The sequence below is a fragment of the Nitrosomonas sp. HPC101 genome, from assembly GCF_009833125.1.
In the GTDB taxonomy this organism is placed as follows: domain Bacteria; phylum Pseudomonadota; class Gammaproteobacteria; order Burkholderiales; family Nitrosomonadaceae; genus Nitrosomonas.
In genome coordinates this window covers 1-46,355 of record NZ_QRCC01000018.1, presented here as the reverse complement: position 1 = coordinate 46,355, position 46,355 = coordinate 1, and the positions used below count along the sequence as shown (strand labels likewise).

General features: G+C 50.5%; 43 protein-coding genes and 1 pseudogene. 19 read left to right on the top strand and 25 right to left on the bottom strand.

From position 1 onward, the window contains the following. Positions 1-309: 309 nt before the first annotated feature. The 8 genes from pgsA to ABO04_RS11475 all read right to left on the bottom strand — a co-directional run bounded on the left by pgsA (position 310) and on the right by ABO04_RS11475 (position 7,261). Positions 310-882 carry a CDP-diacylglycerol--glycerol-3-phosphate 3-phosphatidyltransferase gene (gene pgsA, locus ABO04_RS11510; protein WP_160810825.1) on the bottom strand — a complete coding sequence of 191 codons (573 nt, stop codon included), beginning with the start codon at positions 880-882 and terminating at the stop codon, positions 310-312. 109 nt (positions 883-991) lie between these two features. After that, the gene (gene glpK, locus ABO04_RS11505; RefSeq protein WP_160810819.1) at positions 992-2,524 is read right to left on the bottom strand and encodes a glycerol kinase GlpK; all 1,533 of its coding nucleotides are present in this window, start codon (positions 2,522-2,524) and stop codon (positions 992-994) included. Between the two features lie 94 nt (positions 2,525-2,618). Beyond that, on the bottom strand, positions 2,619-3,032 hold the full coding sequence (gene rnk / locus ABO04_RS11500) for a nucleoside diphosphate kinase regulator (protein WP_160810818.1): 414 nt from the start codon (positions 3,030-3,032) through the stop codon (positions 2,619-2,621). 287 nt (positions 3,033-3,319) lie between these two features. Continuing rightward, on the bottom strand, positions 3,320-4,042 hold the full coding sequence (phoB, locus tag ABO04_RS11495; protein ID WP_160810817.1) for a phosphate regulon transcriptional regulator PhoB: 723 nt from the start codon (positions 4,040-4,042) through the stop codon (positions 3,320-3,322). A 332-nt stretch (positions 4,043-4,374) separates the two neighbouring features. Beyond that, complete coding sequence (locus tag ABO04_RS11490) at positions 4,375-4,761, bottom strand: SirB2 family protein (RefSeq protein ID WP_160810816.1); 387 nt, start codon at positions 4,759-4,761, stop codon at positions 4,375-4,377. Between the two features lie 65 nt (positions 4,762-4,826). After that, on the bottom strand, positions 4,827-5,171 hold the full coding sequence (locus ABO04_RS11485) for an STAS/SEC14 domain-containing protein (RefSeq protein WP_160810815.1): 345 nt from the start codon (positions 5,169-5,171) through the stop codon (positions 4,827-4,829). 96 nt (positions 5,172-5,267) lie between these two features. Further along, a complete protein-coding gene (locus ABO04_RS11480; protein ID WP_160810814.1) occupies positions 5,268-6,134 on the bottom strand; it encodes a DMT family transporter in 867 nt (288 codons plus the stop codon). A 20-nt stretch (positions 6,135-6,154) separates the two neighbouring features. Continuing rightward, complete coding sequence (locus ABO04_RS11475) at positions 6,155-7,261, bottom strand: aromatic ring-hydroxylating dioxygenase subunit alpha (protein WP_160810813.1); 1,107 nt, start codon at positions 7,259-7,261, stop codon at positions 6,155-6,157. Between the two features lie 63 nt (positions 7,262-7,324). On the opposite strand from ABO04_RS11475, the gene ABO04_RS11470 reads away from it, so the two are divergent. The 3 genes from ABO04_RS11470 to ABO04_RS11460 all read left to right on the top strand — a co-directional run bounded on the left by ABO04_RS11470 (position 7,325) and on the right by ABO04_RS11460 (position 11,297). Then, positions 7,325-7,540, top strand: a complete 216-nt coding sequence (locus ABO04_RS11470) for a hypothetical protein (protein WP_160810812.1) — start codon at positions 7,325-7,327, stop codon at positions 7,538-7,540. A 100-nt stretch (positions 7,541-7,640) separates the two neighbouring features. Further along, positions 7,641-9,014 (top strand): adhesin, encoded by a 1,374-nt coding sequence (locus tag ABO04_RS11465; RefSeq protein WP_160810811.1) that lies wholly within the window; start codon positions 7,641-7,643, stop codon positions 9,012-9,014. Between the two features lie 81 nt (positions 9,015-9,095). Beyond that, entirely contained in the window at positions 9,096-11,297 is a 2,202-nt protein-coding gene (locus ABO04_RS11460) for a primosomal protein N' (RefSeq protein ID WP_160810810.1), read from the top strand. 71 nt (positions 11,298-11,368) lie between these two features. Here the strand turns inward: ABO04_RS11460 and ABO04_RS11455 are convergent, their stop codons facing one another. The 3 genes from ABO04_RS11455 to ABO04_RS11445 all read right to left on the bottom strand — a co-directional run bounded on the left by ABO04_RS11455 (position 11,369) and on the right by ABO04_RS11445 (position 14,981). Beyond that, positions 11,369-11,815, bottom strand: a complete 447-nt coding sequence (locus ABO04_RS11455) for a universal stress protein (RefSeq protein ID WP_160810809.1) — start codon at positions 11,813-11,815, stop codon at positions 11,369-11,371. Between the two features lie 97 nt (positions 11,816-11,912). Then, positions 11,913-13,562 (bottom strand): hypothetical protein, encoded by a 1,650-nt coding sequence (locus ABO04_RS11450; RefSeq protein WP_345853581.1) that lies wholly within the window; start codon positions 13,560-13,562, stop codon positions 11,913-11,915. A gap of 279 nt (positions 13,563-13,841) precedes the next feature. Further along, on the bottom strand, positions 13,842-14,981 hold the full coding sequence (locus ABO04_RS11445; protein WP_160810808.1) for a Do family serine endopeptidase: 1,140 nt from the start codon (positions 14,979-14,981) through the stop codon (positions 13,842-13,844). A gap of 36 nt (positions 14,982-15,017) precedes the next feature. Between ABO04_RS11445 and ABO04_RS11440 the strand changes: the two genes are divergently transcribed. After that, positions 15,018-15,764, top strand: a complete 747-nt coding sequence (locus tag ABO04_RS11440; RefSeq protein WP_160810807.1) for a Nif3-like dinuclear metal center hexameric protein — start codon at positions 15,018-15,020, stop codon at positions 15,762-15,764. Between the two features lie 67 nt (positions 15,765-15,831). Here the strand turns inward: ABO04_RS11440 and ABO04_RS12175 are convergent, their stop codons facing one another. Continuing rightward, the gene (locus tag ABO04_RS12175; protein WP_164504353.1) at positions 15,832-16,134 is read right to left on the bottom strand and encodes a hypothetical protein; all 303 of its coding nucleotides are present in this window, start codon (positions 16,132-16,134) and stop codon (positions 15,832-15,834) included. Between the two features lie 31 nt (positions 16,135-16,165). On the opposite strand from ABO04_RS12175, the gene ABO04_RS11435 reads away from it, so the two are divergent. After that, the gene (locus tag ABO04_RS11435) at positions 16,166-17,227 is read left to right on the top strand and encodes a murein transglycosylase A (protein ID WP_240141539.1); all 1,062 of its coding nucleotides are present in this window, start codon (positions 16,166-16,168) and stop codon (positions 17,225-17,227) included. A gap of 36 nt (positions 17,228-17,263) precedes the next feature. On the opposite strand, the gene ABO04_RS11430 is transcribed toward ABO04_RS11435, so the two are convergent. Both ABO04_RS11430 and ABO04_RS11425 read right to left on the bottom strand, forming a co-directional pair. Then, positions 17,264-17,986 carry a DsbC family protein gene (locus ABO04_RS11430; RefSeq protein ID WP_160810806.1) on the bottom strand — a complete coding sequence of 241 codons (723 nt, stop codon included), beginning with the start codon at positions 17,984-17,986 and terminating at the stop codon, positions 17,264-17,266. A gap of 40 nt (positions 17,987-18,026) precedes the next feature. Then, the gene (locus ABO04_RS11425; protein WP_160810805.1) at positions 18,027-19,193 is read right to left on the bottom strand and encodes a UbiH/UbiF family hydroxylase; all 1,167 of its coding nucleotides are present in this window, start codon (positions 19,191-19,193) and stop codon (positions 18,027-18,029) included. Positions 19,194-19,462: 269 nt separating this feature from the next. Here ABO04_RS11425 and ABO04_RS11960 point away from each other — a divergent pair, with 269 nt between their 5' ends. Further along, entirely contained in the window at positions 19,463-19,684 is a 222-nt protein-coding gene (locus tag ABO04_RS11960; RefSeq protein ID WP_205012795.1) for a hypothetical protein, read from the top strand. 214 nt (positions 19,685-19,898) lie between these two features. Here ABO04_RS11960 and ABO04_RS12170 read toward each other — a convergent pair. Continuing rightward, positions 19,899-20,347, bottom strand: a pseudogene (locus tag ABO04_RS12170) (IS3 family transposase); the annotation flags it as partial. Positions 20,348-20,606: 259 nt separating this feature from the next. On the opposite strand from ABO04_RS12170, the gene ABO04_RS11410 reads away from it, so the two are divergent. From ABO04_RS11410 to ABO04_RS11955, 8 genes are all read left to right on the top strand, one after another. Next, complete coding sequence (locus tag ABO04_RS11410) at positions 20,607-21,788, top strand: efflux RND transporter periplasmic adaptor subunit (protein WP_160810803.1); 1,182 nt, start codon at positions 20,607-20,609, stop codon at positions 21,786-21,788. A 10-nt stretch (positions 21,789-21,798) separates the two neighbouring features. Further along, a complete protein-coding gene (locus ABO04_RS11405; protein ID WP_160810802.1) occupies positions 21,799-24,927 on the top strand; it encodes a multidrug efflux RND transporter permease subunit in 3,129 nt (1,042 codons plus the stop codon). A 1,136-nt stretch (positions 24,928-26,063) separates the two neighbouring features. Further along, positions 26,064-27,842 carry an AarF/UbiB family protein gene (locus tag ABO04_RS11400; RefSeq protein ID WP_160810801.1) on the top strand — a complete coding sequence of 593 codons (1,779 nt, stop codon included), beginning with the start codon at positions 26,064-26,066 and terminating at the stop codon, positions 27,840-27,842. Between the two features lie 408 nt (positions 27,843-28,250). After that, entirely contained in the window at positions 28,251-28,559 is a 309-nt protein-coding gene (locus ABO04_RS11395; RefSeq protein WP_160810800.1) for a hypothetical protein, read from the top strand. Beyond that, positions 28,556-28,888 (top strand): hypothetical protein, encoded by a 333-nt coding sequence (locus tag ABO04_RS11390; protein WP_160810799.1) that lies wholly within the window; start codon positions 28,556-28,558, stop codon positions 28,886-28,888. Before ABO04_RS11395 ends, ABO04_RS11390 begins: the two co-directional genes overlap by 4 nt. 152 nt (positions 28,889-29,040) lie before the next feature. Continuing rightward, the gene (locus ABO04_RS12165) at positions 29,041-29,337 is read left to right on the top strand and encodes a type I restriction enzyme HsdR N-terminal domain-containing protein (RefSeq protein WP_240141538.1); all 297 of its coding nucleotides are present in this window, start codon (positions 29,041-29,043) and stop codon (positions 29,335-29,337) included. 979 nt (positions 29,338-30,316) lie between these two features. Beyond that, positions 30,317-31,249: an alcohol dehydrogenase catalytic domain-containing protein gene (locus ABO04_RS11380; RefSeq protein WP_205012794.1), complete on the top strand. Its 933-nt coding sequence runs from the start codon at positions 30,317-30,319 to the stop codon at positions 31,247-31,249. 251 nt (positions 31,250-31,500) lie between these two features. Next, positions 31,501-31,770 (top strand): hypothetical protein, encoded by a 270-nt coding sequence (locus ABO04_RS11955; protein ID WP_205012793.1) that lies wholly within the window; start codon positions 31,501-31,503, stop codon positions 31,768-31,770. On the opposite strand, the gene ABO04_RS11370 is transcribed toward ABO04_RS11955, so the two are convergent. Next, positions 31,736-34,024: a cbb3-type cytochrome c oxidase subunit I gene (locus ABO04_RS11370; protein WP_160810798.1), complete on the bottom strand. Its 2,289-nt coding sequence runs from the start codon at positions 34,022-34,024 to the stop codon at positions 31,736-31,738. The genes ABO04_RS11955 and ABO04_RS11370 overlap by 35 nt on opposite strands. Before the next feature lie 121 nt (positions 34,025-34,145). Next, positions 34,146-34,358, bottom strand: a complete 213-nt coding sequence (locus ABO04_RS11365; RefSeq protein WP_160810797.1) for a hypothetical protein — start codon at positions 34,356-34,358, stop codon at positions 34,146-34,148. A gap of 395 nt (positions 34,359-34,753) precedes the next feature. Here ABO04_RS11365 and ABO04_RS11360 point away from each other — a divergent pair, with 395 nt between their 5' ends. The 4 genes from ABO04_RS11360 (at position 34,754) to ABO04_RS11345 (ending at position 40,172) form a co-directional block, all read left to right on the top strand. Beyond that, positions 34,754-35,170, top strand: a complete 417-nt coding sequence (locus ABO04_RS11360) for an LOG family protein (RefSeq protein ID WP_160810821.1) — start codon at positions 34,754-34,756, stop codon at positions 35,168-35,170. Between the two features lie 148 nt (positions 35,171-35,318). After that, positions 35,319-37,847, top strand: coding sequence for a glycogen/starch/alpha-glucan phosphorylase (locus ABO04_RS11355; protein WP_160810795.1), 2,529 nt, complete (start codon positions 35,319-35,321; stop codon positions 37,845-37,847). Positions 37,848-37,890: 43 nt separating this feature from the next. After that, positions 37,891-40,020, top strand: a complete 2,130-nt coding sequence (gene glgX, locus ABO04_RS11350; RefSeq protein ID WP_205012792.1) for a glycogen debranching protein GlgX — start codon at positions 37,891-37,893, stop codon at positions 40,018-40,020. Continuing rightward, positions 40,017-40,172, top strand: a complete 156-nt coding sequence (locus ABO04_RS11345) for a hypothetical protein (RefSeq protein WP_160810793.1) — start codon at positions 40,017-40,019, stop codon at positions 40,170-40,172. Before glgX ends, ABO04_RS11345 begins: the two co-directional genes overlap by 4 nt. On the opposite strand, the gene ABO04_RS11340 is transcribed toward ABO04_RS11345, so the two are convergent. Together ABO04_RS11340 and ABO04_RS11335 are read right to left on the bottom strand one after the other, a co-directional pair. Next, positions 40,173-40,451, bottom strand: a complete 279-nt coding sequence (locus tag ABO04_RS11340; protein WP_160810791.1) for a hypothetical protein — start codon at positions 40,449-40,451, stop codon at positions 40,173-40,175. 22 nt (positions 40,452-40,473) lie between these two features. Then, positions 40,474-40,782: a hypothetical protein gene (locus ABO04_RS11335; RefSeq protein ID WP_160810789.1), complete on the bottom strand. Its 309-nt coding sequence runs from the start codon at positions 40,780-40,782 to the stop codon at positions 40,474-40,476. A gap of 185 nt (positions 40,783-40,967) precedes the next feature. On the opposite strand from ABO04_RS11335, the gene ABO04_RS11330 reads away from it, so the two are divergent. Then, positions 40,968-41,489 carry a hypothetical protein gene (locus tag ABO04_RS11330; RefSeq protein WP_160810787.1) on the top strand — a complete coding sequence of 174 codons (522 nt, stop codon included), beginning with the start codon at positions 40,968-40,970 and terminating at the stop codon, positions 41,487-41,489. Here ABO04_RS11330 and queC read toward each other — a convergent pair. The 6 genes from queC to tolA all read right to left on the bottom strand — a co-directional run. Beyond that, positions 41,477-42,160 carry a 7-cyano-7-deazaguanine synthase QueC gene (gene queC / locus ABO04_RS11325; RefSeq protein ID WP_160810785.1) on the bottom strand — a complete coding sequence of 228 codons (684 nt, stop codon included), beginning with the start codon at positions 42,158-42,160 and terminating at the stop codon, positions 41,477-41,479. The genes ABO04_RS11330 and queC overlap by 13 nt on opposite strands. A gap of 21 nt (positions 42,161-42,181) precedes the next feature. After that, positions 42,182-42,817 carry a 7-carboxy-7-deazaguanine synthase QueE gene (gene queE / locus ABO04_RS11320; protein ID WP_160810784.1) on the bottom strand — a complete coding sequence of 212 codons (636 nt, stop codon included), beginning with the start codon at positions 42,815-42,817 and terminating at the stop codon, positions 42,182-42,184. 101 nt (positions 42,818-42,918) lie between these two features. Further along, on the bottom strand, positions 42,919-43,740 hold the full coding sequence (ybgF, locus tag ABO04_RS11315) for a tol-pal system protein YbgF (RefSeq protein ID WP_160810782.1): 822 nt from the start codon (positions 43,738-43,740) through the stop codon (positions 42,919-42,921). Next, positions 43,740-44,264 (bottom strand): peptidoglycan-associated lipoprotein Pal, encoded by a 525-nt coding sequence (gene pal / locus ABO04_RS11310; protein WP_160810780.1) that lies wholly within the window; start codon positions 44,262-44,264, stop codon positions 43,740-43,742. The genes ybgF and pal overlap by 1 nt, the downstream gene beginning before the upstream one ends. Before the next feature lie 53 nt (positions 44,265-44,317). Beyond that, on the bottom strand, positions 44,318-45,589 hold the full coding sequence (gene tolB / locus ABO04_RS11305; RefSeq protein WP_160810779.1) for a Tol-Pal system beta propeller repeat protein TolB: 1,272 nt from the start codon (positions 45,587-45,589) through the stop codon (positions 44,318-44,320). Positions 45,590-45,627: 38 nt separating this feature from the next. Continuing rightward, positions 45,628-46,355: cell envelope integrity protein TolA (gene tolA / locus ABO04_RS11300; RefSeq protein WP_160810777.1), on the bottom strand; the 728-nt coding region annotated here is incomplete at its 5' end.

Genomic DNA, 46,355 nt, shown 5'->3' with positions numbered 1-46,355 from the left:
ATGATAAAATGGGTATAAATTCGAGGCATTCCGTATAATTGATTTTGTTGATCGCAATAAACATTTGAGTTATCAATTTATTTACACTTATTCATAAAAAAACTCAAAATATCGTTATGCAGCAGCAGTTTTTTTATACAAGACTGGTATTTTATTGAAGGCGAATAAATAAACTTGCCTCAGCCGGAAGCTTATTGATGTTGAGCACGGTAATCAGATTCTCTTTGGTTCTATTTTTCCAACATATAATCGGCAAGCTCCTGTTATACATGCCGACATACACCTTATTATTGATTACCAGAGACCTTTTTAGTGATGATGAGTTGCGTGTGGAATAGCTGCTCTCAGATAGTAAATCATAGACCATAATGTCAGAATCGCTGCAATGTAAATCAGCCAAGTGCCGACCATCTGTGGATCAAACGTATCATCGATTCTATCGTGGTAGAGCAGCAGGGGAATTGCTACCATTTGCGCAGCCGTTTTGATCTTCCCCAGAAAAGAGACCGCAACACTCCTAGATTTACCAATTTGCGCCATCCACTCCCGCAATGCAGAAATTGTAATTTCACGACCGATGATGATCAGGGCAATCGATGGGTCAAGCCGATCCAAATGTACCAAAACGATCAGTGCAGCAGTGACCATCAACTTGTCAGCCACCGGATCAAGAAAAGCACCAAATGCAGAAGTCTGATTGAGTGCCCGGGCCAGATAACCATCCAGCCAGTCAGTCAAGGCAGCCCCCCCAAATACGATGGTGGCAACCAGATTCTGCGTGGCCAGAGACATCCAGTCTGTCGGCAGATAAAAAATACCGACAAACAGGGGAATAGCCATGATACGCAGCCATGTCAGAAAATTGGGAAGATTCATCAGCATAACCAAACGCACTCCAATCTGTTTTCATCCTGTCAGGTTGATAATCCGCGATTGCCAGATTCACCACGGATTTTCTCTGCCTTATTCCGTGTGTTCCACACACTCGCTTCTACTGGCGGGAATCTGATGCAGCAGGTTCGACAGCGTTTCTGGAAGGATGTAACAGCGACTGAATCGCCGCTTTCCAGCCGATATACAGTCGCTTTCTTTCAGCTTCCGTCATCGCAGGAGTGTAGATTATATCCCGCCGCCAGTAATGTTCAGTTGCTTCCAGACTGGCGAACAATCCCACTGCCAATCCGGCCAGAATTGCGGCGCCCAGTGCCGTTGCTTCCGTTACTTTCGGTACCTCCACCGGCCTATTCAACATATCGGCTAGAAACTGACACATGAATCCGTTTGTCACCAGCCCTCCATCCACACGGATGACTTCGGCCTGATAGCCACCATCCTCCTCTATTGCTGCCATCAGATCCAAGGTCTGATAGCCCTGCGCTTCCAGTGCTGCACGAACAATATGCGCTCGGGTCGTATCACGTGACAATCCGCTGATCATGCCGCGCACATCCGATCGCCAGTAAGGTGCACCCAGGCCGGTAAAAGCAGGTACGAAATATACTTCATTACTGTCCAGTACACTGCGCGCCAGTGTCTCACTGGCGGCTGCATCCTGAAAGAATCCCAGTCCATCCCGCAACCACTGAATCGCTGCCCCGGCGACAAAAATCGATCCTTCAACAGCATAAATCATCTCACCATTCAGGCGATACGCCGGTGTGGTCAGCAAACGATGTTGTGAAAGCCTGAAATCCGGACCGATGTTCATAAGTGCAAAACAACCGGTACCGTAGGTGGATTTGACCATACCCGGTCGGAAGCATCTTTGCCCAATTAGGGCTGCGTGCTGGTCTCCCGCCATACCGCCGACGAGAATTTCTCGGCCGAACAAAGCCGAGTCAGTCATCCCGAATCCAGCAGCATTATCGTGAACTTCCGGCAAAATCGCTGCCGGAATACCAAACAATGCCAGCAGATCTGTATCCCATTGCTGTTCGACGATATTGAATAACAGGGTCCGTGCTGCATTTGTTACATCGGTGGCATGCACACGCCCGCCGGTCAGATGCCAAAGCAGATAGCAATCGATCGTGCCAAATGCCAATTCACCTCGCACTGCGCGGGCACGCGCGCCTGCAACGTTATCCAGTATCCAGGCAATTTTGGTTGCGGAAAAATAGGGATCGAACAGCAAGCCGGTTCGAGCTGTTACCATCGACTCAAACCCTTGCGCCCTCAATCGCTCGCAAACGATATCAGTACGGCGATCCTGCCACACAATGGCAGGATAAACAGGTTTCCCGGTACTACGATCCCATAGAATAGTTGTTTCGCGCTGATTGGTGATGCCAATGGCAGCAACCGCTTCCGCCCTATTGGCAGTGTGTTCCAGGATCGCATGACAGACTTCAAGCGTATCCTGCCAGATAGTTTCGGGATTCTGCTCGACCCAACCCTTGCGTGGATAATACAGCTTCAGCTCTTTCTGCTGCACTGCAAGGATTTCCAGTTCCATCGAAAATAAAATGGCACGAGTGCTGGTTGTTCCCTGATCGATTGCCAGAATCGTCGGCTGATTATTCATGGCTAATTTTGCCCGAGAAAACTGAAAACGCCATTTACGGGCAACAGGTAGTGCCTGCTTCAGGTGACATGAATTTCCTTAGAAAAGAGTTCGTTTACCGGTAATACTCACCGGAACGCTCCGGCTGATAAGTCACTTCCACGATGCGCACACGCAATACACCACCACCCGGTTTAGGCCACTCGATTTCATCTCCCTGCGAAAGCCCCAGCAACGCGCTTCCCACTGGGGCAAGAATTGAAATCTTTTCCCCGCTGGTATCGACATCTCTCGGATAAACCAGCGTCAGGCAAAACTCTTCGTCAGATGATTCAACTCTGAATCTGACAGTTGAGTTCATTGTGACAACACTGGGCGGAATTTCCTTTGGATCCACCACTTCAGCACGTGCAAGTTCAGCTTCCAGATCATCCCTGCCCGGAAACACTTTCTGGGAAAGAGAATCCAATAACACATCCAATCTCTCCGCATCAAGCGAAGAAATCATTATTTTTGGTTTAATACTCATTTCTAAAATCCTCTAATTTAGTCGTTCATGTGAATCGCCACGGAAAAACAGTCTCACCGCCTGGCGAGAAACAAATCTTCTGGAACAGCACTCAATGGGAACAACTGACTGACAGGAGCAGTTGACTACAACTACACCTCTTATGAAGAAACAACAGTATCAAATATTACACCTGGGGGAGATGAAAATGTCCTGCAATCGCTAATAACACGACTCATCTGTCTATATATGGTGCTTATCGTAGCAAGTATAGCTTACCAATACTCCATTAGCCAGCGACCCTGACTTCAGAAAGTATCTTCACCTCGTGTGGAAAAGCGATATCCAGACCCTCTTACTGTCTGAATCAAATTGGCTTTCCCAGCAACTTCCAGCACTTTGCGCAACCGGCGTATGTGGACGTCAACCGTTCGATCTTCGACAAAAACATGATCACCCCATACCCGATCCAGTAACTGAGCACGAGTATGCACACGTTCAGCATGCGCCATCAGAAAATGCAGCAATCGAAATTCAGTGGGACTGACCAGTAGCTCTTTTTCCCGGAATCCATCTTCCTGACCGATAACTGTCACCCGATGTGTTACCGGATTCAGCCTCACCCCCTCAGCGTCAAGAATTTCATCGGAAGCCTCAGGCAGACTTCTGCGTAGTACCGCTTTTATTCGGGCAATCAACTCTCGCGGCGAAAACGGTTTAGTAATGTAATCATCCGCCCCTGTTTCCAGTCCCGATACTTTGTCACTTTCCTCTACACGAGCAGTTAACATGATGACGGGAATCAATCTGGTACGCAGATCTCGTTGCAATGATCGCGCAAATTCAATACCACTCTTACCCGGAAGCATCCAGTCCAGCAATATCAAATCGGGCAATATTTCATTAATCTTGACCACTGCTTGCTCAGCACTATTTACACATACAGCACTATAGCCTGCGTTATGCAGATTATAGGCAATCAACTCCTGAATCGCTGATTCATCTTCCACTACCAGAACTGTTGCAGACATCTTTTATCTCGCCGGGAAAAGGGATATAACTAACACCCGGAACATACAGGGCAATAATGACAGAATGATGACAGCCTAGTCCGTGGCAAAACCACCATAGCAATAATCGCCATATCCATGCACACGCTCATGATGGACTAGCACCCCTCATCGCAGTGAGAACCCCCACAAGCTTGCCGCTAAGGATTCAGACATGTCCAGAAGCCAAGCGTATACCACCCAGACGTGATGATCTGACAACGCTATCAGCGTCGACGCCGTTTTCGGTCTATACATCATTCATGACAATCCGCCGACAAAACCCAGCAAAAATGGGAATTGTCGACGCAGTATTAAAACAGCACAAGCGGGTTTTTTGTCAACGCAACCAAGACAATATAAGCAAACACAATCTGCGCAAGGATCCAGGCAGTCATCTTTGCTCGACGTGTTTTGGCCCGTCTGAAAGCCGTGTAACCCAGCACGATATAAATTAGCAAACTGATAATCTTGGCTGCCAGCCAATGCTCAACAAGCGGATTCCTGTGCGTAAGTACAGCCAGCGCAATAGCACTCAGCAACAAAATCGTGTCGTTAATATGTGGTGTAATTTTCACCCAGCGCTGCAGCAACAACGGTGAAACACGCAGCATCCATATTCCACGTAATAAAAACAGCATATAACTGATTACAACGCTTGTTACATGCACATATTTCAGTATCAGATAATCAATCATCATATTTATATCAAACCAGCCATACCAGCCGATCCGGTTATCTGAATATAAATGTCATGCCCATCCGATCAAGCTTTGATCCAAGTATACGCCTCATCGTAATCGGAAAAAACGACCACATCCGCATCAATAAACAGATTGGAAACCCATGCACTCCACACCTGCCACTGGCTGTCTGCCACCACTGCCACACGATTGATCTTACTGCCATGCTCACGCATAAATCTGATTTCCTCCCAAGCGACGCCTACTGTATAGGACACCATATCCCGCCAGTCCAGCAGCAAATTAGCCTCTCCATTGAAGTGAAATTTGTAGAGCACCTGATCTTCAAATTGTCTGAAATCATCCAGGGTGAATTCTCCGATAATTGCAACGATAATAAGATTGCCGGTCTCTTCGATATTAATCATGAGTCATAAACTCCGAGTGATAAATGTTAGATCATAGTAGACAAATGGCAATCCTGACGCAATCAGGCCTTCCAACCTGACTGAAATTATGTAACATCAATCATCAAGGGTAACAATATTTGTCCGTCGCGCCGATATCCCCCGGATACTCAGCAACCCTCCCACAATAATCAATCCCATGCCTATCCAGGCCGAAACAGGAAGTCGGTCATCCCACAAGAATAGATCCATCAATCCCGCAAACAATACCGTGCTATAAGAAAGTGCTCCAACAATAATGATATTGCTCCCCCGGTGTGCACGAGAAATTGCCAGTTGCGCCAGCGTCGCTGTTACACCAATACCCAGAGCCAATGTCAGGCTTTGCAGATTGACTGGGCTGAATGCCGTAAATATCAACCATGTCCCGGTAGCGATCGTACATACCAGTGTAAAATAAAAGACGATACGCCAGTCTGATTCACCCTGTTCACTTAGCTGCCTGACATTCAAATGCGCGATACCGCCAAACAGCCCTGAACCAGCGCCAATCAGCGCCATATACCATTGACCTTCAGCCAGGGTAGGACGAAGCAACATGATCACACCTGCAAAACCCACTACGACCGCCACGACCAGCAACCAGCTAAATTCCTCTTTCAAGAAAATTACTGCCAGAAATGCAAGAAACAGAGGCCAGGTATTATTCAAAGAAATAGCGGTTGCCAATGGCAACTTTAAAATACAATAAAAAAACAGCAATACGCCGCCTAGTCCGGCCACCCCCCGCCAGAAGTGCATTTTCCAATGTTTCGTTGCAATGGGCTTACCATAAAAACGCATAACCGCAAAAGTTGAAATCAACCCCACCAATGAACGATAAAACACAAGTTCAGTATTGGAAAAGTATGCCGCGGCTAGCTTTACCAGCTCCCCCATACAGGCGAACATGAAGCCCGCCACTAGCATCCATAACGAGGACATCCCGGCTTAAGAATCTCGAATCAGGGTAAATACTGTTCGATTTCACGCCGGAGAAAACGATGAAAATGCTCCATTCCCGCCTCCATCGGCATCTGGTACGGGCCTGTTTCGTTTACTCCCTGCTGATACAGCGCACGTCGACCGGTCGTGATCCGCCTACAGATTTCATCATCTTCCCCGGCCGTCTCCTGATAGGCAGCCTGCTCTCTTTCCACAAATTCCCGTTCGAACAGGACAATTTCTTCGGGATAGTAAAACTCAACCACGTTCATGCATTGCTCTATTCCGGTTGGCAGAATAGTGCTGACAACGAGGGTATTCGGATACCATTCAATCATGACATTAGGATAGTAGAGCAGCCAGATTGCACCATGTCGAGGCACTTGTTGATTATTATGCTGCAACACCTGTGCATGCCATTTCTGATATATCTCCGAACCTGCCCGGTTGAAATCCAGATTCACTCCGACAGTCTGAACGCTGTACCAGTCACCAAACTCCCACTCAAGCTGACTGGTATCCACAAAATGCCCCAGGCCTGGATGAAAAAGATCGACGTGATAGTCTTCCAGATAAACCTCAATAAAAGTCTTCCAGTTACACTGATAATGTCCGACATGCACACGATCCAACATATACCCTGCAAAATCCAGCTCACCACGAACCCTCAGTCCGACAAGATCCTGATTTACATCCCGCTTACCAGCAAAAATTAACCCATTCCAATGCTGCAAAGTAGTTTTACCCAAATTAAGGCACGGATTTTTACTAAAATGTGGCGCGCCCAATAATTTGCCATCCATTGCATAAGTCCAGCGATGAATCGGGCAAACTATATTGCGGGAATTACCACGTCCATCCAGAATAACTGCCTGACGGTGACGACAGATATTCGATAACAGCTCAATACCTTCCTTATTACGAACCAGAACCTTGGCATTATTTTGCGCAGTCAGCACATAATAGTCACCTGTTTTCGGCACCATCAACTCATGCCCAGCATAGCCCGGCCCCCGATCAAACAACAACTGTTTTTCCAGCTCGAATATCCGTGGATCCAGATACCAGTCAACAGACAACTGCGGATGTGCAACCGCAATATCAGAAGTGTGTACAAAGCCAGACATACGTTTTCAGTATCACCCCACAGTTAAAGAACAAACATTCAAGCCAACCACAAGAAAATCAAGTTGGCCGCAACAGAACCGGGTACCTTAGCAGCGAATATGATCTTTTTCCACAAAATCAAGAAAAATCATTCAAACTGGACAAAACACCCTGTTACAGGCATCACAGCACTCAAAATAACACCACAAACCAGCTGGCCAGAGATTTTAAACCACGTTGCTTTATTCATAGACTATAATCAAAAACAATATAAGATTTACAATCGCCAGGGTTATTAAAGCCATTCCGCATGGTGCCTCTTGTTCTTGTTATAAACATAACTAACAACAACGTGCTTGCCATGCAACAAATGATCTAACTCGTAAAACCTCAAATACAATGAAAACGGATAACAAACAAACAACGATTCAGTTACTCTTCGCGAGCATGTTTTTATTAGGTCTGGCCGCCTGTGACAACGAGCAGGCAGCAACAACAAACAAAAAAACAGTCGTACTTTCCCAAGGGCCTACCACAGGAATACTGGCTGATTCAGCAGTAGAAGGCGTATCTTATTCCGCCTCGTCAGGTGCAGCGGGTATTACCGATACAACCGGCCTCTATAAATACACGCATGGTGACAATATTGAATTCAGCATTGGCAAACTGAATCTTGGCAAGATTGCCGGAAAAGGGCTCACCACTCCAATTGATCTGGCGGCTGGTGACCAGAACAAATTGCTGAATTTACTGATCCTGTTTCAGTCACTTGACACTGACAACAATCCCGGGAATGGCATTTCCATACCTCAGGCAGCAGCTGCAGCACTGGATCCTTCACTTGATCTGACCGTAGATCCGGGTGTTTTTACTACATCCCCGGCACTGACTACCGCACGGGAAGCAGCCGACATTCCCGGCAGTATAAAAACAGCCGATGAAGCCAATACTCATTTTTTATCGCAAGCAGTCAACCTGTTGAGCAATTATCTCTGGATAAACGAAGACGATGACAGTATAAGATTTTTCCGCTTTTCAAATGATGGCAGCGGGGAATATTTAAACGGAGTAGTCACACCGGATGACTCATGTGATGCAAACCGTGCCTGCGGCAGCAGACTAGTCTTTACTGCCGGAATAGAGTATGGCACTACCAAGGCAGTTGATTACGACGAACGTGGTTTTAAGCTCGCGAGCATGCCCGAAGTGGATACTAACATTCAGTCAGGACTATCCCATACACGACCCAACTGGCGCATTTATACTAACGGAGACGAGCTGATTATCTCTGATATTGTTATCGTGCAGCGTGAAAGAGAACAGCCTGGTTTGTTTGACGAACTGTTTCACATTACAAAACCGCTCGAACTCAGTTCTGATGATGAAGTTGCCGAGACTACTGTTCAGGAAACCCGTTACCGGAAAATGGATAACACACAAGGCATCGTCGGTGCCTGGGCAGCAAACAAAGACGTAATCAAATCGCCTGTTTTTCTGTTCTTCCCTAACAACCGCTACATGCTGATTGATCCAGCTGGCGGTACAGCTCAGTCTGAATGTGCGAAGCCAGGTGTTGAACTTGCCACCTATTCCTTTGATGCAAGCAGCAGCACACTCAAGTTATCAAGCTTTACCTACAATACAACTGGTTGTTCCGGTCTGTCAGGATACGTTGGCAAACCGATTACCTTCAAAATAGATACAGATACACAAAATGCAACCCTTTCCGGTGAAGGATTGGCAGCCATTACATTGCACCGTATTTCTCACTGATCGCGAGTAGATGAAAAATTCCGGAAAAATAACACCTGATCACCCTATTCTTCCGGAAACTTGATTCCGGATATTTCCGGTATGGCGGTCATTCATGTTGCGCTTGACGTCCCGGTTGATCGACTGTTTGATTACCTTGCCCCGGACGTAAGTCCGGCCGACATCGGCCGGTACGTACGTGTTCCCTTCGGCAACCGGAAACTTGCTGGCATCATCCTGTCTATTAGTGATTCCTCGCTTGTTCCAAGCGAAAAACTAAAAACTGCCGGCCTGATTGATCGAGAAATTCCCCCTCTACCCCCGCCGTTACTCGAATTATTTAAATTCTGCAGTCGTTACTATCATTACCCGATCGGACAGGTCGTCATGAGCGCCTTACCTGCTTTACTGCGAAAATCCGGGTATACCCCTGACAGGCTACCGAGACCGATTCAGGAATGGACATTAACCGATGCAGGCAGGGCAATTACGCTTCCCGACATACCCTCCAGATCCAAGTCTAAACGTCAAATATTTTCTCTACTGTTGGAAAACGGAACCATCACAGCTGAAACTTACAAGACGATTTCACCTCATTCCCGCAAGTTGTTGCGCGAATTTAAGGATCAGGGATGGATTGAACAACGCACGGTTTCACTGAAAGAATCTTCATTCAATACGGCATCTGCCCCCGTACCAACTGCAGAACAGGCACATGCCATATCTGAAATACTTGACAGAACAGGTACATTTACTCCCTGGCTTCTCCATGGCATCACCGGCAGTGGCAAAACGGAAGTTTACCTACAGGTGGCAGCCTCCTTATTGGCGCAGCAAAAACAAATTCTGATTCTGATACCGGAAATCAATCTCACTCCTCAGCTGGAAACCACTTTCCGTAAACGGTTTCCCGGCACAATACTCGTCAGCCTGCACAGCGGACTGAATAACAGCGAACGTCTGCAAGGCTGGCTGCAAGCACATAATGGGAAGGCTGGAATTATTCTGGGTACTCGTCTGGCAATCTTTACCCCTATGCTCAAGCCGGGTCTGATTATTGTTGATGAAGAACAGGATCATTCTTTCAAGCAGCAGGACGGATTGCGCTATTCCGCGCGCGATCTGGCCGTTTATCGCGCCAGGCAGGCTAACATACCTGTTATTCTAGGTTCAGCCACGCCTTCTCTGGAAAGTTATCACCAGGCTGGTATCAGCCGTTATCGGCTGCTGCAACTGCACACGCGCGCGATCAGCCAGGCTGTACTACCAGCCATTCATTGTATTGATACGCGGACAACTCCAGTACACGAAGGATTATCGGATCCCATACTTGATGCGCTGAATCGATCGCTTGAACAAAAACAGCAAAGCCTGGTATTCATTAATCGGCGCGGCTATTCTCCGGTACTGCTCTGCAAATCCTGTCGCTGGATCGCCACCTGTAAACGCTGCTCCAGCCGTCTGGTTGTTCATTTACGCGAACGGCAACTACGCTGCCACTATTGTGGCGATCAGCAACCGATAATGCCTGCATGCCCGCAATGTGGGGATCCGGATATCCTCCCATGCGGCCACGGCACACAACGAATCGAATCAGCACTCGCCAGGCAATTTCCAAAAGCACGTATTTTACGTGTTGACCGCGACAGCATTCGCCATAAAGCTGCCTGGCAAACCATGCTTGACACAATCCATCAGGGAAAAGTAGATATTCTGGTTGGCACTCAATTACTTGCGAAGGGACATGATTTTCCCAACCTAGCTCTGGTATGTGTACTCAATGCCGATTCATCTCTCTACAGCACCGATTTTCGTGCTGAAGAACATCTTTTTTCACAATTGATACAAGTAGCAGGACGCGCTGGTCGCGCCCATATTCCCGGTACTGTCCTGATACAAACTGAATTTCCACAGCACCCACTGTACCAGACATTAATACGACAGGATTATGCAGCATACGCGCAAATACAGTTGAAAGAACGGCAATCAGCCGGTTTTCCGCCTTTTGTCTACCTGGCAGTATTACGTGCAGAAGCTCCTCTGCTTGCAGACGCGCTGGAATTTTTACATCAGACGGCGAAAATCGCTACTACCTCTAAGGAATATACTCACACGCAGCTTTTCGATCCCGTCCCCGCCCACATGACTCGACTCAAAGGACTGGAACGCGCTCAACTGTTGGTCCAGGCTTCCTCACGCACGCGTTTGCAAATATTTTTAGGTGACTGGTGCCAACGTATCGCTGCATTACCACCTCGCAAAAAATTACGCTGGCATCTGGATATTGATCCGTTGATGCTTTGAAAAAGCGTAGCCCTCAGTACAGTGATTATTTGTTCACAACGATTTTCCGAAGCATCCCGATCCGTATTTTTTCAACCCTCAGGATCACGAATCAATAATATGGGAATAGCAGCTATCCGGACAACCCCTTCGGCCACACTACCAAGCAGCAATCGGCTGAAACCTGAATGACCATGCGTCCCGATCACAATCAGCTCTGCCTGCCAGCGTTTTGCTTCCTCCATCAAAATAGTGGCAATCCGTTCATTGTTTGATGGTATTAATCTGGTTTCAACCGGAATACCAGATGCTCTGACGGTCTCTGCAGCACTGACAAGCACCTTCTCTCCACAGCTGTGGATTGTTTTCTGTAATTCCTCGTAATTGAAATAATTTTCATCTACCAGATAGATCGCATCTTCATAAACGTGCACAAGCTCAAGACGAGCATTCATCTGCTTTGCCAATTTGATTGCCTCCTGCAAAGCCAGGTTAGACGTTAAGCTACCATCAAGCGGCACAAGAATCTTCTGGTACATCAACTATCTCCTGCAAAAATAAACCGGATTAATATACCCACCCCACACATTCGCTCATCACTCATACTATCCCGCATTCTTCAGACAAGCAGGCAGATCAGGCACTGCGCAGACGGGAATACCTGATCGCCACTATAGCCAGCATGGGCAATACAAACCCCAAAATCGTCACTATAATCAAAAGAGCACCCAATTCACTGTAATCCGCTGGAATCAATATTTCGCCGGTATCCGTGTCTCTGACCTCGCGAGTCACTGTAAAAACCTGATTGATATATTTGGTTGTCAGTTGCGAAGCAGACAAAGCAAGGTTAGTGAATGAGGCCATGACAGCAAAAAAAGTCGCCTTGAGTTTCTCGGGAGCTGAATTGGCAATCCACGCCAGCATCGGAATCATGGCAATCTGGCCCAGCGGCGATTCCAGGGCTGTATCAATCACCGCGATAAAGCGTGCGTCAACGACACCTCCCGTATGTGCCGCAGTCCATACATGCAGACCAAAATACATGGAAATAATCGGCAGCGACAAAATGGTACCGGCAACAGTTAGCGCACCGATGACATACGCCATTGATCGTTCTGCCATAAAACGGCGAAAAATAAACATGCCGGCAAGTGTCAGTACAGAGCCGATCAAGGAGAGTGTTGCCAAGAATTGCTGATCAAACCCCAATTCATCAATCATCCACCACGTCGAACCTGCACCTGGTGTAGGGATGGCCCGAAATACAAATACCAGTAAGGCAGTTCCTACCAGAACATTACGCGCCTCGCTTTCCAGCTCGGCAGTCAACTGCCAGATCAGAAACAGCACGATCACCATTGATAGACCAAAAACAATTTCTTCAGCACCGGAAATCTGCACAAGCCCGACGCCCAGGGAAACAACCGTAAAAACCAGGCCGCCACCCAATATCCACCAATTGACAGGCGGTACGTCAATATGTACTCCCAACAGTGTCTCGATCTGACTACGATCCAATCCCTGTCTCGTGAAATGTTTTATTTCACGCCACCTCAACCAGCCTGCCAACCAGATTCCGCACACCGAAACGAAGGGAATCACCAGAGCAAGCTGGTATATCAGCAAATAGGCCTCCCCTTTGCCCGCTTCAGAAAGATTCGCGACATCCTTCATCAGCACAACGTTCGCAACCGCAACCAGGATACCTCCGCCAATAATAGCAACTCGCCCCAGCGTCTGCATCGTAATGTGCATCCGTTTGCGTTCATCAAGTTCGATTGAACGTCCATCCGAATTAACGCGTGGCACTGCCTCCACGGTCATGGCATCAGCCACTACATCCTGCAGCACATAACCCACTGGCGCAAGCAAGGCAGCCAGGACATACCATTGCGCCAACGGAGCAAGCTCACGCATTGCATCAGTATAGCCAAGCAATCCGATCATGATGAAAAGACTGATTGCAATCAGTCCTGCTCCCAGATAGACCAGCAAGCTCTTCCAGCGCCACATCAGATCCACCAGATGGCCCAGTGGCATTTTCAATGCCCACGGCAGTGTCATCCAGAAGCCAAGCGCTGCCAGAAATTCTGCTGACAGCCCTAGTCTTTCTTTAACGTAGAAAGTACCAACAATTCCTGTGAGGCTCGAAATACCAGCCGCCAGATAAACCATCAGGGGCGGCAGATATGAAAGCCGCATTTCTCTGCCAAGCGCCAGAAAATTAAGATCAACCCATCGGAACAATACGACAGGCAGTCTCGTGACAAACTTGATATTCACCTAGTGGATCTCTGATTAAATCCCACATGGCTGCACACTGTGTTTTGCGAATGAAATGCAAGGCGAGTGAAGCGGTGAATAGCTGCCTTCACAACGAACTCAACACTGCGGTTCATCTGCAAAACCAGTGCCTTAAAGGGTTGCGGAAAAATCATGCGCTCGCTATATCGCGCTCCTCGGCATCGTAGAATAGCTACGATCTTCGTCGCGTTTCTTGCGATCAGCATGATTTTTCCTGCAATGCAGCTCATGGAGGACTTCAGAGGTTCCAAGTATAGATCAACCTGGACGCTTGCCGATCTGCACCTGGATATCCAGCTCTTCTCCATTGCGGATAATGGTTAATACTGCCGCTTTACTCGGAGGCAGAGATGCCACTATATTCAACATTTCGGAAGCACTAAAGACAGACTTGCCATTCACCGCTGCCAGAATATCCCCTGGTTTGATTCCAGCCTCATCAGCCGGACCGTTTTTAAGTACGCCCGCAATCAGAGCTCCATTGGTCTTCTTCAGCTTCAACGATTCTGCCAGCTCCGGTGTTATATCCTGCATACTCACACCAAGCCAACCGCGCGTAACACTGCCTGTTTCGATAATCTGCTGCATGATCTGTTTCGCTGCATCCACCGGAATGGCAAACCCGATCCCGAGTGAGCCGCCGGAACGCGAATAGATCGCAGTATTGATCCCGATCAGATTGCCGGAAGTATCAGTCAGCGCACCCCCAGAATTACCAGGATTGATTGCCGCATCCGTCTGAATAAAATTTTCGAATGTGCTGAGCCCTACCTGGGAACGTCCCAGAGCACCGATAATGCCCATCGTCATGGTTTGTCCCACACCGAATGGATTACCGATTGCCAGCACGATATCCCCCACTCTGGCTTTCTCAGAATCACCGAAAGTAATACTGGGAAGTTTGTCCAGATCAATTTTCAAAACCGCCAGGTCACTCTCAGGATCAGAACCAATCAGGTGTGCTTCAGCTTTTCTTCCATCCATCAAGGCCACCTGGATCTCATTAGCCGCTTCCACCACATGATGGTTCGTGAGAATATAGCCTTCCGGACTAACGATTACACCTGACCCCAGACTGGAGGTACGCTCGGTTCTCGGGCTGAAACGATTGCCGAAAAACTGCTGGAAGACAGGATCATCCATAAACGGATGCGAAGGCACCCTTACTTCCTTGCTGGTAAATATGTTCACCACAGAGGGCATGGCCACTTCTGCCGCTGTATGAAAACCGCCGACAGCCAGTGTTTTTCCATCATCGACTCTGACTGCTTCACGAATGGTTGCCAGCTTGCCACGCGGAGTCCACGGCAGTAACTCTGGACGTAAGGTTGAAACAACAAAAAAAACAGCGAGAAGAATAGTGATCGTTTGTGTGAAAATCAGCCAGAGTTTTTGCATGGAAAATCCTACATTCCAAATGAACAGAAAAGTATTATGCACCAAAATATACTGGAAAATTACCTGAATGATCTACTGAATACTCAGCAATTCCGTGATTACTGCCCCAACGGATTACAGGTGGAAGGGCGGACTTCGATTCAAACGCTGGTCAGTGGCGTAACCGCTTCCCAAGCTTTGATACAGGCTGCGCTGGATCTGCATGCAGATGCCATCATCGTGCATCATGGCTACTTCTGGCGCGGAGAAGATGCCTGTTTGCGCGGCATCAAGCGCCATCGTATCGCCACGCTCATCAAGCACGATATCAATCTTTATGCTTACCACCTACCGCTGGATGCCCATGATCAACTAGGCAATAATACCTTGCTCGGAAAAAAACTGGGAATAGAGCAAGAAGGTTGTTTCGGTGAACAGAATATCGCCGCTTATGGCCATTTCCAAAAACCCATCAGCCTTGACGAACTGAATAACTTACTAAGCTTAGTACTTGGCCGCAAACCACTCATAATCGGCGATCCACTTAAACCTGTCCAGCGCGTTGCCTGGTGTACCGGAGCCGCTCAGGAATATTTCGAGGATGCCATCCAATTGGGTGCAGATGCGTTTATTACCGGTGAAATTTCCGAACAGAATGTCCATACAGCCAGAGAATCCGGGACAGCCTTTATCTCAGCAGGGCACCACGCTACCGAACGATATGGAATTCAAGCCCTTGGTGATCACATTGCGCAGAAATTTGGCATTGCACACCATTTTATGGATATGGAGAATCCGGTATGACCAGAGCATTAATAATGCGACAGAACAAAAGCAAACGGCAGCCCTCAAACAACGAATGAAGCATAATTTACTTTTTTTCGTTCTGATTATCCAGCTGCTCCAGCTGCTTGTTTTTTTTACGAGGGAGCGTCCACCAGACAAGAAAAATGAACAGACTCAATGCCAAAATCGCTTCAAGTGCTAAAATCCACATATTCTTTCCTGAAAAAATGTTTTTACAAAACAGATACTTTAACCGAAATCTGCTCAAAACCCAATTCGTTGTCCTGTTGATCTTGATTCCATTCGGATTAACCGGCTGCAAAACCGAAACAACATCCACCAGATCTTCAACATCTCCAACACCCCCAAAGACAGCTGCTGTTTCCACTGACTCACAACCGGCACAATCTGTCCAGGATATGGAAACCGGAGTAGAAAAGGAATCACTCAAGGCTGCCAGCTGGTCGATGCTGCCAGGTTGGCAGCATGAAAACCTGGTTCCCGCATGGAATACTTTCATACAAAGCTGCAAATCGCTTGAACGGCACCCATCCTGGCAGGAAGTATGCGCACAAGCCGCCACTCTCCGCCCTGCCAATGAACGCGCTATCAGACATTTTCTTGAAAATCACTTCGCACCTTACCAGGTGATCAATCCAGACGGCACCACGACGGGGCTGGCAACCGGCTATTATGAACCGCTGCTCAAAGGCAGCCGGAAACACACCAACCGTTTCCGCTACCCGATTTATTCTGCACCCGATAACCTGCTGACGATCGAACTCAAAGAAACACAATCCAGCGCAGGCCAGCCATCGTTGCGTGGACGCCTGCAGGGACGCAAGATCATTCCTTATTACACCCGTGCTGAGATCGAGAGCAACCGCAATCTTCTGAAAGGGAAAGAACTACTATGGGTGGATGATGAAGTTGAGCTGTTCTTTCTCCAGATACAAGGATCCGGCCGGATCGTTCTGGAGAATGGTGAAACCGTAAAAATCGGCTATGCTGATCACAACGGTTATCCCTACCGCTCTATTGGAAAAATATTAATCGAGCGGGGTGAGCTGCCCGCCTGGCAGGTGTCCATGCAATCCATCAAACAATGGGGCCGACAAAATCCCGATAAATTAAAGCCTCTGCTTCAGCAAAACGCACGTTACATTTTCTTTCGCGAATTACCCACCGATCTTTCCGGACCGATCGGTGCATTGGGCGTCCCTTTAACGGCGGGTAGAAGCCTGGCCATCGACCCGGACAGTGTGCCTCTGGGTGCTCCGGTTTATCTTGCCACCACCTGGCCTAACACAACCCAGCCACTCAACCGGTTAATGATTGCTCAGGATACAGGCAGTGCTATCAAGGGCGGTGTGCGTGCCGACTTTTTCTGGGGACACAGCCCGGAAGCTAAAACCCAGGCTGGCAAGATGAAACAGCAAGCACAGATGTGGGTTCTGCTTCCGAAACAATATCAAGAGTAATACAGAAAGACACTACAAAAAAGCAAGCAAATCAGATTATTTATTATTGCCACTTTCCGCCTGATCTAACCGTTTTTCGATTTCAGATTGCGGGATAAAACCTGGCACCACTGAACCGTCTGCAAAAATCAGGGTTGGCGTGCCGGTTACTCTATTTTGGCGGCCAGATTCCAGCAGCATCTGTAACGGTGTATCACAATTCTTGCTGGCAGGAACGATTGATTTCAGCATGAAGTCATCCCACGCCTTGACCTGGTCTTCAGAGCACCAGATAGCTTCAGCTGTTGCCATAGAACCGTTAAGAACAGGATAAAGCAGAGTATGGATAGTAATATCCGTTATATTGACCAGCTCCTTCTCCAGTCTTTTACAATAAGGACAATTTGGATCGGAATACACAATCAGTGTCCGCTTTCCATTGCCCTTGACTGTTTTCATCGCGTATTCCAACGGCAAGGTATCAATTGAAACCCGCCGTGAATCCCGGAGCTGCTGCATGCGCTCATTGGTCAGGCTTACCCGTTTCCCGGCATCCACGATATGCCCCATGAAAAAATACTCAGCCTTCTCGTCCGTATAAAAAATTTCACCGTCGATCACAGCTTCATACAATCCCAAGTAAGGCGTTCGCGTCAGGCTTTCTATTTTGCTCTCTGGGAAAAGTGCCTGAATAGTCTCTTTCAAAGCAGCCTCATTCGCTTGAACAAGCCCGGTAAATAATATCCCCAACAAACCAAATAAACACAAAAACAACCGCATACCATTTCTCCAGTGTAAATTCCGGTAATACCAGCGCTCCTTAGCTCAGCGCATGACGCATCAATCTGTTTTTCAGAAGCGGGAAGCGATTGGTAATCCCCAGCCCCAGATTTCTGATACGTATAATAGCTGCATCCTCGCTGCCAAACAGTTTTTGCAGCCCATCTGTCACCCATTGCATGGCAAGAATATCCTCCTTGCGATTACGCTCATAACAGCGTAGCAAGGAAAATTCACCACTATCTCCTACCCCCTCAAACTGCAAAAGGAGGTTGGCCAGCTCACGAGCATCACGCAACCCCAGATTCACTCCCTGGCCTGCCAGTGGATGAATGCCATGTGCCGCATCGCCGATCAAAACCAATCTTGGTTGGACAAGTGATTTGGCCTGTATGAAATTCAGCGGAAATCCAAGTTGCGGCGTAATAAGCCGCATCCTCCCCAATGCATGTTCCGCCATCCGGGTGACTCGTTCACATAACATCTCAGGCGATAAAGTGAGCAGCTCGTCAGCAAGCGCCGTATTTGCCGACCAGACCATGGAAACCCGTTTTCCCGGCAACGGCAGTAGCGCAAGAATACCATCACGATGAAACCACTGATATGCAACATGATGATGAAATCGTTCCACCTCAAAATTGGCGACAACCCCGGTTTGATGATAGCTATGGCGATCAACCGCAATACCTGCCTGTTCACGCACGCGGGAATTGGCACCATCTGCTCCGATCAGCAACGCTGTCTGCAAAACCGTGCCGTCCGACAAGGTTAGCTCAACGTGAGATTCATGCCAGGCAAGCGATACATGCCGCACAGGGCAAAATATCTGCACATTTCCTGCCTCCGCCGATGCTCCCCATACAGCATGTTGAAGCTGACGATTCTCGGTGATGCAAGCGAGCTCCGGCACACCACTTTCATATGCGCTGAAATCGATCCGGGCCGCACCATCATCACCATATACCCGCATTTCGTGGACAGGCGTCACACGCATCGTATCCATCCGCTGCCAGGCACCACAGGATTGCAAAAATTCCACACTGCCCGGACTAATTGCATATACCCGTCTATCCCAACTGTCATCGGTCGGCAAAGACGCAAGTGATCGCGACTCAATCAGCGCCAGCTTCAGCCCGCTATCTTTCAAGGCGGCCAACAGACTCACGCCTACCAACCCCCCTCCAATCACTACAATATCGAATTTCATTGCTGAATTATACTAAGGAACCTCTGCCAGAATTATGGTTTTCAACCACCCGCCATACAAATCAAATATATTGCTCCCCGGGCAAATATCTTATGACTATATTATCTAGCACGAAAGTATGAATCGACCGTCGGGTACCTTCATAAGAAAGTACAGACATATGATATGATGGCCGAGATTTGCGCTTAGTTTCCTCACGTGAGCGAGGGCTTGTGCAGACCACAAGAAATAGAACCTGACTATATATAAAAAGATAAATAGGAGCTGTTATGACAAACGAGAAGCCACAATATCCCACAAGCTTTGGCCTTTTTTATCCCGTTGGTTATCTGGTTGTTGGGTTTAAGAATAATAAAGATGCTCTTCAGGTACAAAAAGACTTGGAAACAGGGGGATATGAGCCTGAGGACTGCGCTTTATTCTCGTGCAAAGAAGTGACAGAAGCTGCAGCGGACAACCTCAAAAAAATGAGAGCTTTATTTCACGCTTAGGCTGGGCTGATGAGGCTGTTCAAATGCATTTGGAAACAGCAAAAGAAGGCGGTTCCTTTCTTATAATCTATGCACCCGACAAGCTCACAACTGATCGCGCTATGAATGTTATCCGTCGAGTACCATTTGAGCTCGCGCACCGGTATCATCGGCTTGCTGTTGAAGAGTTGAAATAATACACAAGTCGACACTTTACATGGTAATCCCCCCATTTTCAGCAGTAGAGTCCGTTAAAAAACAACGGGCTAATTTCTGCTTGGGGGGTGATGCCAGCCAGGACCATGTTGGGTCGTTCATTATTGTAAGTCCAGAACCAGGTTGAGTACGATTAAATCGATATATTTCGGATCGTTATCACAACGTAGACTGCTGGTTTGCCCCGCCATTCGATGATCTTCCCTAGCGCCCACGTTATACGTTCAGCGGGTGACGAGAAATCTACCTCAACTCCCAGAGCCTCACGATTAAAGTCATCAACCACATTAAAGAGCCGGATGCCACAGCCATCAGCCGACTGATCGTGTATAAAACCCATCGACTAAACTTGATTGATATCGGCTGCCGTTCCTAAGGGATCACGCCGCGCGCACCAGGCGTTTTTTGGGTTTAATACGCAGATTCAATTCCAGCTCCCCGATAAATCCGATAAACTCTTTTGTGGTTCGGTAGTCCCCGTTGAGCAGAACAACGGTATCATCAGAAACCTGCAACACCTAAAAATCAAACCGTTTTACTTTGACCAATCGCCTCCTCAGTTCATTCCCGCAACGATTCAATATTGCTTACAGTCGGCCTGTGTGGCGAGAGCCTGTTGTGAAAGAAATCAGTCGGCGATCATACTGACCGGTCAATTGCAACGCTGGAACAGGCGGTAAGCCGAGATACTCTGTCGCAATCTTTCTGATAATTTTTCGTGATTGATATGAGCAACTTCACCATACAATGGTCATGCATGTACATCATTCTTGCTGCGCTGTGCGCATTTATCGTTGGATGTAGTGCCGGGTCCGATGCGCCGGCCGAGCCGCCGCCTCCCGATGTTACGGTTGCAAACGTGTTGTCGCGTTCCGTGCAGGCATGGGACGAATTCAATGGTCGTGTCCGTGCGGTCCCGACAGTAGAGTTGCGCCCTCGTGTCAGCGGGTATATCAATCGGGTTGCTTATCAGGAGGGGAGCGAGGTCAAACCTGGTGATCTTCTCTTTGTCATCGATCCCCGCCCCTACCGCAATGCACTTCATAGTGCACAGGCACAGCTCGAACATGCGCGCGCAGCGGTGAATCTTGCCCGAAGCAAGACTGAACACGCACAGGCACTGTTCGCAGCGCAGGCCATGTCGCGCGAAGAATTCAACAGCAGAAAAGCAGTGTTGAACCAAACCACTGCCGATGTTCGCGCAGGGGAAGCTGCTGTCGCCACTGCCAAACTTGATCTCAGCTTCACCGAGGTACGCGCACCGATTGCAGGCCGTGCGGGTCGGGCGCTCTTGACTACAGGCAATCTTGCCCAGGCGGACCAGTCCATCCTGACAACGCTGGTCTCACAGGACCCGATGTACGTGTATTTCGACTGCGATGAACACAGCTTCCTGCGCTACCAGGAATTCGCCCGCAGGAACGATCACCAGCGCAATATTTATCCGGTCCGCATCCGCCTGGCCAATGACCAGGGCTTTCCACACCATGGAACTGTGGATTTCTTCGACAACCAACTCAATCCCGCAACCGGGACAATTCGTGTCCGCGCCGTCGTAGCGAATACGGATCGCATACTGACACCCGGCCTTCACGCCCGGGTACAGCTGCAAGGCAGTGGTGAACAGCATGCATTCCTGATCGATGAAAAAGCCATTCTGACCGATCAGGACCGTAAGTATGTCTATGTATTGGGGGAGGGTAACAAGGCATTCCGCAAGGACATCACACTGGGCCGTCAGATCGATGGTCTCCGCATCGTGCAGTCCGGCCTCGATACAGCAGACAAAGTCATCATCATCGGCGCACAAAAAATCTTTCAGGACGGGACGACCGTCACACCGCAGTACGTCAGTATGGATACACCAACGGCCATTCCTTTCACCATGCCTGCAACAGCAGCAGAATAAAGGAACGGTCATGGATTTTTCCAAATTTTTCATTGATCGTCCGATATTTGCCATCGTTCTTTCAATCATTATCTTCGCGACAGGATTGATCTCTATTCCGCTTCTGCCTGCAGGTGAATATCCGGAAGTGGTGCCGCCCAGCGTGGTGGTACGTGCCATGTATCACGGCGCCAATCCCAAAGAGATCGCGGATTCCATTGCGGTTCCGCTGGAAGAAGCAATCAATGCCGTCGAAGGTATTATGTATATGAAATCCGTTGCAGGCTCCGACGGAAGCCTGCAAGTGACCGTTACCTTTATGCCCGGCATCGATCCTGATATCGCGGCTGTCCGTGTCCAGAATCGCGTCGCCCAGGCCTTGTCCCGTCTACCCGCTGATGTACGTCAGTACGGCGTCACCACACAGAAGCAGTCTCCTACTCCACTCATGTTTGTGAGTCTGTTTTCACCCGACAACCGCTATGATGGTGTTTATCTGCGCAATTACCTGACCTTGAATATCAAGGATCAGCTTTCACGCCTGCCGGGGGTGGGCAATGTCGGATTGTACGGGGAAGGCGACTATGCGATGCGCCTGTGGCTGAATCCGCATGAGCTCGCCATACGTGGGATTACAGCCAGTGATGTAGTCAATGCCGTTCGCGAGCAGAATGTTCAGGTATCCGCAGGCCAGTTGGGTGCCGAGCCATCGCCCAGCAGTTCAGATTTCCTCATTCCGATCAATGTGCGGGGACGGCTTCGCAGCGAACAGGAGTTTGGCAATATCATACTGAAAAGTGATGACGATGGTCAGCTGGTCCGCTTGTCAGACGTAGGACGTGTCGAGCTCGGTTCCAGTGATTACACACTGCACGCCATGATCAACGAAGATAACAGCGCCAGTGCAGGCATTTTTCTCACCCCCAATGCGAATTCGCTGGCAGTGGCCCGCGCTGTTTATGCCAAATTTGAAGAACTTTCAGAAAATTTTCCCGCCGGCGTCACGCATCGAATCGTGTGGGATCCCACTGTATTTGTCCGGGATTCCATTCGGGCAGTGGGCCAAACCCTGATCGAAGCAATCATCCTGGTCGTACTGGTAGTCATTCTCTTTCTGCAGACCTGGCGCGCATCGATCATCCCACTGCTTGCGGTGCCAGTCTCGATTGTCGGGACATTTGCGTGGCTCTATCTGCTCGGATACTCCATCAATACGCTGACGTTATTTGGGCTGGTTCTGGCAGTCGGAATCGTTGTCGATGATGCCATTGTCGTCGTGGAGAATGTTGAGCGTAATATCGAAGAAGGTCTGAGCCCGCTTGCAGCGGCACATCAGGCCATGCAAGAAGTCTCCGGTCCGATCATTGCCATCGCGCTCGTGCTGTGCGCCGTATTCGTGCCGATGGCATTCCTGAGCGGCGTCACCGGAGAATTCTACAAACAGTTTGCTGTTACTATCGCCATCTCAACCGTCATTTCCGCAATCAATTCGCTCACCTTATCACCGGCACTGGCGGCAAAACTGCTCAAACGACACGATGCACCGAAGGATGCATTCACACGACTGCTTGAGCGCATGCTGGGGTGGCTGTTCCGCCCGTTCAACCGGCAGTTTCTCCGCAGCTCCCACGGATATCAGAATGCGGTAGCCCGAGCGCTGAGCCGTCGCGGTATTGTATTCGCCGTTTATATAGGCCTGTTGCTCGCGACGATCGTGCTGTTCCATATCGTGCCAACTGGCTTTATTCCGAATCAGGATAAACTCTACCTCTTCGCAGGCGCCAAATTGCCGGAGGGCGCTTCGCTTGCCCGCACGGATGCAGTTACCCGTCAATTGAACAGAATTGCCAGCACGATCGAAGGCGTGGAAATGACCGAAAGCTATGTCGGCATGAATGCCCTGCAATCCGTCAACACACCTAACCAGACCACGTCCTACATCATCCTTAAACCTTTCGACCAACGCCAGCGTTCTGCGGAATCCATCACCACCGAACTGAATGCCCGGCTGGCAGAAATCAAAGACGGTCAGGCCTATGCCTTACTGCCGCCGCCTATTCAAGGACTGGGCAACGGATCGGGCTATTCGCTCTATCTGGTCGATCGTGGTGGCTTGGGATATGGCGCACTGCAAAGCGCAACGACCCGGTTCCAGAATGCGATTGCGCAAACGCCAGGCATGACCTTTCCTGTCAGCTCGTATCAGGCTAACATCCCGCAGCTCGAGGTCAAGGTAGACCGAGTCAAAGCCATCGCCCAGGGGGTATTTTTGACAGATCTCTTCAGTACCCTGCAAATCTATCTTGGCTCGATCTATATCAACGATTTCAATTTATTTGGCCGGGTCTACCGAGTGATGGCCCAGGCGGATTCAGCCTTTCGCCAGAGGACTGAAGACATCGGTAATCTATACACTCGCAATATCGAAGGAGAGATGGTTCCGCTGGGGTCGATGATGACGATTCAACATACCTTCGGCCCGGATCCGGTCATTCGTTATAACGGTTACCCCGCCGCCGACCTGATCGGAGATGCGGATCCTCGCGTGCTTTCCTCGGGACAGGCCATCACCAAACTGTCAGAAATTGCTGCGGAGGTACTGCCCCGCGGTATTACACTGGAATGGACTGACCTCAGCTATCAGCAGGTGACGCAAGGCAACGCAGCGATTATCGTCTTTCCGTTATCAATCATGCTGGTCTTCCTGGTGCTGGCTGCTCTCTACGAGAGCTGGACGCTGCCTCTGGCGGTCATCCTGATCGTACCAGTATGCATGTGTGCCGCGCTTTTCGGCATCTGGCTCGCGGGTGGCGACAACAACATATTCGTCCAGGTGGGGCTGGTCGTATTGATGGGCCTGGCATGCAAGAATGCTATCCTGATCGTTGAGTTCGCACGGGAGCTGGAAATCCAGGGCAAGAGCACCATCGAAGCTGCACTGGAAGCCTGCCGTCTCCGACTCCGTCCGATCATCATGACCTCGATCGCCTTCATCGCCGGCTCTATTCCCCTCGTACTCAGCGCCGGTGCAGGGAGCGAGGTACGCTACGCAACAGGGATCACTGTCTTTGCCGGCATGCTTGGCGTGACCTTGTTTGGCTTATTCCTCACCCCTGTTTTTTACGTCGCTTTACGTAAATGGGCCCACCTCAGGCCGTAGAAGCTTACAGCTGTGCATTCCAAGGCAGCAATTTATTGATGCGATCACAGGATGATCTGCGATCGTACAAAACATGTATGAGGAAAAAACAGGAGAAAACTGTGATCTGTCCTCTATTTTCCTGCATGCTGAGGTGCGTTGCGCTACGAATCAACACAGTAAACTGGAACATTTGTGTCGCTATATCACGTGACCCACGATCGCCAATGAACGCCTGGCATGCAACCAGCATGGGCAAGTGGTGTTGACGCTAAAAATACCTTATCCGGATGGGACGACCCACATCGTTTTGTCACCATTGGAATTCATGCACGGTTGGCCGCATTAGTTCCCCAGCCTTAGTGCGTATCAGCCGGGCACGTTTGCTAAAACAGGTTCGATATTGAACGCTGCCCGCATTGCGGTGGAACCCTGAGAATCATCGCTGCCCTTCTGGAAAGAGCGGCAATCACTAAAATTCCTAACCATCTCAGCTTGTCTTCTTGAGCGCAGCCACGTTCACCTGCACAAATCTTTGATCCTTTCGGGTCTGTCTGAGAAACCAGGCCCATCTTTTCAGTGTATTTCCTGAATGCACTGACGTCCCCTTGGGTGTTTTTGCGTGAAGGGTAAGAAGGAGGCAAAACCAATACTTTTTGCTGCTGATCACAGATAAATTTTTGCGAATTCCAGATGACTTTCCGGTCAGATTGACAACCAAACCCCTTTCCCGATACATTCGGTTCTTATGAAAAAGAGCGTTTATTTTTCCTATACATGGCAGCGGGTTTGCTGGCGTTCTACAACCCAATGACCGGCGCTGCTGTCCTGACCTTGTTACTGGGCGCCACGCTAATCGGATCCAATGCGTTTCGCCTGGGAGTGTAGTTTCAGAACCATAGGCAACCTGGCGGCGACTGGCTCGCGTTATCGGGCTTGGTTTCCGTGTTGATAGGTTTGTTGATTGCAGCTGGGTGGCCGGATAACAGTGTCTGGATACTGGATCTGCTACTTTCCATCGACCTTATTTCCCAGGGCTGGATGCTGATAATACCGGCTTCGACTCTGCGTAAGCAACAAATCTGACTTATCCAAACGCCGCGATCTGTGGACTCGATGCGGTGCACATCGTTCGACGTTAGAAGGAAGCAAAGCAGATGTTATGGCAGACATTGAAAGCCATGCGCGACGTGGGGCGATTGCATGAGATCGCTTCCGTCCTGATCCGGTATGGATTTGGCGACCTGGTGCGCCGCCTTGGCCTTGCCAACACACTAGAGCATGCTGGCAAGGTCTTGCATTGGAGCGAGGCCCGCGATCTTGCTCATATGACTCCGCCCGAACGCGTGCGACGTGCATTCGAGGATATGGGCCCCACATTCGTCAAGCTGGGTCAGGTACTTGCCACGCGTGTCGATTTGCTTGAGCCCGATTGGATTGCCGAATTCGGCAAGCTGCAGAACAATGCGCCACCCGTGCCCTGGGAAGACGTCCTGCCGCAAATGATCGAGGATCTGGGTGCGCCACCCGACGAAGTTTTTGCGAGTTTTGACACCACACCCATGGCGGCGGCATCCATTGCGCAGGTGTACCGGGCGCGTCTCACCGACGGAGACGAAGTCGTGGTCAAGGTACGTCGCCCCGGCATTCGCCGAGTCATCGATGCTGACCTGCACTGGCTGTCACGGCTTGCAGCGGCCGCCGAAGCTGAAAGTCCGGAATGGCGCGCTCTGCACCCCACGACCATCGTGCGCCAGCTCTCGCTGTCACTGCGCAGAGAGCTCGATTTCACCAACGAAAGCCGCAATGCTGAGCGCATTGCTGACAATTTCAAGAGATATACCGATGCAGACTACGTTCCGACGGCGTCGGCTGTTGACAAGACACCAGGGGGCGCCTGGTCACCGGCCGATGACGCAGCGCGAAATGCTCCCGAGCCACCCATCATTGTCATTCCCCGCATTTATTGGCAATGGACGAGCGAACGCGTATGCGTGCAGCAGCTGATCCAAGGTATTCCGGCCCGCAAACTGGAGGTGGTTGACGAAGCTGGACTGGATCGCCAAATACTTGCGCGGCGCGGCGCGCAAGCGGTGTTGAAAATGATCATAGAGGATGGTCTTTTTCATGCCGACCCTCACCCAGGCAACATTTTTTACTTGCCGGGCAATCGTATTTCATTCATTGATTTCGGCATGGTCGGTCGGCTTGGCGAAGAACGGCGCGATCAGTTGATCCGCCTGCTTCTGGGCCTGGTCAAATACGACGCACAAGCTGTGGTCAATGTCGTGCTCGAATGGACCAGCGATGACACGGTCAACGAACAGGAACTGATATCTGAGATAGAGGCATTCGTTGATCAGTACCACGGTGTGCCCTTGAAGCAACTGCGAATAGGCGAGATCTTGTCAGATCTGATGGTGATACCGCGTCGCTACCACATCATTCTTCCGGCTGATCTGGTGTTATTAATAAAGGCGTTCATCACACTGGAAGGGTTGGGACGCGAGCTGGATCCCGAATTCGACATGGCTACCCAGACGCTGCCCTTGCTCGAACACATGATGCACGAGCGGTACAAACCGGCTGCCGTATTCAGACGAGGCAGGCGTACCGCCAGCGAACTGTTTTCATTGTTGGGTGGATTGCCTCAGGACATTTCCCGGCTGCTTCGGGCAGCGCGTCGCAGCCCTTTGGAGATTCACGTCGATGTCATCCATTTAAAGCGGGTTGGCGACCAACTTGACTCAGCTGCCAATCGACTGGTTGTCGGGATCATCGTTGCCGCACTGATTATTGGATCCTCCATCGTCATGACCGTGCCCGGTGGCCCCACCCTGCTCGGATTGCCGCTCTTTGGGCTCATTGGCTTCGTCGGTGCGAGCATCGGCAGCATCTGGCTGCTGATCTCCATTCTACGCAGCGGGCGAAAATAATTGCATGAGTCCATCACTCCTGTTGTTTTAAACGCGTTTTGCGGCAGGTGCGATGCGGCATCGATTCCGCTCTGCGAACGTGCCTCGTCATCTCCCCCATCATGGAGTTCGAAAACTCAATTCAGTCTTGAGTGGTTGCCGGAAGGAAAGCTTCCAAAATATTCAATTAAAACAAACTCACCCCCAGGATATTCTGATAAGCCAGAAATGAGGCAAGCGGATGTGGTTGAAGTAATTATGGATGGAGATATAATTTTACCCGTGAAAGATACTCGTCTCGCATTCTCTGAACGTTTAACTGAACTTTGTACGGAAAGGGACCTAAAGCCTCACGGAAGACAAACAGTACTATCGCTGCCTGCTTGAAGTTACACAATCCACTGTAAAAAATGGTTTGATGGTGAATCGATGCCAGACACAGATAAGATTATTGAACTGGCGTTATGGAGGAATGTCTGTTCCGAATGGCCAACAACAGGCAGAGAACCAAAAAGAATAAACGAACTCTATCCAACAAAGGCCATTACACACGTTGCAGAAATCATGAAAGTAATGGAAGAAGAACAGCAATATCTTGAAGCAAGACTGGCTGATCAAGTTGCTAAACTAACAGATAAAGTCGATGGCGACGACAAACAACAGAATGTTGCCACAAGAACAAAAAAACAAATCCGAATAAATTTTTATATCCCATCTTACGAGGAACCAATTTCATGAATTTAAAATACTTTTTACCGATATTCGCATTTGTTGCTATGGAAGTCGGCGCTGATAACTCCACTCTGGATGCGGCCGTTGGCGGGGCAATCGGAGGAGCTGCCGGAGCCGCGCTGGGAAATGAGCTTGGTGGTCGTAGCGGCGCAATTATAGGTGGCGCATTAGGAGCGTCAGCAGGTACTGCACTCACTACAAAACCAGATCATTATCAATATAATAATTACCCACGGCATGCATACCCGGTTTATCCGAGTAATGTTTATCCAGGAGGTACTATAAACCCTGGATATCATTGCCCTCCTGGTCAAGCGAAAAAAGGGCGTTGTTGATTGCTTGATGGAGATATTCGTCAACAGGTGCTCAAGCGCAAAGTGAAGTAAGGCACTCAACTTCTCAATCTTCTTCAATATCTTCCGTTAAAAATCTTCTGCGCCACGAACTCATAAAGTCGTGGATAATTTTTATCGGATAAGGAGAAAGCATGGACATGATCGATCAACTCAAAGAACTGGCCTCACGCATAAGAAAAGTAAAAGATTCTCTTCAGATTGAAGAAGCCACAAAGAATGCACTGATCATGCCCTTTATAAAAATTCTGGGATACGATGTCTTCAATCCGGCAGAAGTCACGCCTGAGCTGACTGCAGATGTCGGACTCAAAAGAGGTGAAAAAGTAGATTACGCCATACTGAAAGCTAGTAAACCGATCATACTCATTGAATGCAAGAAAAGTGAAAACGAACTGGATCGGAACCACGCATCTCAGCTTGTCCGGTAGTTTCATGTAACAGAAGCCCGCCTCGCCGTACTAACCAATGGCATTACCTATCAGTTTTACACTGACCTGGAAAATTCAAACAAAATGGACAGCAAGCCCTTTTTTGAATTCAACATACTTGAATTCAGAGATCAGCACGTCGAAAAGCTGAAAAAATTCACGAAATCATCACTACCGAGGACGAACTGGAAGGATTTCGCATTATCCGCGCGATCTTACGGGAAATAGCCAATCCGAACAGGATTTTCCTGAGAGATGCAAAAACCTACTGCGCGATATTATTCGATAACAGCAATCGCCGCCCCATCTGTCGGCTTAGATTTAATAACCCATCCAGATTGGCAATCGGAGTACTCAACGGCAAAGAGGAAAATATATTCCAAATCTCGGACCTGACTGAAATCTACAATTACGCCTCCCAGCTCAAAGAAGCCGTATCCAGTTACATCAAACCCGACCTTACCCTGGTCGGCTCAGAAGACAATCAAGGACAAGCATAATTTCTCCAAACTATTGCCCAAATAACAAGCACCCCGATTAATTGTTACAGACTGGTGACTTGCCCCAATTATCCACAGAATCATCCAAGGCTTCTTGGGATAAGTACGCATTTGCATACAACCTGATGTAAACCCGGATCCTAATCCGAACAGCAGGCAAAAAATCCCGCCGACGAAGGTCGGGATATCAGTAAGGTTTAAAAATGAAGTACATCTATCAGCATAGCCTCTACTTTTGAGCACCCCCTAAAAGGGGAACTACCGGTTGACCAAACACGCAGGCAAAACTGGTTGCAGGTGTATGCCTATGTGCTCATGACCAATCATGTGCATTTGCTGCTCTCTGCTGACCAAAGATAAATTTTTGCGAATTCCGGATGACTTTCCGGCCAGGTTGACAACCAAATTCCTTTCCCGATACATTCGGTTCTTATGAAAAAGGGCGTTTATTTTTCCTATACACCCGGGATCGGGAAACGATGAACGAGCCGCATGCTCCCTTCGAAGGTATCGGCGACAGCGCTTTCGACCGCGAGGGAATCGACACCTTCACCGAGTGGAAGTGGGTGATGATCCGGTCCCACTCCTCCAGGAATGAGCACCGATTCTCTGCTCAGAGGGAAAGGGGGGCGACTCCTATTATGGACGCGCCGCGCGAGGACGAAGTGCTGGTGCGCGTCGTCGGGGTCGGCCTTTGCCACACCGATCTGATCTGCCGCGATCAGGTCTACCCGGTGACATTTCCGGCTGTCTTCGGCCATAAAGGTTCTGGAGTCGTTGAGAAGATCGGCACAAGCGTGACCAGGCTCCAGCCAGGTGATCACGTCGTCCTGAGTTTTTGCTCCTGCGGCCAGTGTATGCCCTGCAAGCGCGGCGACCCGACCCACTGTGCCGAGAACTTCAATCTCAATTTCGGTGGCAAGCGCAGCGACGGCTCGCACACCCTGCACCTGCACGGCCAGCCGATCTTCGGCAACTTCTTCGGCCAGTCGTCCTTTTCCACCTACGCGCTCGACAATGTGCTGACCGACCAGGGCTCCGAGACGCTGCTGGCGCTGAGGGATCATATGTACAAGGCGCCAACCCGGGATGCCCACGTCCTGGCGACCTACGACTTGGGCACTCCGGTTCCTGTCGATTCATGCATGTCTTCGCAAGCCGACGCCTTCGTTGGCTGCTACGCGATCTGGAACGAGGAGCAGGACGACCCGCGCAATTTCGCCTGGCTGAAGGAAACGCTGCCGCTGATGGATCCCTTTGCCGCGGGGCACTATGTCAACGAGGTCGAAGGACGGACGAATCCGCAGCGCTACGTACAGTGTTTCAGCGAAAATAACTGGAAACACCTTGAGCAACTGCGCACTCGCCATGATCCGGAGGGAGTATTCCACAGCTATCTTGGACATAGCTGACAGTGTGGCCGCCATCCCAGCGGCAGGGTAATGCTGCAAATTCTAGCGGGTGAGAATCTGCTGTTTGTCAAGGGAGTTGTCGTGTTCATCTACACGGTGACTTTTCGATTCAGATCGCACTTATTAAGTGACGTTGTTTGGTCACGATTGTAAACGATTTAATTGGGTTTGTTATGCGTATGCCTGATGGATAATCACTATCATAGTGTTGTGGAAACGGTTGGAGCGAATTTATCCAAGAAGATCGGCAATTGAATGGCGTATATACTCAGCAATTCAATCGTAATCATGTTGGGCATGTTTATCAGGGGCGTTATAAATCGCTTCTGGTAGAGAAAGATAGCTACCTTTTTAGTGACAGAAATAAAGGGATTGCGGCTGCATATCACACGGGAGATTACACAATGAAGCAGATCGTGGATGAATTCGATCTGACCCCCAGTGTTTTGCTCCAGGTCGCCGTGCTGATTGGTGCGCCCGTTACGCTCAGGCGCGGCGGCGCACGCCCTGCCATCCTCTGACGGCTGCAATGGTGATCGGAATCGAGCCAAAGATGATGAATACCAGATCGCCGGGCAGGCGCAGCCATTCGATGATCAGTGACAGATCCTTGTGGATGTAGGCCTGCGATCGTGCGTGCCAGTATCCGTTCTGCATGACATCCCACATTTGCAGCGCACCACTGGGGAACAGGCTCATGAGCACCATCATCAGCAGGCCGGCATTTGTGCCCCAATAGGCAATGCGGACGTATTTCTCGATTCCGGGCCAGTCCTCATCGCTGGCTGTCTGCCGCAGTGTGAAGACCGTCACGGCAAGACCCAGCATACCGAATACACCCATCAAGGCTGCGTGCCCGTGGGTGGGAGTGATCTGTGTGCCGACTTCGTAGTAGCTGACAATGGGCAGATTGATCAGGAATCCGAATACACCTGCGCCAAAGAAATTCCAGAAACCGACGGCAATCAGGAAGTAGATCGTCCATTTATGGGGGATGCGCACACGTTTGCCGTCGGCGCCTTCTCCGCCGCGCGCAGTCTGTATGAATCGCCATGCATCCAGCGTCAACAACGTCAGCGGAACGACCTCGAGGACCGAGACCAGGGCGGCTGCCGCCAGGTTGAAGCTGGAGTGCCCCGAAAAATACCAGTGGTGCCCGGTGCCAATCAGGCCGCCCAGGAAGTAAAGAATAGCATCGAGGTAGATGACCCCCAGGGCGGTGTTGCGCCGGGCCAGGCCTAATTGGTATAAAATCAGCGCCACGACGGTTGTGGCAAAGAATTCGAAGAAGCCTTCGACCCAGAGATGGATGATCCAGAAGCGCCAAGTGTCTACGATAGTAAAATTGGTCTCGGCACCATAGAACAGGGCGGGCAGGTAGAACACCGGGATGGCCAGTGCGGCCACCATGAACATGCGTACGATCGGGCGCGCCTCGGTTTTGTCGACCTTGGCCGGTCGGGCGAGCCACCACAGTACCCCGAACCATACCAATAGACCAATGGCAAGCAGGTATTGCCACGCGCGACCCAGTTCGAGGTACTCCCAGCCTTGGTTGCCAATCCAGAACCACCAGTCACCGAGCAACTGCGAGATACCCAGCCAGATACTCAGAAGACTGCCGACGATCACAATTACAAAGGCGGCAAACAGAAAATGTGCCCAGCCGGCCAGTGCTTCGGGCACGTTTCGACGTAAGGTCGAACCCAGGAACAGCGCGGCGGCGACATAGGATGTGGCGATCCACATCAGGGCGCTTTGCAGGTGCCATGTACGCAGCAGGTTGCTTGGGAAGATCTTTTCCAGAGGGATCCCATAGAACCCGTCAGGTTCGATCCGGTAATGGGCCACAGCACCGCCCACCAATGTCTGAAACAGAAACAATGCCGTAACCAGAACACTGAATTTCACCAGCGCCCGTTGGGCAGAAGTAGACTCGCCGGCTGGTGCGAAAGGCTGCGTGCCGGGGCCTGCGCTGATCCATCCGATATCCTCGAAACGACCTGAAAGCAGCAGCATAAACGCGATACCGCCCAGCAGGACGATCAGGCTCATAGCGCTCCAGAATGTCGTGCCGGCGGTTGGGTGGTTGCCGACCAGCGGATCATAGGGGAAGTTGTTGGTATATGAATGACCGTAGCCGGGGCGCTCGGCGACCGAGGCCCATGCCGTCCAGGCCACAAAGGCGGAAAACTGCCGGAGTTCCTCGGGATCCGAGAGGCTTCCGGCCTTCAGACCGGCGCTATTGGCCGGGTTGCTGAAGTACTCCTTCCAGTAGCCCGGCTGTTTTTTCAGAGCCAGTGTCTCAGCCGGGGTCAGGGTCAGAATATCGGTTTCCGGATCATAGCGATTCGTTTTCAAGGTCACGGCAACCTGTGCGGTGATGCTTGCCTGCTGGATCTTGTCCAGCTGATCGAATGGCTGATTGAGCTGCTGCTGGGCCAGTATGTCGGCGCTGTCCATGCCGATCTTGTGCAGCGCATCAGCGGAAAAGTCCGGGCCCAGATAGGCGCCGTGACCCCAGATGGAACCATTGTTCATCAGGCCGTGCTTCAGGAACACGCTCTGGCCTGCACCCACGTCGGCCTTTGTGAACAGTACTTGGCCGTCCGAGCCGGTGACCTTCCCGGGAATTGGCGGCGCGTTGCGATAACCCAGATACGTGATGGCCAGCAGTACCGCGAACCCGAGCACCATGATGATGCCAATCGTGCGCATCCACCAGGGAGAGAGTGGGGGGCTGTCTTTGGAGTGCTCCTCGGGCTTGAAACTCATGCTGTGTGCTCCTGAGTGGAATTTACAGATGCGAGTTAAAAATGCCAGATCGATCTAGAGTGCCACACAGCTGATCGATTGTCGAGACGCAATCGCTCGGCTGTTTCTGCCGGACAGAGGTCTACCAGACACCGTGGTGCTCCGAAGCATGAGGAATGAGCAGCAGGGAGACCAGCACCAGCATGCTCCAGCCACCGTAGATCCAGGACTGGCTGATGCCGGGGTTTGCAGAGGTGGACAGGACTGTGGCGACAATCGAAATGAAGGTAATGGTGCCGATCTGGATGAACAAGAGTATACAAAGTGGCCAAGACTCAACCTCATTCGTTTCCATGGTGTGCTCGCGCCAAATGCGAAGCTTTGCTCTGAGATTGTGCCAGGCAATAAGAAGACAGAAGTAATGTATCCGATACGAATGACGATCGATGTGCCGGACCCCCCCGGCCTCGGTGCGTATCATCAAGCGCCGCCACGTTCACCTGCGCAAATCTTTGATCCTTTAGGGTCTGTCTGAGGAACCAGGTCCATATTTTCGGTGCATTTCCTGAATGGATGACATCCCCCTTGGGCGTTTTTTGCGTGAAGGGTAAGAAGAAGGCAAAACCAACACTTTTTGCTGCTGATCAAAGACAAATTTTTGCGAATTTAGAATGACTTTCCGGCCAGATTGACAACCGAATTCTTTTCTGATAGGTTCGATTTCAAAGACGTTTATTTTTCCTATACACCATCGGCATCCGCGTCCGATTGCCGTTCGAACAGGAGGTCAATCCGTTTGTCAGAGAGGCTTTCGAACATCAGACGCTCTTCACCCGCCTGCATCACTTCGTGTTGTTGTCTGATGCTTTTATTGTCGCGCCAGGTGGTATCGGCACGATGCTCGAGTCCACGATGATCTGGCAGCTGTTGCAGATACGCCACCTGCACGATACGCCGCTGATCTTTACCGATTCGATGCGGCTGGGTCTGGTTGACTGGACGAAACAGATGATGCTGCATCCCGGATTCGAGTTAGCTAATCCCGAAGACATGAAGATTCCGCGCTGCGTGGATAGCGCTGATGAGGCGATTGCTGTCGTGCGCGAGCACCATGCTCATTGGTTGGCTGAGCAAGCGATCCATGAGACATATGACAGCACACCATAAAAAAACATCTTATTGAAGTCTCGTCTTGCTCATCATTTTATCGTGGGGAAACCATGATCGAAGCTAGGAGGCTGTCCAAAAATAGACTGATCTACTGCAGACAGTTTCCTCGGCAGCGATTAAACAACTCTAAAAGGATTCGAGCAATATGAGCAAAATACCTCAAAAACAATCCAAAAGCGCTGCGTCAGTCGTTACATCGGCAGCTGCTGCAAGCTTAACCGATACGGATGTTCGCACTGGCATGCAACCCGCTGCGCTCAGGCAGGCAGTGAAAGACCATCTGCGTTATTCCATTGGGCGCTTGCCTGCAATGGCGAGCGCGCATGACTATTACTTCGCGCTGGCGTTGGCTGTGCGCGATCGTATGTTGCAGCGCTGGCTCAGCACGACGCAAACCTACTTCGATCTCAGTCGTAAGGTCGTTTGTTATCTCTCAGCAGAATTTCTCATGGGGCCGCACCTTGGCAATAATCTGGTGAATCTTGGTCTCGAACAAGCGGCCCGCAAAGCACTGGCGGAATTAGGTGGGGATCTCGATACCATCATGGCTTGCGAAGAAGAACCAGGACTGGGTAATGGCGGTCTGGGGAGACTGGCCGCTTGTTATCTCGATTCGCTGGCGACACTGCAATGTCCGGCCATAGGCTATGGCATTCGCTATGAGTTTGGCATCTTTGATCAGGAGATTCAGGATGGTTGGCAGGCGGAAGTAACGGACAAATGGTTGCGCCATGGTAATCCGTGGGAAATTGTCAAGCCCGAAATCGCCTACTACATCAACTTGGGTGGCCACACCGAACATTATCGTGATGAAACGGGGAATGATCGTGTGCGCTGGGTGCCGCAGCGGGTGGTGAAGGGCACTGCCTACGACACACCCATACAGGGTTATGACGTCAATACCTGTAACACCCTGCGGTTGTGGAGCGCCGAGGCGGTGGAATCTTTCGACTTCCAGGCATTCAATACCGGCGATTACTACCAGGCGGTGGAGGACAAGATGATTTCCGAAACGGTCACCAAGGTACTTTATCCCAACGACGAGCCGGAGATTGGCAAGCAGCTGCGCTTGAGCCAGCAGTATTTTTTCGTCTCATGCTCACTGCAGGATATGCTGCATCTGCTCGATCTTGCCGGTGTGCCGGTAGAGAATTTTGCGCAACGCTTTGCCGTGCAGCTTAATGACACCCATCCTTCCATCGGGGTAGCTGAATTGATGCGTTTGCTCGTGGACGAGCGGGGATTGGATTGGGATGCAGCTTGGGCGATCACGATGCAAACCTTTGGCTATACCAACCACACACTGTTACCCGAGGCACTGGAGACCTGGCCGCTACCGATGTTCGCAGAACTTCTGCCACGCCATCTGGAAATTATCTACGCAATCAACCAGCGTTTCCTTGCTGAAGTACGCGCGCGTTTTCCGAATGATGAAGCGCGTGTTGCGCGTATGTCGTTGATTGGCGAGGAAGGTGACAAGCGTATCCGCATGGCGCATCTCGCCACTGTCGGCAGTCATGCCATTAACGGTGTCGCTGCATTGCATTCCGATCTGCTCAAGGCCAGCGTGCTGAAGGATTTTTATGAGATGTGGCCTGAGCGCTTCATCAATAAAACTAACGGTGTCACGCCGCGCCGCTTCCTGGCGCTGGCCAATCCGGGATTGCGCGGCCTGCTGAATGATACGCTGGGTGAGCAATGGCTGGAAGATCCAGGACAACTGCGCCAATTAGAAGCGGAGGCAGGTAATGCTGCATTCAGGAGCAAGTGGCGCGCGGTCAAAGAAGCCAATAAGCAGCGCCTGGCCGATTATATCCGCACACACGCCAAGGTTGAACTTGACCCAAACTGGCTGTTCGATATTCTGGTCAAGCGTATCCATGAATACAAGCGCCAGCATCTGAGCGTATTGCATATTGTCACGCTTTATCGCCGTCTCAAGGAGAATCCAGAGCTTACAATTCCGCCGCGCGCGTTCATTTTCGGTGGCAAAGCGGCGCCAGGTTATTTCATGGCCAAACGTATCATCAAGCTCATCAATGCCGTGGCCGAAACAGTCAATGCTGATCCGGCGGTGAATACCCGCATGAAAGTCGCTTTTGTGCCCAACTTTAATGTGCAGAACGCTCATCTCATTTATCCGGCTGCCGATTTGTCGGAGCAGATTTCCACTGCCGGCAGGGAGGCTTCCGGCACCGGTAACATGAAGTTTATGCTGAACGGCGCGCTGACTATTGGCACGCTCGATGGCGCCAATGTGGAAATACGCGAAGAAGTGGGGACGGAGAATTTTTTCCTGTTTGGCTTGACCGCCAGAGAAGTGGAACGCATCAAGCGTGAAGGCTACCGTCCAGGTGACTATGTTGCTGGCAATACCGAGTTGCGCACGGTGCTGGAACTCATTAGTAGCGGTTATTTCTCTCGCGGTGATAGCGAGGTGTTTCGTCCCGTTATCGACAATCTGACTCAGTCCGATCCATTTCTGGTACTGGCTGATTACGCTGCCTATATCACGTGCCAGGAGCAAGTTAATACTGCGTGGCAGGATAAGGAAAACTGGACGCGCATGTCAATTCTCAATACCGCACGCAGCGGTAAATTTTCCTCCGATCGCGCTATCGGTGAGTACTGCGACGAAATTTGGAATGTCCATCCGGCAACAGTGAAGTTGTAGGGCGCATGGTATATCATCGCCAACTCAAGCGAGATCTCAAAGCGTGCGCAACCCAGACGAAACTGATTTGATATCGGCAACTGGTCACGAGATTCCGCCGCCTTATGCGATCCAGCCGGGAACCCGGTTTCCGCCTGGCGCCACTGCCGAGGCGGACGGTGTGAACTTCTGTATTTTCAGTCAACATGCGAGCCGGGTCGATCTGTTACTGTATGCCAGTGCAGACAGTCTCGCGCCGTTTCAGATCATCCCGCTTGATTCCGAACAGAACCGCAGTTTTTTCTTCTGGCATGTGTTTGTGGAGAACTTGCCCGTCGGAACCTATTACACCTGGCGCATGGATGGTGTCGGCGATACTGCCGCGACCGGGCGGCGTTTCTATCCTGAAAAAGAACTGCTTGATCCCTGGGCGCAGATAGTGAGCGATATGCTGTGGAATCGCAGGCTCGCCTGCACTGAGCAAGACAGCCGCTCGAATCGCTTACGTGCCATCGTCGCCGAGCCGCTCTCGCGAGCAACATCTGCATCGCACTGGAAGCAGGTCAACCTGGAAGGCGCGGTGATCTATGAGTTGCATGTGGGCGCTTTCACCCGCCATCCGTCAGCGGCAGTGAGACATCCTGGCAGCTTCACCGCACTTAAGGAGAAGATTCCCTATCTGCAAGCACTGGGTGTGACGCATGTCGAGCTATTGCCGGTGATGGCCTTCGACACGCAGGATGTGCCGCCCGGTGTGGCGGAGCGTGGACTGCATAATTATTGGGGTTACAGTACACACAGTTTCTGGGCACCGCATCCGGGCTATTGCATCGATCCAGCGCACTCCGCTCAGGAGTTCCGCGACTTGGTCGATGCATTGCATGCGGCTGATATCCGTGTGCTGCTGGATGTGGTTTTCAACCACACCGCGGAGGGTGACGAAGCCGGACCAGTAATTCATTTTCGCGGGCTCGCCAACGATATTATTTACCACCTCGATGCTAGCGACCGGCGCCGCTACCTCGATTTTACCGGTTGCGGCAATACCGTGAACTGTAATCATCCATTGGTAACGGCATTCATCGTACATTGCCTGGAATACTGGGTGGAGGTACTCGGAGTAGACGGTTTTCGCTTCGATCTTGCCAGCGTCTTCGTGCGTGGTGACAATGGCGTACCACTCGCCAACCCACCTTTTCCCTGGGTCATCGTATCCTCGCACATCCTCGCGCGAGTACCGATGATCGCCGAGGCCTGGGATGCAGCTGGATTGTATCAAGTCGGTGCTTTTCCCGGTATGGCCTGGTCGGAATGGAACGGCCGCTACCGGGATGTGATACGTCGCTTTGTGCGCGGGGATCCCGGGCTCATTGGTGAAGTCGCGACACGTATCACCGGCAGTGCCGATCTCTACGCTGACGATAAGCGCAAGCCGATTAGCAGTATTAACTTCATTACCTGTCACGACGGCTTCACCCTCTACGATCTGGTGAGCTACAACGTCAAGCATAATGAAGCTAATGGGGAAGACAATCGCGATGGCAGTAACGACAATCTGAGCTGGAACTGCGGTGTTGAGGGCGAGACCGACGATGCTGCCGTGAATGCATTACGTCTACGGCAAGCGAAAAATCTTTTGGCCATCATGATGCTATCGCGCGGAGTGCCCATGCTGCTTGCCGGTGACGAAGTGCTGCGCACACAGCGCGGCAACAACAACGCCTATTGCCAGAACAACGCGCTTAGCTGGTTCGACTGGCAGTTCAGCGAGCGCAATGCCGGTATGCTGCGTTATACCCGTGAGCTGATCGCGTTGCGCCGCCGCCATCCCAGCCTTACCAGCGATCGATTCTTTACTGGCGTACCGCTACCCGGGCGGGATATACCCGATATCGCCTGGCATGGGGCGCGCCTCAATGAGCCGCCCTGGCACGATCTGCAGGCACGTCTACTTGCTTATACGATCGCTGCTTTGCGCGATGACGAAGAGGACCTGCACGTGATCCTGAATATGTCGGATCAGTCCGTAGAAGCGCCTTTGCCGCTCATGCGCGGGCGGCGCTGGCATCGGACGCTCGACACCGCTCAATCCTCTCCTGCTGATATTTTTACGCGCGAGCACCAACAGCCGATCGTGGCGGGAATCTACCCCGTTGCACCGCGCAGCGTGATCGTACTCGAGGCGCGCGCATGAGCAGTCGTATTGTTCTGGTTATCAATGCGGGCTCATCGAGTCTAAAATTTTCGGTATTTCGCACGGACGATACGGAAATTTTGCGGCTGGCCGGGCGCGATTTCACGGTTGCCGAAGTCGTCAGTGGTGCCATCAGGCTCGCCGGTACCTGACTACACGAACGCTTTCAACATGGACCACTGCTTGCCGTGGGCCATCGCGTAGTCCATGGCGGCGATCCACGCGGTGCGCGAGGCGCCGTTGTCCAGGGTATAGGCGGTAATACCGGATTGACGAACCGTGTGGCACACGATCCGCCGATTAATGCGGGAAAAACCTGCCAGTCCTTTACCAGCGCCTCCTGTGCGGAGCACGCCCACCGCATCTGTGCTCGGCAGCACACCCAATTTTAGCAAATTGGATAATGCAGCGTCGCTCTTGAGGGTACGCATAGCTTCCAGCGACCTGCCACCATTATTGAGCATAAGCACCAGCGGAGTTATATAGGTCCGCTGCATAGCTGGTCCGCTCCCAGGCTTTTGGCATTTCTTGCTGTAACCACCGCTTAAATCCCAGACCATAGACAAATTCGCCAAATAACACTAATCCTGCATTTGTTGTCAATGTCTCGTCCGTTGCCTCTATCTTGAATGGAAGCACCCTTTGTGCCAAAACCCTCATTGCCGCTCCTCTTTTTATCACCCACACCCCATAGGTGAAAGTTTCGATAGCCTTAATTTTGCCGGATCGCTTGTGCGGCAGGACATTTCCTTGCCTTGACATGAGTGAATCGCGATTCTTGGGATTTACTGAAAGCTTGTCATAACGTGGGCATCCATGTATGGGTTAAGAAAATAAAGTTTTTGAATCTGACTGGAAGGTGTGACGTATTAAAACAATAGGGTCTGAATGTCAAACGCAAGGCCTGGCCCGAGAAGTCGATACTTTGAGAACGAACTTCGCAGATCATGTCGACGGCTGCGTATCACAACCCACAAGAGAATCTACACGCATCCACCCACCACACGGATGCTGGGAAATACACTCACCATGAACGACACCGACCGGAAAAGACTATCCTATACCAGTTGGTACCAGAGCACGTGGAGACCTTCTTTGCGCAAGTTGAGGCTGAGATCGGATCGGGTTCACCCGATTTTGTCAGAGACGAGTTTGATGCCTTCCTTGAATGCGGTGTTTTTGCGCATGGCGCAGACGGCTGCTCACTTGGTCGATCACGTTATTCCCAATGTACCCTGCGGCAACGGGTGCTTTCATTGCCGATTACGCTGATTCAGCGTTTTAGTTTGGTATTCGATGGCGTCTATCACATCCAGGGCGACATACCGGCGTTCCATGGCGTACGCACACCGACTGCTGAACAACTGCAGACACTGCTTGACCAGACCATCCAGCGTATCCTGAAAGCATTGACCCGCAACGGCGCGCTCATTGGGCGAAAATCGTGGTCTGTCCCCTATTTTCCCTGATGCTGGTAGTGTGTCGGATCGGGAATACTTGCTGCTGCAAAACCAGCCCTGCGGATATGGCAAGCATCGCACTGGCCGCAGGCATACCCGGTTTCATCCGCCTGATAACAGGAAACAGTTATGCTGTAGTCTATGCCGAGCGCGATGCCGCGACGAATAATGTCGCACTTGGGCAGATCAATTAAAGGAGTGTGCACTTTCAGAAGGTTGCCTTCTCTTCCTGCTTTTGTAGCCAGCTGCGCCATTTTCTCGAAAGCATTGATATAGTCTGGCCGGCAATCCGGATACCCGGAATAATCAACGGCAGTCACGCCGATAAAAATGTCCTGGGCGCCCAGCACTTCTGCCCACGCCAGTGCCAGTGACAACATAATGGTGTTCCGGGCTGGAACGTAAGTGACCGGAATTCCCGGGCTAGCAGCATATATCGGGACAGCAATAGCAGGATCGGTCAGCGCAGAGCGGGCAAGAACAGTTAAATCCAGCGTGAGAAACTGATGATCACAGACCTGAAGGGATTGACCAATTTGCATTGCAGCAATCAGCTCGGCAGCATGGCGCTGGCCATAATCGACACTAAGTGCATAACAGGCAAATCCGCTTTCCCTGGCAATAGCAAGGGTTGTGGCGGAATCCAGACCACCTGATAACAGTACGACCGCTTTTTTCATAAACCGATCCCAGCTGCCGTTTTATCGCCCGGCACATTCTCCCCAGAGTAGTTTATGTAACTGGAACTGCAAACGAACCGGCAATCGATCTTGCAATATCCAGACCGCCAGTTCTGCGGGATCAAGCTGGTTATAGGACGGGGAGAATAAAACCGGACAAATATTCTCCAGCTTCAGCACCTGAAGCTTTTGCTTTGCCCAATCGTAATCGGCCCGGTCGCATAACACGAACTTTATTTCGTCATGGGCAGTCAGGCAATCAAGGTTATTCCAGTAATTTTTTTTCATTTCGCCAGAACCGGGCGTTTTAATATCCAGAATTCTGGATACACGCGTATCCACCTGTGAAATATCCAGTGCGCCACTGGTTTCAAGAGAAACAGAATATCCGTGATCACACAGGGCTGCCAGCAGAACCAGGCTGTCCGCCTGGGCCAGCGGTTCCCCTCCCGTAACAGTGATATAGCGCGGTGAAAATGAAGCTACTTTGCGCATGATTTCATTGATATCCATACGCTCACCACCGGAGAATGCGTAGCTGGTATCACAGTATCCACAGCGTAGCGGGCAACCAGTCAGACGGATAAATACCGTGGGTAGCCCCATCCGGCTTGTTTCCCCCTGAAGCGAGTAGAAAATTTCCGTAACTCGTAACATCGGATTCTAGCGGAATTGGAATATTCCCCTCGTTTGTCGGGAGGAATTTAAAAATGAATGAAACAACTTACGCTGAATCTGGCGATATCTATGATCAGAATTTATTTGAGAGATCCCAGACGGCGCCTGGCTTTTTCTGCTGCTTCGGTACCAGGGTAGTTTGCAATGAGATTTTCCAATGTTTGTCTGGCAGCAGCCTTCTGACCGGTTTCAACCTGACTGCTTGCCATATTGAGCAGCCCGTCCGGTATTTTAGGGCTGTCAGGGTAAGTTTCAATTAGTTGCTGCTGTGCAAAGATTGCCTTGTCAAAATTTCTCATCGCGTAATACGCGTTTCCAATCCAATATGCAGCAGACGGTGCCAGAGCAGATTGGGGATGCTGAGATAGAAAATTCTCGAAACTAGTTATGGCTCCGGAATAATCACCATCCTTAAACAGTACGTACGCTGCATCATAGCGATTACGCTGTGCCGTATCCGGCAATTGCAGGATCACAGGCGTTTTGGGAGAGGCGGTATTTTTTATATCAGCGGCTGATTGTTCTGATGGCGGGACAGAAATTCCGGAATCTGGCTCGGAAGCACTCGCTGAACCAGATTCAATCTGGCGCAGCCGGTTGTCAAGATCCAGGTAAAAATCCTTTTGTTGCTTGCGTAATGACCGACTCTCCTCCTCAAGTACCTCTATTTGTCCCCGCAGTTTTCCCATTTCCTCCTTGAGCGCTTCTGCCTGAGAATGTAACTCGATCAAAGACTGACCCATAAAAACTTCTTCCGTGCGCTGCATGCGCGCTTCCATTTCCAGTACCTTTGTGCGCAGCGCCTCCAGCTGCTCGCGTGTTTCAGAATCACCAAACAGCGCAGCCTGCGCAACGTTACAACCCAGGAGCAAAAATAATGGCAGGAAAGCGCGCAGAAACATTAATACTCTCCTTGATAGAGAATATCAGTACGCCGGTTCTCGGCCCAGGATGACTCGTCACTCCCTAGCACACGTGGTTTTTCTTCGCCCAGACTAACAGCTTCAACCTGCTGATCACGGGCACCGGATAGCAGTAGAATATCTTTTACACTGTTGGCCCGGCGTTGCCCCAACGCGAGGTTATATTCCCGACTACCGCGTTCGTCAGTATTACCTTGCAACAGTACCTGTGCATTGAGGTTGTCACGCAGATAAGCAGCGTGTGCAAGCACCAGATCACGATACTCACCCTTTACCGTATAGCTGTCAAAGTCAAAATAAACGCTACGGCGAGATAATATGTTGTTGGGATCCTGCAGGGGATTCATCCCAAAACCATCCGATCCGGTGCCGCCGCGTATACCTTCACTTTCTCCTCCCCTGTTATACGAGTGATCCTCAATATCAGAAGTTTGTTGTGCATTATCGCTGGCGCACGCGGACAGCAGGCTAATAACGGCCACTACTGTAAAAATTCTTTTCATTTCTCACCATAAATAAATAATTAGCTCACATTCAGTGAGTATTCCTGTCCATATTACCGTTGTTTCAGTAACGGTCCCCACACTGCCTCCCGGATATCCCCCGCTTCCTGCGAAAAACGACTTCTTGTCTGGCCATCACTGGAAACGATGGATAATATACCACGCCCGCTCACTTCCGTTGTGTATAGAACCATACGGTTATTGGGGGAAAAACTGGGAGATTCATTGAAGCCAGAATCCGTTAACAATTGCATCTGGCGAGTTGAAAAATCTTGCACAGCGATGCTGAACCGTCCGGCATTTCTGTGGACATAAACAAATCGTTTTCCATCCGGACTATAACGTGGGCTAACGTTGTAGTCTCCTTCAAAGGTTAATCTTTCAGCAGCACCAGCAGATGACGGCATACGATATATCTGTGCACTTCCTCCTCTGTCGGAAGTAAATATCAGCCATTTTCCATCTGGTGAAAAACTGGGTTCCGTATCGATCCCCGGGCTTTGTGAAATCCGCTGCAATCCGCTGCCATCCGCATTCATCAGATAAATTTGAGATCCACCATGCAATGTCAGAACCACAGCCAATTTGCTGCCATCAGGCGACCAGGCCGGAGCACTGTTACTCCCCTTAAAATTTGCCACTGCCTTACGCTCAGGGGTTGCCAGTGCCTGCACATAGACCACCGGTTTTTTCTTTTCAAAGGAGGTGTAGGCAATTCTGCTGCCATCAGGCGACCAGGCCGGAGAGATGATCGGCTCGGTATATTCGACCAGTGAACGGGCATTGAATCCATCATAATCTGATACCTGTAATGCGTACTGGCTGCCTTGTTTTCTGATAAAGGCAATTCTTGTGCTAAATACACCGGGTTCGCCTGTCAATGTCTCATACACAATATCCGCAATACGATGTGCAAAAGCACGCAACTGCCCGGTCGTGACGGTACCACTAAATCCGGTCAGTTGAACCTGTTTGGCAACATCCAGCAAGCGAAACTGGATATCCACCCGCCCGTCCGGCAAAGTTGATGTGTTGCCGATAATCAGCGCGCTTGCACCACGCCCTAACCAGTCGACATAACTTACCGGCTCTTGTGAGGTTAATCCCAGCGGGTCAACCAATTTGAATATCCCGCTGCGTTCCAGATCGGCTGATACAATTTCTGAAATATTTTGGGGAAGTTCTCTTTCGCCATTAAACGGAGCTACGGCAACCGGAATCCTGTTGGCTCCACCACCGAAGATCTCGATATCAAGAGCAGCTTGGAGCGATGTGCTCATCCATAACAAGAGAAACACACTGGTGTAATACAAAAAATTACGCATACGAATCACCACGCCATGTTGTAGAGGTAAGTCAAAAACTACTCACGATAGTAAACGGTAAGATTTAAATTACGAAATGCATTAAACAATCCAGGATCCGGGGGTAAAGGCAAGGGCTTGGCCAGATAAATCGCTCTTTCCACCGCATCATCAAACGCAGCGTAACCACTTGATTTGCGCAAAGTCACTGTCAGGACATCGCCTCCTGGTAACAGGGTTACAGTAAATTCCACAGCAGGGTTTCCCGGAAGATCCGGTGGCATGATAATACGGCTCCGAATCTTAGCCTGAATCATAGCTTTATATTTTTCAATTTCACCCACTGCTTTGGCTTGGGCTGCCTCTGCTGCAACCCTCTCCTGTTCACGCTGCTGTGCCCGCTTTTGCGCTTCGATCTGCTGCCGGGTGTCATCCTTTTTCTCGGCTTTTTGCTCTATTTTTTTAACAGGTTCAGCCTTGGGTGTTTCTTTCTTGATTGGTTCCGCTTTCTTTACTGCTTCCATCGGTTCAGGTTTTTCCACCGGCTTTTTAGCAGACTCCTCTTTCGGTACTTCCTTTTTTACCGGCTCCGGTTTCTTCACTTCCTCTTTAGGCTGCGGTTTTTCCGTTTTATCCTTGAGGGCTATATCAGGTTTACGCACGGGCGGAGGTGCAACCTTGATCGCTGGCTGAGGTTGGGACTTCAGCTGTGGCTGTGGCTGTGGCTGTGGCTGTGGCTGTGGCTGTGGCTGTGGCTGTGGCTGTGGCTGTGGCTGTGGCTGTGGTG

What these genes read in the sequence shown, in the direction of transcription:
- ABO04_RS11465 (WP_160810811.1), top strand. Translation starts at nt 7,641, where the DNA reads ATGAAAACGGATAACAAACAAACAACGATTCAGTTACTCTTCGCGAGC.
- ABO04_RS11485 (WP_160810815.1), bottom strand. Translation starts at nt 5,171, where the DNA reads ATGATTAATATCGAAGAGACCGGCAATCTTATTATCGTTGCAATTATC.
- ABO04_RS11390 (WP_160810799.1), top strand. Translation starts at nt 28,556, where the DNA reads ATGAATTTAAAATACTTTTTACCGATATTCGCATTTGTTGCTATGGAA.
- pal (WP_160810780.1), bottom strand. Translation starts at nt 44,264, where the DNA reads ATGAAAAGAATTTTTACAGTAGTGGCCGTTATTAGCCTGCTGTCCGCG.
- ABO04_RS11405 (WP_160810802.1), top strand. Translation starts at nt 21,799, where the DNA reads ATGGATTTTTCCAAATTTTTCATTGATCGTCCGATATTTGCCATCGTT.
- ABO04_RS11370 (WP_160810798.1), bottom strand. Translation starts at nt 34,024, where the DNA reads ATGAGTTTCAAGCCCGAGGAGCACTCCAAAGACAGCCCCCCACTCTCT.
- ABO04_RS11455 (WP_160810809.1), bottom strand. Translation starts at nt 11,815, where the DNA reads ATGTACCAGAAGATTCTTGTGCCGCTTGATGGTAGCTTAACGTCTAAC.
- ABO04_RS11400 (WP_160810801.1), top strand. Translation starts at nt 26,064, where the DNA reads ATGTTATGGCAGACATTGAAAGCCATGCGCGACGTGGGGCGATTGCAT.
- ABO04_RS11475 (WP_160810813.1), bottom strand. Translation starts at nt 7,261, where the DNA reads ATGTCTGGCTTTGTACACACTTCTGATATTGCGGTTGCACATCCGCAG.
- ABO04_RS11425 (WP_160810805.1), bottom strand. Translation starts at nt 19,193, where the DNA reads ATGAAATTCGATATTGTAGTGATTGGAGGGGGGTTGGTAGGCGTGAGT.
- glpK (WP_160810819.1), bottom strand. Translation starts at nt 2,524, where the DNA reads ATGAATAATCAGCCGACGATTCTGGCAATCGATCAGGGAACAACCAGC.
- tolB (WP_160810779.1), bottom strand. Translation starts at nt 45,589, where the DNA reads ATGCGTAATTTTTTGTATTACACCAGTGTGTTTCTCTTGTTATGGATG.
- ABO04_RS11430 (WP_160810806.1), bottom strand. Translation starts at nt 17,986, where the DNA reads ATGCGGTTGTTTTTGTGTTTATTTGGTTTGTTGGGGATATTATTTACC.
- queE (WP_160810784.1), bottom strand. Translation starts at nt 42,817, where the DNA reads ATGTTACGAGTTACGGAAATTTTCTACTCGCTTCAGGGGGAAACAAGC.
- phoB (WP_160810817.1), bottom strand. Translation starts at nt 4,042, where the DNA reads ATGTCTGCAACAGTTCTGGTAGTGGAAGATGAATCAGCGATTCAGGAG.
- pgsA (WP_160810825.1), bottom strand. Translation starts at nt 882, where the DNA reads ATGCTGATGAATCTTCCCAATTTTCTGACATGGCTGCGTATCATGGCT.
- ABO04_RS11480 (WP_160810814.1), bottom strand. Translation starts at nt 6,134, where the DNA reads ATGTCCTCGTTATGGATGCTAGTGGCGGGCTTCATGTTCGCCTGTATG.
- ABO04_RS11335 (WP_160810789.1), bottom strand. Translation starts at nt 40,782, where the DNA reads ATGTCAAGGCAAGGAAATGTCCTGCCGCACAAGCGATCCGGCAAAATT.
- ABO04_RS11445 (WP_160810808.1), bottom strand. Translation starts at nt 14,981, where the DNA reads ATGCAAAAACTCTGGCTGATTTTCACACAAACGATCACTATTCTTCTC.
- ABO04_RS11490 (WP_160810816.1), bottom strand. Translation starts at nt 4,761, where the DNA reads ATGATGATTGATTATCTGATACTGAAATATGTGCATGTAACAAGCGTT.
- ABO04_RS12165 (WP_240141538.1), top strand. Translation starts at nt 29,041, where the DNA reads ATGGACATGATCGATCAACTCAAAGAACTGGCCTCACGCATAAGAAAA.
- ABO04_RS11355 (WP_160810795.1), top strand. Translation starts at nt 35,319, where the DNA reads ATGAGCAAAATACCTCAAAAACAATCCAAAAGCGCTGCGTCAGTCGTT.
- ABO04_RS11410 (WP_160810803.1), top strand. Translation starts at nt 20,607, where the DNA reads ATGAGCAACTTCACCATACAATGGTCATGCATGTACATCATTCTTGCT.
- ybgF (WP_160810782.1), bottom strand. Translation starts at nt 43,740, where the DNA reads ATGTTTCTGCGCGCTTTCCTGCCATTATTTTTGCTCCTGGGTTGTAAC.
- queC (WP_160810785.1), bottom strand. Translation starts at nt 42,160, where the DNA reads ATGAAAAAAGCGGTCGTACTGTTATCAGGTGGTCTGGATTCCGCCACA.
- ABO04_RS11345 (WP_160810793.1), top strand. Translation starts at nt 40,017, where the DNA reads ATGAGCAGTCGTATTGTTCTGGTTATCAATGCGGGCTCATCGAGTCTA.
- ABO04_RS11365 (WP_160810797.1), bottom strand. Translation starts at nt 34,358, where the DNA reads ATGGAAACGAATGAGGTTGAGTCTTGGCCACTTTGTATACTCTTGTTC.
- ABO04_RS11460 (WP_160810810.1), top strand. Translation starts at nt 9,096, where the DNA reads ATGGCGGTCATTCATGTTGCGCTTGACGTCCCGGTTGATCGACTGTTT.
- ABO04_RS11440 (WP_160810807.1), top strand. Translation starts at nt 15,018, where the DNA reads ATGCACCAAAATATACTGGAAAATTACCTGAATGATCTACTGAATACT.
- ABO04_RS11960 (WP_205012795.1), top strand. Translation starts at nt 19,463, where the DNA reads ATGACAAACGAGAAGCCACAATATCCCACAAGCTTTGGCCTTTTTTAT.
- ABO04_RS11340 (WP_160810791.1), bottom strand. Translation starts at nt 40,451, where the DNA reads ATGCGTACCCTCAAGAGCGACGCTGCATTATCCAATTTGCTAAAATTG.
- rnk (WP_160810818.1), bottom strand. Translation starts at nt 3,032, where the DNA reads ATGAGTATTAAACCAAAAATAATGATTTCTTCGCTTGATGCGGAGAGA.
- ABO04_RS11395 (WP_160810800.1), top strand. Translation starts at nt 28,251, where the DNA reads ATGCCAGACACAGATAAGATTATTGAACTGGCGTTATGGAGGAATGTC.
- ABO04_RS11380 (WP_205012794.1), top strand. Translation starts at nt 30,317, where the DNA reads ATGAACGAGCCGCATGCTCCCTTCGAAGGTATCGGCGACAGCGCTTTC.
- ABO04_RS11330 (WP_160810787.1), top strand. Translation starts at nt 40,968, where the DNA reads ATGTCGACGGCTGCGTATCACAACCCACAAGAGAATCTACACGCATCC.
- ABO04_RS11435 (WP_240141539.1), top strand. Translation starts at nt 16,166, where the DNA reads ATGGAAACCGGAGTAGAAAAGGAATCACTCAAGGCTGCCAGCTGGTCG.